Annotated in this window: 56 protein-coding genes and 1 other RNA gene (2 of these 57 only partly in view); 24 read left to right on the forward strand and 33 right to left on the reverse strand. The window is 67.5% G+C overall.

What is annotated here, in order from left to right:
* Positions 1 to 362, forward strand: the final stretch of a protein-coding gene (locus tag NNZ72_RS02540) for a sensor histidine kinase (protein ID WP_257312205.1). Its footprint begins 982 nt before the window's first position; the window shows 362 of its 1,344 coding nt (coding positions 983-1,344); its start codon lies off the left edge, out of view; it ends in the stop codon at positions 360 to 362.
* A 36-nt stretch (positions 363 to 398) separates the two neighbouring features.
* Here the strand turns inward: NNZ72_RS02540 and NNZ72_RS02545 are convergent, their stop codons facing one another.
* Positions 399 to 1,529, reverse strand: coding sequence for an SGNH/GDSL hydrolase family protein (locus NNZ72_RS02545; RefSeq protein ID WP_257312211.1), 1,131 nt, complete (start codon positions 1,527 to 1,529; stop codon positions 399 to 401).
* A gap of 84 nt (positions 1,530 to 1,613) precedes the next feature.
* Positions 1,614 to 2,834 (reverse strand): lytic murein transglycosylase, encoded by a 1,221-nt coding sequence (locus tag NNZ72_RS02550; RefSeq protein ID WP_257312217.1) that lies wholly within the window; start codon positions 2,832 to 2,834, stop codon positions 1,614 to 1,616.
* A 201-nt stretch (positions 2,835 to 3,035) separates the two neighbouring features.
* Between NNZ72_RS02550 and galU the strand changes: the two genes are divergently transcribed.
* Complete coding sequence (galU, locus tag NNZ72_RS02555; RefSeq protein ID WP_257312224.1) at positions 3,036 to 3,923, forward strand: UTP--glucose-1-phosphate uridylyltransferase GalU; 888 nt, start codon at positions 3,036 to 3,038, stop codon at positions 3,921 to 3,923.
* Positions 3,924 to 3,926: 3 nt separating this feature from the next.
* Here galU and NNZ72_RS02560 read toward each other — a convergent pair whose 3' ends face one another.
* Entirely contained in the window at positions 3,927 to 5,381 is a 1,455-nt protein-coding gene (locus NNZ72_RS02560) for an outer membrane beta-barrel protein (protein ID WP_257312230.1), read from the reverse strand.
* Positions 5,382 to 5,544: 163 nt separating this feature from the next.
* On the opposite strand from NNZ72_RS02560, the gene NNZ72_RS02565 reads away from it, so the two are divergent.
* Positions 5,545 to 6,540, forward strand: coding sequence for a KpsF/GutQ family sugar-phosphate isomerase (locus NNZ72_RS02565; RefSeq protein ID WP_257312234.1), 996 nt, complete (start codon positions 5,545 to 5,547; stop codon positions 6,538 to 6,540).
* A 3-nt stretch (positions 6,541 to 6,543) separates the two neighbouring features.
* On the opposite strand, the gene NNZ72_RS02570 is transcribed toward NNZ72_RS02565, so the two are convergent.
* The 9 genes from NNZ72_RS02570 to NNZ72_RS02610 form a co-directional block, all read right to left on the reverse strand.
* Positions 6,544 to 7,002 (reverse strand): NfeD family protein, encoded by a 459-nt coding sequence (locus NNZ72_RS02570; RefSeq protein ID WP_257312238.1) that lies wholly within the window; start codon positions 7,000 to 7,002, stop codon positions 6,544 to 6,546.
* Positions 7,003 to 7,005: 3 nt separating this feature from the next.
* Entirely contained in the window at positions 7,006 to 8,031 is a 1,026-nt protein-coding gene (locus NNZ72_RS02575) for an SPFH domain-containing protein (RefSeq protein ID WP_257312467.1), read from the reverse strand.
* Positions 8,032 to 8,129: 98 nt separating this feature from the next.
* Complete coding sequence (gene hemH, locus NNZ72_RS02580; RefSeq protein ID WP_257312243.1) at positions 8,130 to 9,161, reverse strand: ferrochelatase; 1,032 nt, start codon at positions 9,159 to 9,161, stop codon at positions 8,130 to 8,132.
* A 96-nt stretch (positions 9,162 to 9,257) separates the two neighbouring features.
* A complete protein-coding gene (locus tag NNZ72_RS02585; protein WP_257312250.1) occupies positions 9,258 to 11,183 on the reverse strand; it encodes a 5'-nucleotidase C-terminal domain-containing protein in 1,926 nt (641 codons plus the stop codon).
* Between the two features lie 149 nt (positions 11,184 to 11,332).
* Positions 11,333 to 11,704, reverse strand: coding sequence for an outer membrane lipoprotein Omp10 (omp10, locus tag NNZ72_RS02590; RefSeq protein WP_257312255.1), 372 nt, complete (start codon positions 11,702 to 11,704; stop codon positions 11,333 to 11,335).
* A 143-nt stretch (positions 11,705 to 11,847) separates the two neighbouring features.
* A complete protein-coding gene (locus NNZ72_RS02595; protein ID WP_257312259.1) occupies positions 11,848 to 13,299 on the reverse strand; it encodes a homospermidine synthase in 1,452 nt (483 codons plus the stop codon).
* Between the two features lie 123 nt (positions 13,300 to 13,422).
* Entirely contained in the window at positions 13,423 to 14,289 is an 867-nt protein-coding gene (locus NNZ72_RS02600; RefSeq protein WP_371747676.1) for an aminotransferase class IV, read from the reverse strand.
* The gene (locus tag NNZ72_RS02605; protein WP_257312261.1) at positions 14,238 to 15,395 is read right to left on the reverse strand and encodes an aminodeoxychorismate synthase component I; all 1,158 of its coding nucleotides are present in this window, start codon (positions 15,393 to 15,395) and stop codon (positions 14,238 to 14,240) included. Before NNZ72_RS02605 ends, NNZ72_RS02600 begins: the two co-directional genes overlap by 52 nt.
* A complete protein-coding gene (locus NNZ72_RS02610; protein ID WP_257312265.1) occupies positions 15,392 to 17,239 on the reverse strand; it encodes a M3 family oligoendopeptidase in 1,848 nt (615 codons plus the stop codon). The genes NNZ72_RS02605 and NNZ72_RS02610 overlap by 4 nt, the downstream gene beginning before the upstream one ends.
* Before the next feature lie 189 nt (positions 17,240 to 17,428).
* Here NNZ72_RS02610 and NNZ72_RS02615 point away from each other — a divergent pair, with 189 nt between their 5' ends.
* Together NNZ72_RS02615 and mepK are read left to right on the forward strand one after the other, a co-directional pair.
* Positions 17,429 to 18,970: a sigma-54-dependent transcriptional regulator gene (locus NNZ72_RS02615; RefSeq protein ID WP_257312270.1), complete on the forward strand. Its 1,542-nt coding sequence runs from the start codon at positions 17,429 to 17,431 to the stop codon at positions 18,968 to 18,970.
* Positions 18,971 to 19,144: 174 nt separating this feature from the next.
* Entirely contained in the window at positions 19,145 to 20,911 is a 1,767-nt protein-coding gene (gene mepK / locus NNZ72_RS02620) for a peptidoglycan L,D-endopeptidase MepK (protein ID WP_371747677.1), read from the forward strand.
* Positions 20,912 to 20,981: 70 nt separating this feature from the next.
* Here the strand turns inward: mepK and NNZ72_RS02625 are convergent, their stop codons facing one another.
* From NNZ72_RS02625 to NNZ72_RS02635, 3 genes are all read right to left on the reverse strand, one after another.
* Complete coding sequence (locus NNZ72_RS02625; RefSeq protein ID WP_203424488.1) at positions 20,982 to 21,248, reverse strand: DUF2312 domain-containing protein; 267 nt, start codon at positions 21,246 to 21,248, stop codon at positions 20,982 to 20,984.
* A 112-nt stretch (positions 21,249 to 21,360) separates the two neighbouring features.
* Positions 21,361 to 21,666 carry a DUF1244 domain-containing protein gene (locus NNZ72_RS02630; protein ID WP_257312277.1) on the reverse strand — a complete coding sequence of 102 codons (306 nt, stop codon included), beginning with the start codon at positions 21,664 to 21,666 and terminating at the stop codon, positions 21,361 to 21,363.
* A 10-nt stretch (positions 21,667 to 21,676) separates the two neighbouring features.
* A complete protein-coding gene (locus NNZ72_RS02635; protein ID WP_257312281.1) occupies positions 21,677 to 22,462 on the reverse strand; it encodes an N-formylglutamate amidohydrolase in 786 nt (261 codons plus the stop codon).
* A gap of 254 nt (positions 22,463 to 22,716) precedes the next feature.
* Here NNZ72_RS02635 and NNZ72_RS02640 point away from each other — a divergent pair, with 254 nt between their 5' ends.
* Positions 22,717 to 23,133, forward strand: a complete 417-nt coding sequence (locus tag NNZ72_RS02640) for a DUF1036 domain-containing protein (protein ID WP_306766165.1) — start codon at positions 22,717 to 22,719, stop codon at positions 23,131 to 23,133.
* Positions 23,133 to 24,572: a pyruvate kinase gene (gene pyk / locus NNZ72_RS02645; protein ID WP_257312287.1), complete on the forward strand. Its 1,440-nt coding sequence runs from the start codon at positions 23,133 to 23,135 to the stop codon at positions 24,570 to 24,572. Before NNZ72_RS02640 ends, pyk begins: the two co-directional genes overlap by 1 nt.
* Positions 24,573 to 24,727: 155 nt before the next feature.
* Here pyk and NNZ72_RS02650 read toward each other — a convergent pair whose 3' ends face one another.
* From NNZ72_RS02650 to NNZ72_RS02670, 5 genes are all read right to left on the reverse strand, one after another.
* Complete coding sequence (locus NNZ72_RS02650) at positions 24,728 to 25,321, reverse strand: tetratricopeptide repeat protein (protein ID WP_257312290.1); 594 nt, start codon at positions 25,319 to 25,321, stop codon at positions 24,728 to 24,730.
* 69 nt (positions 25,322 to 25,390) lie between these two features.
* On the reverse strand, positions 25,391 to 25,516 hold the full coding sequence (gene ykgO / locus NNZ72_RS02655; protein WP_119256688.1) for a type B 50S ribosomal protein L36: 126 nt from the start codon (positions 25,514 to 25,516) through the stop codon (positions 25,391 to 25,393).
* 147 nt (positions 25,517 to 25,663) lie between these two features.
* On the reverse strand, positions 25,664 to 26,722 hold the full coding sequence (locus NNZ72_RS02660; RefSeq protein ID WP_257312302.1) for a 5-(carboxyamino)imidazole ribonucleotide synthase: 1,059 nt from the start codon (positions 26,720 to 26,722) through the stop codon (positions 25,664 to 25,666).
* Complete coding sequence (gene purE / locus NNZ72_RS02665; protein ID WP_257312474.1) at positions 26,719 to 27,186, reverse strand: 5-(carboxyamino)imidazole ribonucleotide mutase; 468 nt, start codon at positions 27,184 to 27,186, stop codon at positions 26,719 to 26,721. Before purE ends, NNZ72_RS02660 begins: the two co-directional genes overlap by 4 nt.
* Before the next feature lie 52 nt (positions 27,187 to 27,238).
* Positions 27,239 to 27,442, reverse strand: a complete 204-nt coding sequence (locus NNZ72_RS02670; RefSeq protein ID WP_257312305.1) for a YdcH family protein — start codon at positions 27,440 to 27,442, stop codon at positions 27,239 to 27,241.
* A 214-nt stretch (positions 27,443 to 27,656) separates the two neighbouring features.
* On the opposite strand from NNZ72_RS02670, the gene NNZ72_RS02675 reads away from it, so the two are divergent.
* Complete coding sequence (locus NNZ72_RS02675) at positions 27,657 to 27,830, forward strand: YdcH family protein (RefSeq protein WP_257312310.1); 174 nt, start codon at positions 27,657 to 27,659, stop codon at positions 27,828 to 27,830.
* A 155-nt stretch (positions 27,831 to 27,985) separates the two neighbouring features.
* Here NNZ72_RS02675 and NNZ72_RS02680 read toward each other — a convergent pair whose 3' ends face one another.
* Together NNZ72_RS02680 and NNZ72_RS02685 are read right to left on the reverse strand one after the other, a co-directional pair.
* A complete protein-coding gene (locus tag NNZ72_RS02680) occupies positions 27,986 to 28,246 on the reverse strand; it encodes an ArsR/SmtB family transcription factor (protein ID WP_257312313.1) in 261 nt (86 codons plus the stop codon).
* Between the two features lie 60 nt (positions 28,247 to 28,306).
* Positions 28,307 to 29,077, reverse strand: coding sequence for a sulfite exporter TauE/SafE family protein (locus NNZ72_RS02685; RefSeq protein WP_257312317.1), 771 nt, complete (start codon positions 29,075 to 29,077; stop codon positions 28,307 to 28,309).
* A gap of 131 nt (positions 29,078 to 29,208) precedes the next feature.
* Between NNZ72_RS02685 and NNZ72_RS02690 the strand changes: the two genes are divergently transcribed.
* From NNZ72_RS02690 to NNZ72_RS02710, 5 genes are all read left to right on the forward strand, one after another.
* Positions 29,209 to 29,862 (forward strand): thiamine phosphate synthase, encoded by a 654-nt coding sequence (locus NNZ72_RS02690; RefSeq protein ID WP_257312320.1) that lies wholly within the window; start codon positions 29,209 to 29,211, stop codon positions 29,860 to 29,862.
* Positions 29,863 to 29,871: 9 nt separating this feature from the next.
* The gene (locus tag NNZ72_RS02695; protein WP_257312323.1) at positions 29,872 to 30,984 is read left to right on the forward strand and encodes a tetratricopeptide repeat protein; all 1,113 of its coding nucleotides are present in this window, start codon (positions 29,872 to 29,874) and stop codon (positions 30,982 to 30,984) included.
* 177 nt (positions 30,985 to 31,161) lie between these two features.
* The gene (locus tag NNZ72_RS02700) at positions 31,162 to 31,962 is read left to right on the forward strand and encodes an inositol monophosphatase family protein (RefSeq protein WP_257312327.1); all 801 of its coding nucleotides are present in this window, start codon (positions 31,162 to 31,164) and stop codon (positions 31,960 to 31,962) included.
* Between the two features lie 113 nt (positions 31,963 to 32,075).
* On the forward strand, positions 32,076 to 33,152 hold the full coding sequence (locus tag NNZ72_RS02705; RefSeq protein ID WP_257312331.1) for a flagellar motor protein MotA: 1,077 nt from the start codon (positions 32,076 to 32,078) through the stop codon (positions 33,150 to 33,152).
* Position 33,153: 1 nt separating this feature from the next.
* Positions 33,154 to 34,185, forward strand: coding sequence for a peptidoglycan -binding protein (locus NNZ72_RS02710; protein WP_257312336.1), 1,032 nt, complete (start codon positions 33,154 to 33,156; stop codon positions 34,183 to 34,185).
* 115 nt (positions 34,186 to 34,300) lie between these two features.
* Here NNZ72_RS02710 and NNZ72_RS02715 read toward each other — a convergent pair whose 3' ends face one another.
* Complete coding sequence (locus NNZ72_RS02715) at positions 34,301 to 36,115, reverse strand: ABC transporter transmembrane domain-containing protein (RefSeq protein ID WP_371747678.1); 1,815 nt, start codon at positions 36,113 to 36,115, stop codon at positions 34,301 to 34,303.
* Between the two features lie 194 nt (positions 36,116 to 36,309).
* On the opposite strand from NNZ72_RS02715, the gene rpmE reads away from it, so the two are divergent.
* Positions 36,310 to 36,531 (forward strand): 50S ribosomal protein L31, encoded by a 222-nt coding sequence (rpmE, locus tag NNZ72_RS02720; RefSeq protein ID WP_257312342.1) that lies wholly within the window; start codon positions 36,310 to 36,312, stop codon positions 36,529 to 36,531.
* Positions 36,532 to 36,811: 280 nt separating this feature from the next.
* Here the strand turns inward: rpmE and rcdA are convergent, their stop codons facing one another.
* The 3 genes from rcdA to NNZ72_RS02735 all read right to left on the reverse strand — a co-directional run bounded on the left by rcdA (position 36,812) and on the right by NNZ72_RS02735 (position 39,163).
* Positions 36,812 to 37,330: a protease adaptor protein RcdA gene (gene rcdA / locus NNZ72_RS02725; RefSeq protein ID WP_257312347.1), complete on the reverse strand. Its 519-nt coding sequence runs from the start codon at positions 37,328 to 37,330 to the stop codon at positions 36,812 to 36,814.
* 370 nt (positions 37,331 to 37,700) lie between these two features.
* Positions 37,701 to 37,889 carry a DUF1192 domain-containing protein gene (locus NNZ72_RS02730; RefSeq protein WP_257312350.1) on the reverse strand — a complete coding sequence of 63 codons (189 nt, stop codon included), beginning with the start codon at positions 37,887 to 37,889 and terminating at the stop codon, positions 37,701 to 37,703.
* Positions 37,886 to 39,163 (reverse strand): MFS transporter, encoded by a 1,278-nt coding sequence (locus NNZ72_RS02735; RefSeq protein ID WP_257312357.1) that lies wholly within the window; start codon positions 39,161 to 39,163, stop codon positions 37,886 to 37,888. Before NNZ72_RS02735 ends, NNZ72_RS02730 begins: the two co-directional genes overlap by 4 nt.
* A 151-nt stretch (positions 39,164 to 39,314) precedes the next feature.
* Here NNZ72_RS02735 and NNZ72_RS02740 point away from each other — a divergent pair, with 151 nt between their 5' ends.
* On the forward strand, positions 39,315 to 39,470 hold the full coding sequence (locus tag NNZ72_RS02740) for a hypothetical protein (RefSeq protein WP_257312363.1): 156 nt from the start codon (positions 39,315 to 39,317) through the stop codon (positions 39,468 to 39,470).
* Positions 39,471 to 39,793: 323 nt separating this feature from the next.
* Here the strand turns inward: NNZ72_RS02740 and NNZ72_RS02745 are convergent, their stop codons facing one another.
* The 3 genes from NNZ72_RS02745 to tkt all read right to left on the reverse strand — a co-directional run bounded on the left by NNZ72_RS02745 (position 39,794) and on the right by tkt (position 44,388).
* Entirely contained in the window at positions 39,794 to 40,993 is a 1,200-nt protein-coding gene (locus NNZ72_RS02745) for a phosphoglycerate kinase (RefSeq protein WP_257312366.1), read from the reverse strand.
* Positions 40,994 to 41,330: 337 nt separating this feature from the next.
* Positions 41,331 to 42,332, reverse strand: coding sequence for a type I glyceraldehyde-3-phosphate dehydrogenase (gap, locus tag NNZ72_RS02750; protein WP_257312372.1), 1,002 nt, complete (start codon positions 42,330 to 42,332; stop codon positions 41,331 to 41,333).
* 73 nt (positions 42,333 to 42,405) lie between these two features.
* Positions 42,406 to 44,388 carry a transketolase gene (gene tkt / locus NNZ72_RS02755; protein WP_257312378.1) on the reverse strand — a complete coding sequence of 661 codons (1,983 nt, stop codon included), beginning with the start codon at positions 44,386 to 44,388 and terminating at the stop codon, positions 42,406 to 42,408.
* A 306-nt stretch (positions 44,389 to 44,694) separates the two neighbouring features.
* On the opposite strand from tkt, the gene NNZ72_RS02760 reads away from it, so the two are divergent.
* From NNZ72_RS02760 to NNZ72_RS02775, 4 genes are all read left to right on the forward strand, one after another.
* Positions 44,695 to 44,967, forward strand: coding sequence for a DUF4164 domain-containing protein (locus NNZ72_RS02760; protein WP_257312381.1), 273 nt, complete (start codon positions 44,695 to 44,697; stop codon positions 44,965 to 44,967).
* A 17-nt stretch (positions 44,968 to 44,984) separates the two neighbouring features.
* Positions 44,985 to 45,356, forward strand: a complete 372-nt coding sequence (locus NNZ72_RS02765) for a cell division protein ZapA (protein ID WP_257312386.1) — start codon at positions 44,985 to 44,987, stop codon at positions 45,354 to 45,356.
* Positions 45,357 to 45,419: 63 nt separating this feature from the next.
* A non-coding RNA gene (gene ssrS, locus NNZ72_RS02770) (6S RNA) lies at positions 45,420 to 45,578 on the forward strand.
* Positions 45,579 to 45,768: 190 nt separating this feature from the next.
* Positions 45,769 to 46,911 (forward strand): hypothetical protein, encoded by a 1,143-nt coding sequence (locus NNZ72_RS02775; RefSeq protein ID WP_257312388.1) that lies wholly within the window; start codon positions 45,769 to 45,771, stop codon positions 46,909 to 46,911.
* A gap of 72 nt (positions 46,912 to 46,983) precedes the next feature.
* On the opposite strand, the gene tal is transcribed toward NNZ72_RS02775, so the two are convergent.
* On the reverse strand, positions 46,984 to 47,946 hold the full coding sequence (tal, locus tag NNZ72_RS02780) for a transaldolase (RefSeq protein WP_257312390.1): 963 nt from the start codon (positions 47,944 to 47,946) through the stop codon (positions 46,984 to 46,986).
* 299 nt (positions 47,947 to 48,245) lie between these two features.
* Between tal and NNZ72_RS02785 the strand changes: the two genes are divergently transcribed.
* Complete coding sequence (locus NNZ72_RS02785) at positions 48,246 to 49,232, forward strand: sugar-binding transcriptional regulator (RefSeq protein ID WP_257312393.1); 987 nt, start codon at positions 48,246 to 48,248, stop codon at positions 49,230 to 49,232.
* 1 nt (position 49,233) lies between these two features.
* Here the strand turns inward: NNZ72_RS02785 and NNZ72_RS02790 are convergent, their stop codons facing one another.
* The gene (locus tag NNZ72_RS02790) at positions 49,234 to 49,455 is read right to left on the reverse strand and encodes a helix-turn-helix transcriptional regulator (RefSeq protein ID WP_257312396.1); all 222 of its coding nucleotides are present in this window, start codon (positions 49,453 to 49,455) and stop codon (positions 49,234 to 49,236) included.
* Positions 49,456 to 49,616: 161 nt separating this feature from the next.
* Here NNZ72_RS02790 and NNZ72_RS02795 point away from each other — a divergent pair, with 161 nt between their 5' ends.
* Together NNZ72_RS02795 and NNZ72_RS02800 are read left to right on the forward strand one after the other, a co-directional pair.
* A complete protein-coding gene (locus NNZ72_RS02795) occupies positions 49,617 to 50,201 on the forward strand; it encodes a 5-formyltetrahydrofolate cyclo-ligase (protein ID WP_257312398.1) in 585 nt (194 codons plus the stop codon).
* A 9-nt stretch (positions 50,202 to 50,210) separates the two neighbouring features.
* Positions 50,211 to 51,035 (forward strand): TIGR00282 family metallophosphoesterase, encoded by an 825-nt coding sequence (locus NNZ72_RS02800; RefSeq protein ID WP_257312401.1) that lies wholly within the window; start codon positions 50,211 to 50,213, stop codon positions 51,033 to 51,035.
* A gap of 16 nt (positions 51,036 to 51,051) precedes the next feature.
* Here the strand turns inward: NNZ72_RS02800 and NNZ72_RS02805 are convergent, their stop codons facing one another.
* Entirely contained in the window at positions 51,052 to 51,585 is a 534-nt protein-coding gene (locus NNZ72_RS02805) for a pyridoxamine 5'-phosphate oxidase family protein (protein WP_257312403.1), read from the reverse strand.
* A gap of 182 nt (positions 51,586 to 51,767) precedes the next feature.
* Here NNZ72_RS02805 and NNZ72_RS02810 point away from each other — a divergent pair, with 182 nt between their 5' ends.
* A complete protein-coding gene (locus NNZ72_RS02810; protein WP_371747683.1) occupies positions 51,768 to 52,592 on the forward strand; it encodes an MBL fold metallo-hydrolase in 825 nt (274 codons plus the stop codon).
* 149 nt (positions 52,593 to 52,741) lie between these two features.
* Positions 52,742 to 53,488: a YebC/PmpR family DNA-binding transcriptional regulator gene (locus NNZ72_RS02815; RefSeq protein ID WP_257312408.1), complete on the forward strand. Its 747-nt coding sequence runs from the start codon at positions 52,742 to 52,744 to the stop codon at positions 53,486 to 53,488.
* Positions 53,489 to 53,624: 136 nt separating this feature from the next.
* On the opposite strand, the gene NNZ72_RS02820 is transcribed toward NNZ72_RS02815, so the two are convergent.
* Positions 53,625 to 54,062 carry the 3' portion of an LLM class flavin-dependent oxidoreductase gene (locus NNZ72_RS02820; RefSeq protein ID WP_257312410.1) on the reverse strand. The gene runs 564 nt beyond the window's last position, so only the last 438 of its 1,002 coding nucleotides appear in the window; its start codon lies beyond the right edge, outside the window — the gene reads right to left on this strand; its stop codon occupies positions 53,625 to 53,627.

Below are 54,062 nucleotides of genomic sequence, written 5' to 3' on the forward strand. Positions count from 1 at the left end.
ACTGGCGGCAGGACGTCGCCGAGGGCATCCTCGTGCGCGTCGATGCGGAAGACCTCGCCGAGATCGTCGGCAGCCTCGCCGAGAACGCGGCGCGCTACGCCGTCTCGCGCGTTGCCATCGCCGCGCGGCCTTCCGGCGGCGAGGCCGTCCTCGAGGTGATCGACGACGGGCCGGGCATTCCCGAATCGGAGATCGGCTTCGTGCTGAAGCGCGGCGGCCGCCTCGATTCGACCAGCGAGGGCGCCGGCCTCGGCCTGGCGATCGTCGAAAGCTTCGTGGCCGAGGCGAACGGCACCTTCACGCTGGAGAACCGCGATCCGGGGCTTTGCGCCCGCGTGACGCTGCCGCGCGTCACGGGTTAGTCTTTCCCTGAATGCAAGGCCGTTCGCGCCTTGCCCTCAAGGCGCCGCCCGGAGCCGGAAGTCGTCGACGCGGCCGAGCGGCGCGTCGGCGACCTCGCCCTTCTCGACCAGCTTCTCGCGCGGGCTCTTGCCGTTGCCCTTGGCCGCCACGGCGCCGCCGAGAAGGGCGGTGCCGCCGTCGAGCGCCGGATCGGTGAGCGCGATCGGCTGCGTCTGGGTGATCTCGGCGTCCTCGGCGGGCGCGACGACGACGAGGTCCTTGAGATCGCCCTGGCGGCCGGTGCCGTCCGTCGCCGCGTCGCCGAGCACGCGGCGGATCTCCTTCTCGACATAGAAGGCGAGCTTGCGCTTGCCGGCCTTGGTGAGGTTGATGCCGTCCGAGCCGCGCAGGCGCACCTGCTGGCCGTTGATGTCCGAGCCGGAGGTGACGAAGCGACCCTCCTCGTCGACGAAGCCGTCCCAGATGTCGATGAACTCGCCGCCCGCCTTCTCCACCTGCGCGCGGTAGATGGTGTTGAGCGTCGTCATGTCGGCGGTCATCGCCGAGGACTGGAAGGCGGGCATGCCGACCCAGAACAGCGGCCGGCCGCCCTGCCTGGCGAGTGCCGCGATGCGGGCGACGCGCGCCTCGTATTCCTTCGTCCAGCCTTCGGAGCGGAATTTCTCCTTGGCGTCGGCCACCGTCATCTGCTGGCGGTCGTTGGCGCCCATGCTGACGACCACGACGGCGGGTGCCGTCTCCGCGATCAGCCCCGGCAGGTTGGCCGGCCAGTCGTAGTAGTCGTCGCGCACGACGCCGGAGGAGCCGTTGGTGCGGCGCTCGACGACGATGCCGGGCGTCGTCTCGAAGGCTTCCTCCAGGCCCTCGCCGAGACCGCCGGCGATGAAGTCGCCGACGACGAGGACCTTGCGGGCGTCGCTGCGCTTCTCGACGGCTGCGGGCTTCTCGACGGTCTCGACCGCCTTCGGCCGCTTCTTCACGCGCTTGGTCGGGGTGGCCTTCCTGGCGGCGGGCTCGCTTTCGACCTTCTTGCCCTTCGGCGTGCCGAAGAGCATTTCCAGGATCGTCTTGCGCTTCACGGGCTCCTGCGCGGCCGCCGGCACGACGAGGGCCGCGGCGACAACCGCGGCCAGCGCCGCACGCACGATGGGGATCGTCTTTGCCATTGCGTCTCTTTTCCTGCCGCGGTCAGGTTCGTCCATCCCGATGGCGGCATGATGGCAAATGCGCGCGGCAAGAGGAAGCCCGGATCATCGCCTGAGCGCGCGCAGCAGTTCCTGGCTCGGCTGCCCGTCGGCGGCAAGCCCCATGCGGTTCTGGAAGGCCTGGATGGCGGCCTTCGAGCCGGAGCCGAAATTGCCGTCGACCTCGCCCTCGTAGTAGCCGAGCTCCTTGAGACGCGTCTGCAGCTCGAACTTCTCGGAAATGTCGAGCGCGCCGTCCGGGCGCGGCCAGCGCTGCCTCATGCCGCTGTAGCCGGCGAGCTGGTCGGCCAGCATGCCGACGCCGAGGGCATAGGAATCGGAGGCGTTGTAGCGCTTGATGACGAAGAAGTTCTTGGTCATCAGGAAGCCGGGGCCGCCGCCGGCGGGCAGCTTCAGCTCGGCCCGGTCCTTGCCGTTCTTGAAGCCGCTGCCGCTCGGGCGCGCGAAGCCGAGCTTCGCCCATTGGGCGAGCGTCTTCGTCTGGCCGGAATACTTCTCGCCGCCCTTCGGCACGACCACCTCGTAGCCCCAGGTCTTGCCCGGCTGCCAGCCGTTCTTGGCGAGCAGGTTGGCGGCCGTCGCCAGCGCGTCGGGCACGGAGTTCCAGATGTCGCGGTGGCCGTTGCCGTCGGCGTCGATCGCGTAGATCAGGTAGCTCGACGGGATGAACTGGGTATGGCCCATGGCGCCGGCCCAGGAGCCGGTCATCTCGGAGGCTGCGATGTCGCCGCGCTGGATGATCTTGAGCGCCGCGACGAGCTGCTTCTTCGCATAGGTGGAGCGCTTCTTGTCGGCATAGGCGAGGGTCGCGAGCGCGCGCGGCACGTAGTGCAGCCGGTCGTCCTTCGACAGCACCGCGCCGTAGTTCGATTCCATCGACCAGATGGCGAGCAGGATATGGCGGTCGACGCCGAAATGCTTCTCGATCGCGGCGAGCGTGCGGCCGTGCTTGGCGGCCATTTCCCGGCCGATGCGCACGGTGTAGGGGTTCACGCGGGAATCGAGGTAGTCCCAGATCTTGTGCTTGAACTCCGGCTGGTAGGCGGCCTTTTCGAGGACGGACTGGTCCGGCGTCTTGACGCCCGAAAACGCCTTCTGATAGGTCGCCTTACTGATACCGTTCTCGGCGGCCGTCGCGTAGAAATTGGCAATCCATTTCTGGAAGCCCGCATCTGCCCGGGCGGTCGTCGCCGGGCCCATGAGGCCGGCCGAAAGGAGGAGGGTGAGCGCAGATCGGCGCAGAACGGTGGTGAGATTCTGTGTCATCGGCTGTCGGTTCCGTTTTTCAAATTTCGGGTCGATGGTTGAAAATCCCCGGCTGGACGCAAAACTTATAAAAACGAAGTCAACAAATTCTTTACCATCAAAGCCGGGGCGCGTCTCCCTTTGCAAAAAAATAGCAAATTCGCCCTATTCCCGCTCACGCATGCCCGCGCCATGACGGTCCGGGTCTCAACGAGGTGAATGATGTCTGACGCACGCAAGGTCCGTAAGGCCGTGTTTCCCGTCGCGGGTCTCGGAACCCGCTTCCTTCCCGCAACCAAGGCCGTGCCGAAGGAAATGCTGACGGTCGTCGACCGGCCCGTCATCCAGTATGTGGTCGACGAGGCGCTGGATGCCGGGATCGAGCACCTGATCTTCGTCACCGGCCGCTCCAAGGCCGTCATCGAGGACTATTTCGACATCCAGGTGGAGCTGGAGCAGACGCTGCGCGCCCGCAACAAGACGGCCGAGCTGACGCTGCTCGACAGCATCCTGCCGCTCGCGGGCTCGACCAGCTTCACGCGCCAGCAGGAGCCGCTCGGCCTCGGCCATGCGGTCTGGTGCGCGCGCGAGCTCGTCGGCAACGAGCCCTTCGCGCTGCTGCTTCCCGACATGATCATGAAGGGCGAGAAGGGCTGTATGAAGGGCATGGTCGAGCTCTTCGAGCAGAGCGGCGCCAATGTCATCGCCGTCGAGGAATGCGCGCCCGACCAGGCGCACAAATACGGCATCGTCGGTGTGGGCGAGACGATCGGCGAGGGCTTCGCGATCACGAAGATGGTCGAGAAGCCGCCGCAGGGCACCGCGCCCTCCAACTTCTTCATCAACGGCCGCTACATCCTGCAGCCGGAGATCTTCGCGATCCTCGCCACGCAGGAGCGCGGCGCCGGCAACGAGATCCAGCTCACCGACGCGATGGTGAAGCTCGCCGAGGCCCAGGCGTTCGCCGCCTATCACTTCCGCGGCGAGACCTACGACTGCGGCGCGAAGGACGGCTTCATCCTCGCCAACATCGCCTTCGCGCTCGCGCGCGCCGACATCCGTCCGTCGATCGAGGAACCGCTGAAGGCGCTGGTCGCGGACCTGAAATAGGCCTCAGCGCCGCACGACCAGGCCGATTCCGGCACGGGTGACGCCCGTGTCGGAGGTATGCGCCTGCCGGGTCAGCTCGTAGGAGACGTCGCCGGTCAGCGCCAGCCAGCGGTTGATGTCCCAGGTGAGCCCCGTGCCGATCGTGTAGATGTGCTGGTCGGGGCCGAGCGCCGTCGGCAGGTCACGCCAGGTGTAGGCGCCGCTCAGCCGGGCGACGAGGTTCTCGCGCAGTTCGTGGGCGAGTTCCGCGTTGGTCTCGTAGGAGACGTAGCCGCTCTGGCCGGCGGCCGTCGACGGCTCGATCGAGGTCGCGAAGCCGAGGCGAAGGTCGGTGCCGCGCTGCGGCGACCAGAAGACGGAGCCGTCGACCGTCGCCGCGCCGATGGCGGCGAGCCTGTCGTCGTCGAGCTTCGCCCGCTTGTAGCCGAAGCCGAGGTCGCCGCGCAGCTTCTCGCCGAGATCGACCTCGACGCCCGCGCGTCCGCCGAAGGTGGTGGAGGCGCGCTCGTAGCCGAGCGAATCGCGTTCCTCGTCGTAGAGGGTGCGGCCGGCCGAGGCTTCGAGATAGGGGATCAGCGCCGGCGACAGCTCGTAGCCGACGCGGGCGGTCAGCGTCCCGGCGACATTGTCGCGGTCGGAAAGCGAAAGCTCGCTGCCGTCGGCGAGCGTCGCGGAGCCGAAGATCTCCCGCCGGAGCCCGATGCCGACCGTGCCGCGGATGAGGCCGAAGTCGCGCATCACGCTCGCTCCGCCCTCGAAGCCGTGCACGCCCGACTGGACGGTGGCGCCGGTCACCGCGTTGGGGTCGCTGGAACTTTCCCGCTTGAAGTCGTAGCCGGCCCTCAGGTTGGCGATCGTGTCGTCGGCGAGGTCCAGCCTGAGGTCGGCGCCGATGCGCGCGGAAGGCTCGGTCTCGCCGGAGCCGCTGATGTTGCGCTCGTAGACGCCGTCCGCCTCGATCGAGAGCTGGTGGCGCGACCAGTCGGAGACGAGCGAGCCGCGCAGGCCCGTCTGGGAGAAGGAGCGGCTCGTCGAGGTGCCGCCGGAGGCCGTGCGTTCCGTGCTGATGCCTTGGGAGATGGACGGCTTCAGGACGAAGGTGCCGAGACGGACGCCCAGCGCCTCGTCGCCGCTGCCGCCCGAGCCGCCGCGTCCCTCGACGGGACCTTCCCGCATGTTGAGCCGCAGGCCCTCGCGGCCGACGCGGCCGGGATCGCCGTCGTCCGCGTCGGCCGCGAACGGATCCTGCCCGGCGCCGGGCAGCGGGTCGCGGCGGTCGTCGGGGGCGGCAAATGCCGCGCCGTCGTCCGCGGCGACCGGTGTGGCGAAGGCGCTCGTCGCGGCCTGGTCCGCAAGGACGTCCGGCTCCGCCGAGAGCTGTTCCTGCGCGGCGGCGGCGGACGCGAGCATCGTGCCGGCGAGCAGAAGCCCGGCCAGAGACCGTGACAGGCGCGCCATTGCCGCCCTGCGATCCGTTGTCGTTGCCTGTGCCATTGTGGCCTGCGGTCCCCGCGCGTTTCCTAAGCGAACGTAAACCGATGTGGTTAACGGATGGTTGCCGAGGCCTTTCCCGCATCGGAACGCATGGACAGACGGCCGCAAAAGCGGTAACGAAACGCGCATGATCAAGAGACAGGCCAAAGTTGACAGCAACGGCGCCATCGCTTCGGCGATCCGCACCGTCGAGACGGAAAAGGCGGGGCTCGTCGCCCTTTCGGCCGCCCTTGAGGGGCGGCTCTACGACGCCTTCTGCGAGGCCGTGCGCACGATCGGCGAGATCAGCGGCCGCGTCATCGTCACCGGCATCGGCAAGTCAGGCCATATCGGCGCGAAGATCGCCGCCACGCTCGCCTCCACCGGCACGCCCTCCTTCTTCGTCCATCCGGTCGAGGCGAATCACGGCGATCTCGGCATGATCGGCCGCGACGACGTGGTGCTCGCGCTGTCGTGGAGCGGCGAGAGCGCCGAGCTGCAGGGCATCATCTCCTATACGCGCCGCTTCTCCATCCCGCTGATCGCGCTGACCTCCGGCGAGCGCTCGACGCTGGCGCGCGAGGCCGACACCGTGCTGCTGCTGCCGAAGGAGCAGGAGGCCTGCCCGCACGGGCTCGCACCGACCACCTCGACGCTGATGCAGCTCGCGCTCGGCGACGCGCTCGCCGTGGCGCTGCTCGAAGCGCGCGGCTTCACCGCGACCGACTTCAAGACCTTCCACCCGGGCGGCAAGCTCGGCGCGAGCCTGTCGCACGTGGCCGACATCATGCACAGCGGCGAGTACATGCCACTCGTGCCGCTCGGCACCGGCATGCCCGATGCGGTCATGATGCTGGCGCAGAAGCGCTACGGCTGCGTCGGCGTGATCGACGAGGACGGCGTGCTCGCCGGCATCGTCACCGACGGCGACATCGCGCGCAACCTCTCGCGCAATCTCGCCGAGCTGATCGTCGACGACATCATGACCCGCGCGCCGAAGACGGTGAAGCCGACGACGCTCGCCACCGCCGCGCTCGGCCTGCTCAACCAGCACAATATCTCGGCGCTGATCGTCACCGACGAGACCCTCCGGCCCGTCGGCATCGTGCATTTCCACGACCTGCTGCGGATCGGCGTCGCCTGAGGCTCAGGCTTCCTCCACCGTCAGGTCGCGCCCGTTGCTGGCGGTGACGCGCACGCGCGCGCCGACCGGCAGGTCGGGCCCTTCCACCGTCCATACGGTATCGTCCAGGCGGATGCGGCCGCGACCCTCGCGGATCGGCTGCTCCAGCACCGCGGTCCGGCCGACGAGGCTGCGGCCGCGCTGGTTGAGATAGGGCTGGTCGGACTTGTCGCCGCGGCTGCGGACGATCCGGCGGCCGACGAGGGCCGCGGCAAGCGACAGCGCGGCGAAGACTATCCACTGCACCTGCCAGGTCCAGGCGGCCTGCTCCCACAGCACGAGCGACAGCGCGCCGGTGAGGATCGCGGCGATGCCGATCCACACCAGGAACACGCCCGGCATCAGCACTTCCAGGATGAGCAGCACGATGCCGAGCACCCACCAGGCCCAGGGGCCGAGCTCGGCGATGATGCGGGCGAGCATCGGTCAGCTCCCCTGCTGCGGCGGCGTGTCGAACGGATTGCGGAAGGACGCGGATGCGCCGCCGCCGCTTGCCGGCGTCGAGCGTCGCGCGCGGCCCGTCTCGGCGGGGGCGGACCCGTCGCCGAAGACCTCCTTCGCGATGGCGCCGATGCCGCCGAGCGAGCCGACCAGCGAGGACGCCTCCATCGGCATCAGCACGATCTTCGAATTCGGCGCTTTGCCGATCGCCGCCATCGCCTCGGTGTATTTCTGCGCGACGAAGTAGTTGATCGCCTGCACGTCGCCCGAGGCGATCGCCTCGGAGACCATGCGCGTCGCCTTGGCCTCGGCCTCGGCGAGGCGTTCGCGGGCCTCCGCGTCTCGGAAGGCCGCCTCGCGCAGGCCCTCCGCCTCCAGGATGGCCGATTGCTTGGCGCCCTCTGCGCGCAGGATCTGCGCGTTGCGCGAGCCCTCGGCCTCCAGCACCTGCGCGCGCTTCTCGCGCTCGGCCTTCATCTGCCGGGCCATGGCGTCGACGAGGTCCTTCGGGGGCGCGATGTCCTTGATCTCGACGCGGGTGATCTTGACGCCCCAAGGGTGCGCCGCCTCGTCGACGACGCGCAGCAGCTGGTCGTTGATGCGGTCGCGGTTCGAGAGCAGCTCGTCGAGGTCCATCGAGCCCATGACCGAGCGGATGTTGGTCATCGTCAGGTTGATGATGGCGTGCTCGAGATGGGCGACCTGATAGGCGGCCTGCGCCGGGTTCAGCACCTGGTAGAAGGCGACGGCGTCGGCCGAGACGCTCGCATTGTCGCGGGTGATGACCTCCTGCGTCGGGATGTCGAGCACCTGCTCCATCACGTTCATCTTCGCGCCGATGCGGTCGATGAAGGGGACGATCAGGTTGAGGCCTGGCTCGAGCGTGCGCGTGTAGCGTCCGAAACGCTCGACCGTGTACTGGTAGCCCTGCGGCACAGTCTTGATCCCCGCGAACAGGATCAGGATGACAAGAACCACGAGCGCGATGACGACGATATCCAATCCGGCCAAGGACATGGTGCTCTCCCTCGAAAGATGCGGCGCGCCGCCACTCTAAGGAATACGCGCCCGAACGCCAGTCTATTTGACGGAACGGCCGAATTCCTCTGTCAGATCCAGCCGGAAAGCTCGCGGCGCACCACCGTCTCCAGCACGGCCATGCCTTCCGGCGAATCGTTGAGACAGGGGATGTGCGCGAACTTCTCGCCGCCGTTGTGGTGGAAGCTCTCGGCCGCCTGCTCGGCGATCTCCTCCAGCGTCTCCAGGCAGTCGGAGACGAAGCCGGGATTGATGACGGCGATGCGCTTGACGCCTTCCTGCGCCAGTTTCTCCACCGTCTTGTCCGTGTAGGGCTGCAGCCATTCCTCCGGCCCGAAGCGCGACTGGAAGGTGACGATCAGCCGTTCCTCGGACCAGCCGAGCCGGTGGCGCAGGAGCCGCGCGGTCTTCTGACACTGGCAGTAATAGGGATCGCCCTTCTCGAAATAGCTCTTCGGAATGCCGTGGAAGGAGGTGATGAGCTTCTCCGGCTCCCAGTCGAGGCCGGCGAGGTACTTCTCGATCGAGACGGCGAGCGCGTCGATATAGACCGGGTCGTCGTGATAGGGCGGCACGGTGCGCAGCGCCGGCTGCCAGCGCATCTTCAGAAGCGCCTCGAAGGCCTTGTCGTTCACCGTCGCGGTCGTCGCCGCGGCATATTGCGGATAGAGCGGGAAGACGAGGATGCGCTCGCAGCCTTCCTTCTGCAGGTATTCCATGCGCGAGGCGATGGAGGGCTGGCCGTAGCGCATCGCCCAGTCGACGACGACCTCGGGGCGGTCGGCGAAGGATTTCGCCATCAGCTCGGCCTGGCTGCGCGTGTAGGTGCGCAGGAAGCTCTCGTTCCGCTCCTTGTTCCAGATCGTCTCGTAGGCCTTGCCGACCTTGCCGGGGCGGGTGTTGAGGACGATGCCGAACAGGATCGGGTACCAGGCGATCTTCGGCCATTCGATCACCCGGCTGTCCGTCAGGAATTCCTTGAGGTAGCGGCGCATCGAGGTGTAGTCGGTGCCGTCCGGCGTGCCGAGATTGACGAGCAGCACGCCGACCTTCCCGTATCTGGCGGGCGGATGGCTGGCGGGCTTGGCGGCGGCTTGCTGCATGACGGGTTCCTGTCTGGGAGCGGTTCACAACCGTTCTAAAAAGAATCGCCGGCCCGGGGAAGCCCGGACCGGCGTGGCGGATGGGGCAAATTGTCCTTACCGCGCCGGGATCTCCAGTTCGCTGCCGATGGCGAGCGCCCGCGGGCGCGGATTGCCGTTCGCCTCGGAGATGCGCCGCCACAGCGTGCCGTCGCCATAGGCTTCCCTGGCGAGATCCCAGAGCGTGTCGCCGCGCACGACGACATGCTTGCCGCCGGCCGGCGTGGCGGCCTCCGCCGTTTCGCCGCCGCCGGTTGCGTCCGCCGGGGTCTCCGCCGATCTCGCGGCCGTCCCGGTTTCGGCGCCGGCGGCGGGCGCGGTTTCCGTGCTCGCGGCCTCGCCGGCCGTTTCCGCGGTCGCCTGCGTCTCGGCGGCAGGGGCGGCCGCCTCGGCGATGCGGCCGTCCGTATAGGGCGTGTAGGGGCGGTGCGCGGCGAGATAGTCGGCGACCACGACTTCGAGGTTCGGGCCGAAGTCGTAGGCGTTCGTCGCGGCCGTCGCGAAGACCGAATAGCCGTCGCCGCCGGCGCGCATGTAGTTGTTCGAGGCGACGCCGTAGGTCTTTTCCGGGTCGAGCGGCACGAAGGCGTCACCCTCCTTCGCCTCGACCGAGACGAGGCGGCTGCCGGCCGGCTTCGTCTTGTCGAAGGTGTATTTCAGGCCGGAGACCTGCGGGAAGCGGCCGGCGCCCTCCTCGATCTGGCCGAGGCCGTTCTCGAGCGCGGCGGTGAGGTCCGAGCCCTTGAGCTGGAAGGTGGCGACGGTGTTCTGGAACGGCAGGATGGAGAGCACCTCGCCCATGGAGACCGGGCCGGCGTCGATCGAGGCGCGAAGCCCGCCGCCATTGGTGACGGCGATCGTCATGCCCTGGTCCTTCGTGCGGTCGAGGATGGCGTCGGCGACGAGGTTGCCCATCTGGCATTCGGCCGCGCGGCAGGTCTCGCGCGAACCGTCGACGGGAGCGGCGGTTTCCGCGACGATCTTGTTCTTCAGCTCCTCGATCGGGCCGGCAAGCTCCTTGATGCGCGCGGCGACCGCCTCGTCCGGCTTGAACGCCGAATCGATCAGGACCGGCTCGCCGGTCGCTTGCCTGACGACGCCCGCGTCGTCGAAGACGACCTTCAGCTTGCCGAGATATTTCGAATAGGCGCCCGCCTGCACGACCGGCACCTTGTAGCCGCCGGGATTGTCGACCAGCGTCGGATAGGGGCCTTCCGCCTTGTCGGCGGTGTTGGAGAGGAGGGTATGCGTGTGGCCTCCGACCACCACGTCGACGTCGGGGATCTTGGCGATCGCCGCGAGGTCGCGCGGATAGCCGACATGGGTGAGGGCGACGATCTTGTCGATGCCCTGCTTCTTCAGTTCCCCGACCGCCGCGGTGATGTCGGCGACGTCGTCGCCGATCAGCACGTTGTCGCCGGGCGAGGAGATCTCCGCCGTGTCGTTCGCCACCGCGCCGACGATGCCGATCTTCTCGCCGCCGCGCTCGATGACGACGAAGGGTTTGATGCGGTCGCCGAGCTTGGAGCTCGCGCCGGCGGCGACATTGGCGGTCACGACCGGGAACTCGACCTTGTCGAGGAAGGTCGCGAGCCCGTCCTCGCTGTCGTCGAACTCGTGGTTGCCGACGGTCATGGCGTCGAACTTCATGAGGTTCAGGAACTCGGCTTCGACCGCGCCCTTGTAGGTCGTGTAGAACAGCGAGCCCTGGAAATTGTCGCCGGCATTCAGCAGCAATACGTTCCTGCCGGACAGCGCCTGGCGCTCGGCGTCGATCGCCGTCTTGAGGCGGGCGACGCCGCCGAAGCATTCGTTCTTGCCTTCCTCCTCCGCCGAGCAGGTCGAATCGAAGGCGTTGATCGCCTCGATGCGCGAATGCAGGTCGTTGATGTGCAGGATGTCGAGTTCGTAGTCGGCGAAGGCCGCGCCGCCGGAAAGAACGATGAGCGAGGCCGCAAGCAGGCCGGTTCGGAAGATCGTCATGGTCCGTTCTCCATGGTTGCCCCGCGCCGTGCCGGCCGAGGGCGTGTGACCCGTCCGCGGATGTTTTCACCGCTTTCCGGCAACATCAAGAGGCGCGGAAACGAAAAAGGGGCCGTGCGGCCCCTTCCGGAAGGATACGGATCGACGCCTCAGGCGCGGCGGGCGAGCGAGAACTGCGCGCCCTCGGCCGTGGTGCAGTTGAGCTGGCTCAGGCTGACGAGCGCGCAATTGACCTTGGAGCGGGTGTTGCGCACCAGCGAGGTCATGTCGATCTCGACCAGCGTCGGGCTGATGTTGATATAGGTGCCCGAGGCGAGAAGCTGGTTCGTGTCGGTCGTGCGTGTCGAGAAGGTGCCGCCCGCGAAGGTCGAGACGATGCCGTTCGGGTCCACCCATGCGCCTTCGACGCCGGTCGGCTGCGGCCGCTGTGCGACGGGCATCTCGCGCGGCGCGCGTTCCGTCTGGCAGGATGCGAGGGCTGCGGCGGCGGCAAGCAGGCTCAGGGCAGTGGTCGGCTTCATCTCAATCTCCTGGGGGTCGCGACAGCGTGGGCACCGCCCGCCCGTTCGGCCAAACCATGCCGCGAAGAGGCGGCGAAAGCAAGACGGCGGCAGGCGCGCGCCGGGCGTTATCCCGCCGAAAGCGAAGACGCCTGCGACCGGGATCAGCGCACCAGGATGTTGCGGAACTGCCAGGGGTCCTTCGTGTCGAGGTCTTCCGGGAACAGGCCCGGGCGGCCGTCGAGCGGGGTCCAGTCCGTATAGTGGCCCTCGACCGGGCCGAGATAGGGGCGCTGGACTTCCAGGCAGCGACGGTAGTCCATCTCGTCGGCCTCGACGATGCCGGCCTTCGGGTTCTCCAGCGCCCAGACCATGCCGGCGAGCACGGCCGAGGTCACCTGCAGGCCCGTCGCGTTCTGGTAGGGCGCGAGGTTGCGGGTCTCCTCGACCGTCAGGCGCGAGCCGTACCAGTAGGCGTTCCTGTCGTGGCCGTAGATGAGCACGCCGAGCTCGTCGGCGCCGTCCACGAGCTCGTTCTCGTCCAGCACGTGCAGCACCGGCTGCGGCCTACCGCCATTGCCGAACATCTCGTGCAGCGACAGCACGGCGTCGTTCGCCGGGTGGTAGGCATAGTGGCAGGTCGGGCGGTAGGTGACGTCGCCGTCCTTGTCGCGGGCGGTGAAATAGTCGGCGATCGAGATCGCCTCGTTGTGGGTGACGAGGAAGCCGTATTGCGGGCCCGGCGTCGGGCACCAGGTGCGCACGCGCGTGTTGCCGCCCGGCTGTTCGAGGTAGATCGCCGCCCTGCAGCCCTTCTTGTGCTCCCTGGCGTTCTTCGGCTTCCACTGCTCGTGCGTGCCCCAGCCGAGCTCGGAGGGCTGCAGTCCCTCGGAGATGAAGCCTTCGACCGACCAGGTGTTCCAGAAGGTGTTGAGCGGCTTGGGGTTGCGGGCGCGCTGGGTGTCGCGCTCGGCGATGTGGATGCCCTTGACGCCGGCCTTCTTCATCAGCTTCGCCCAGCCGTGGCGGTCGTCCACGGCCGGTTCCTCGAATTTCAGTTCGAGGTCGCCCGCGAGATTGACCAGCGCTTGCTTGACGAACCAGGAGACCATGCCCGGATTGGCGCCGCAGCAGGAGACGGCGGTCGTGCCGCCGGGGTTCTTGTGCTTCTCCCGGCGCACGGTCTCTCGCAGCGCATAGTTGGTGCGGTCGGCGTTCTTGAGGTCCTTGTCGAAGTAGAAGCCGAGCCAGGGCTCGACGACCGTGTCGATATAGAGCACGTCCAGCTTGCGGCAGAGTTTTATGAGGTCGAGCGAGCCCGTGTCGACGGAGAGGTTGACGCAGAAGGCCTGGCCGCCGCCCTCGGCGAAGAGCGGCTTCAGCAGATCCTTGTAATTGTCCCTGGTGACATGGGCCTTGACGTGGCGGACGCCATGGCGGGCGTAGATCTCCGCGTCGGCGGCGTCCTCGCGCGGCTCGACGACGATCAGCCGGTTGCGGTCGAACCTGAAATGCCGCTCGATCAGCGGCAGCGTGCCGCGCCCGATCGATCCGAAGCCGATCATGACGATCGGGCCGGTGATCTCGCCGTAAACCGGGTAGGTGCTGTCTGTCATGGCGCGTCTCCTGGGGGCGGTATCCGAGGCCCTGCGGGCCTTCCGGAGAGGGCTAGAGCACAGTTCCCTGTCACAATAAAGAGCGCCGCCCGGCCTCTCCGGCGATATTCTTAACCGCTTGCTTCAGAGGAGGATAGCGGGGATCAGCCCGCGCAGGGAATTGCCGAGGAAGAAGGGCCGGCCGGCGAGGTCCTGCGGATAGAGCACCCGTTCTTCCGCCCTGCCTTCTTGCAGAAGCTCCTCCCGCAGCACGCCCGCAAGCAGGCCGCAGGAGAGCGGCGGCGTCTTCAGCGTGCCGGAGCCGTCGTCGAGGAAGAGCGAGGTGATGGTGCCCTCGCAGATCTCGCCGCGCTCGTTGAGGAGCAGCACCTCGTCGGCTTCCGCCGCCGGGAATTCGGCGCGCGCGGCGGCATAGGCGGCGCGGCGGGAGGTCTTGTGGCAGAGCAGCGGGTCGTTGGAGGAGAGGCGGGTCGCGGCGATCTTCACGCGCCATGTCGCGCCCGTGGGGATGGGTGTGAACGGAGCGGTCTGGACGTCGATGCGGCCGTCGGTGAAGAGTTCGAGGCGGATGCGGAGCGGGGCGGGGCCTGCTCCAGGGGTATCGCCTGTGCATGCGCCGTCGCCGCTTCCCCTTCTCCCCGCCGGGGAGAAGGTGGCCCGAAGGGCCGGATGAGGGGGCAAGCCCGCCGCATTCTGCCTACGGCCCCCCCTCATCCCGCTGCCGCGACCTTCTCCCCGGCGGGGAGAAGGGGCTGGGGGCTCCCTTATCGTTCCATATGCGATAGTCTTGCCTTCGGAGGAGGGTAGCGCAGCAAGCAACGCCTCCCGCGCCCCATCTGCCCCCGGCAGTCCCAATGCTGCGGCCGACCGCGCCAGCCGCGCAAGGTGCCGCTCCAGCCGGACGAATCCGGCCCCCGGCTCCCAACGCAGCGTCTCGATCAGCGAGAGATCCATTGGTCCCCCACGGCGAAGCGGGCCTTGAGCAGGCATTCCTCGTATTCGGCCTCGGCCTGCGAATCGAAGACGATGCCGCCGCCGACGTTGAAGACGGCCTCGCCGTTCTCGAACAGCGAGATCGTGCGGATGGCGACGTTGAAGCGCATGGTGCCGTCCGGGGCGATGACGCCGATCGCGCCGCAATAGGCGTCGCGCGGACCGACTTCGAGGTCGTGCAGGATCTCCATCGCCCGCATCTTCGGCGCGCCGGTGACCGAGCCGCAGGGAAAGAGGGCTGCGAAGATGTCGCGGATCGTCGTGCCGGGCACGAGTCTCGCCCGCACGTGGCTCACCATCTGGTGCACGGTCGGATAGGTCTCGACGGCGAAGAGCTTCGGCACGTCGAGCGTGCCGACCTCGGTGATGCGCGAGATGTCGTTGCGCAGCAGGTCGACGATCATGCGGTTCTCGGCCTGCGTCTTCGGGTCGGCCCGCATGGCGGCGACGATTTCCGCGTCCTCCGTGGCATCGCGCCCGCGCGGCGCGGTGCCCTTCATCGGATGGGTCTCGATCCAGCCGTCGCGGTCGATGTCGAAGAACAGTTCCGGCGAACGGGAAAGGATCATCGGCCCGTCGAGCGAGACGAAGGCGCCGTAGCGCACCGGCTGGCGCTCGATCAGCGACCAGAAGGCGGAAAGCGGATCGCCGTTCCAGCGGGCACGGATCGGCATGGTGAGGTTCGCCTGGTAGCAGTCGCCCTGCCGGAGATGCCGGTGCAGCCGCTCGAAGCGCTGGCGATAGGCCGGAAAATCCCAGGCCGCCTTCGGTTCCGTCAGGAAAGGCTCGTTCTCGACGCGCTGGCGCGCTGCGGCCAGCGGATGGTTTTCCGCCGGCCCGTCGAAGATGCCGAAGCTCATCAGCGGCGTCGGCCGGTTGTCGATGGCGTAGGGGGCGAGCTTCTCCTCGAAGAGATGGCCCGCCTCGTAGCTCATGAAGCCGGCGATCCAGCGGCCCGCTGCATGCGCTTCCTGCAGCAGGGCGAACGCCGGCTCGAAGCCCGCGCGGGTGCGCACGGTGACGACGTCGAGCGGATCGGCGAAGACCGTCGTCACGTCCTCGCGATCGTCCTTCAGAAGCACATAGCGTTGGCGGCCGGTCATGCCCTATCAAGCGCTTCCAGCTCGTCGATCAGCCCCTCGATCATCGACAGTCCCTTGCTCCAGAACGACGGATCGCCCGCATCGAGGCCGAAGGGTTTCAGCAGCTCGGAATGGTGCTTGGTGCCGCCGGCCTTCAGGAGCTCGAAATACTTCTCCTGGAACCCCGCTTCCGCCTGTTGGTAGACGGCATAGAGCGAGTTCACCAGGCAGTCGCCGAAGGCATAGGCATAGACGTAGAAGGGCGAATGGATGAAATGGGGGATATAGGCCCAGTAGGTCTCGTAGCCCTCGGAGATGCGGATCGCCGGGCCGAGGCTCTCGCCCTGCACGGAGAGCCACAATTCGCCGATCTGGTCGGCGGTGAGCTCGCCCTCCTTGCGGGCGGTGTGCACCTTGCGCTCGAATTCGTAGAAGGCGATCTGGCGCACGACCGTGTTGATCATGTCCTCGACCTTCTGGGCGAGCATGGCCTTGCGCTCGCGCCGGTCCGTCGTGCGGTCGAGCAGGCTGCGGAAGGTCAGCATCTCGCCGAAGACGGAGGCCGTCTCGGCGAGCGTCAAGGGCGTGGAGGCCATCAGCGCGCCCTGCGCACCGGCCAGCACCTGGTGCACGCCGTGGCCGAGCTCGTGGGCGAGCGTCATCACGTCGCGCGGCTTGCCCATGTAGTTGACGAGCACGTAGGGGTGGGCGGACGGCACGGTCGGATGGGCGAAGGCGCCCGGCGCCTTGCCGGGCCGCACCGGCGCGTCGATCCAGCCGCGGTCGAAGAACTTTTTGGCGATCTCGGCCATTTCAGGCGAGAAGGCGCGGTAGGCGGAGAGCACGGTGTCGCGCGCCTCGTTCCACGGGATCGTCGCGTCCGGCGTCTCGGGCAGCGGCGCGTTGCGGTCCCAGTAGTCCATCTGCTCCATTCCGAGCCACTTCGCCTTCATCGCATAGTAGCGGTGGGAGAGGCGCGGATACGCTTCGCGGACGGCTTCCGCCAAGGCCGCGACGACCTCGGGTTCCACGCGGTTGGCGAGATGCCGGCTGTCGGCGATGTCCTTGAAGCCGCGCCAGCGGTCGGAGATCTCCTTGTCCTTGGCGAGCGTGTTGGTGATCAGCGTGAAGGTGCGCAGGTTTTCCCGGAAGGTGGCGGCGAGCGCCTCCGCCGCCTTGCGCCGCGCCTCGCGGTCGGGCGACTGGAGCTGGTTCAGCGCCACTTCGAGCGGCACCGCCTCGCCGTCGATCGTGTAGCGCAGCGAGGCCATGGTCTCGTCGAACAGGCGGTTCCAGGCGGCCGCCCCCGTCATCGACTTTTCGAGGAAGAGCTGCTCGGTCCGGTCGTCGAGCTGGTAGGGCTTGTCCTTGCGCAGGTCCTCGATCCACGGCCGGTAATGGGCGGCGAGCGTATCGCGCTCCAGCGCGGCGGCGAGGCGCTCGTCCTCTATCCTGTTGAGTTCAAGGGAGAAAAACAGGAGATGTGCGCCGATGTCGGTGAGCTTCGCCTGCGTGTCGCCGTAGAGCTTGCCGTTGGCCGGATCGGTCGTGTTGGAGAAATAGGTGAGGCCGGCGTAGGAGATCAGGCGGCCGAGCAGGTCCTCCAGCGCCTCGAATTCACGCACGGCGGCACCGATGCCCTTGTCGCCCGTCTTCTCGCTCGCGGCGTCCAGCCGGCCCTTCCATTTCGCCTCGAAGGCGAGCGCGTCGGCTTGCGCCTTCTCCATGTCGCGGCGGAATTCCGGCGAATCCGGCGCGGGATAGAGGTCGGCGAGGTTCCAGGCGGGAAGCGCGCCGAGGCCTTCTACGGCTGCGGCTTCCGTGGCGGCGCGGTCGATGCGGATTGCGGGGACGTGGCGGGTCATCGGCGGTCTTCCTTGACGGGTCTTCGGGGCGGCTCTTGGGCGGCTGGCGGGTCGGGCGTCCTGCTTGCGTCGGCAATGGTTAAAATGCAAGCCTTTCTCAAAACGGCATGTTCAACCCTTTCTGCCAAGGTCCGCTGGTGTTCAGTTCCCGGGCATGCATGACGCACGCCTTGCGGCAAGGAGGTTCCAGTGACGGCCCATATTCTTGTCATCGACGACGATCCTGTCCAGCGCAGGCTCTTGAAGAACATGATCGAGCGCGCAGGCCATGTCGCCCATATGGCGGAGAACGGCCGCGCCGGCCTCGACCTGCTCGATCGCAAGGGCGGACTGATCAACGTCATCCTCCTCGACCTGATGATGCCGGAAATGAACGGTTCGGCCTTCCTGGAGGCGCTCGCCGAGCGGGAGAACACCATCCCCGTCATCGTGCAGACGGGGCAGGGCGGCATCGAGACGGTGGTCTCGGCCATGCGCGCCGGCGCCTTCGACTTCGTCGTCAAGCCCGTCTCGCCGGAACGGCTCGGCATCGCCGTCGGCAATGCGCTGAAGGTGGGCGACCAGCGCGAGGGCGGCCGCCGCGGCGGCCGGCGCCATCGCGGCGAGACGGTGCATTTCGACGACATCGTCTCGGCAAGCCCCGAGATGCTGCGCGTCATCGACCTCGGCCGCCGCGCGGCGCAATCCAACATTCCCGTCGTGCTCGAAGGCGAATCCGGCGTCGGCAAGGAGATGGTGGCGCGCGCCATCCAGGCGGCGAGCGAGCGGGCCGGAAAGCCCTTCGTCACCGTCAACTGCGGCGCGATCCCGCACAACCTGGTGGAAAGCATCCTGTTCGGCCACGAGAAGGGCGCCTTCACCGGCGCGACCGAGCGTCACACCGGCAAGTTCATGGAGGCCGACGGCGGCACGCTGTTCCTCGACGAGATCGGCGATTTGCCGCTGGAGGTGCAGGTGAAGCTCCTGCGCGCCGTCCAGCAGGGCGAGATCGAGACGATCGGCGCGCGCTATCCGCAGAAGGTCAACGTGCGGCTGATCTCGGCCACCAACCGCGATCTCGTCAACGAGGTGCGCGAGGGCCGCTTCCGCGAGGACCTCTACTACCGCCTCAACGTCTTCCCGATCACCATTCCCGCGCTGCGTCGGCGCAAGGAGGACATTCCCGTCCTCGTGCGCGCCTTCGTGCGGCGCTTCGCCGGCGAGCAGAAGCTCGCCCGGCCGATCGCGGTGTCGGCCGGCGCCATGGCGCTGCTGACGGCCTACGACTGGCCGGGCAACATCCGCCAGCTCGAAAACGCCATCTTCCGCGCCGTCGTGCTGTCGGAGGGCGGGGAACTGACGGCGGCCGACTTTCCGCAGATCGCCGCCCAGGTGCCGGGCTACGGCCTTTCCGAGAACGGCGCCGTGACCTGGGAGGCCGCGAGCGCGGGCATCGCCGAGCCGCTATCCGACATGCGCCTTCCGAGCGTCTATCCGGATTTCCGTCCGGGCGAATCAGCCGGGGCACCGGTGCGCGGCGAGCCGGAGAACGTCATTGCCAGCGTCGATCCCGGCGGCCACGTGCGCAAGCTCGCCGAGGTGGAGGAGGAACTGATCCGCTTCGCGCTGAAATTCTACCACGGCCAGATGAGCCAGGTCGCCCGCAAGCTGGGAATCGGCCGCTCGACGCTCTACCGCAAGCTCAAGGACTACGGCATCGACCCCGACAATCCGCTGAAGGATGCCGCCTGAAACGCCGGATTCTCCGGCCGTTTGCGATTTAGCGATTGCCGTTTATTCCCTGTTAGTGGATTGTTCACTATAAGACGGCCCTGACGGCGAGTGTGGCGGATTTGCCATGCTCTCACCGCATTTGGCAGTCATTTGGGACAGCGGACGGTCGTTGTCCTCCGGACGGGGATAGATTTGGCAAATTTGTTCGCATCGATGAAGCTCCCGGGGCGCTCCCTGCGTAGCCTGTGCAAGGCCGTGGTGCGCAAGCTGCCCAGGACGTTGGCAGCCGCGGTGCTGTCGGCCGCGCTGGTGCTGCCCGCCGCCGTTCCCGCGCCCGTCCAGGCGGAGACCGGCAATCGCTCGCTCAAGCTCTATTACATCCACACCAAGGAAAAGGCCGAGATCGTCTTCAAGCGCAACGGCCGCTACGACAAGCGCGGTCTCGACCAGTTGAACCGCTTCCTGCGCGACTGGCGCCGCAACGAGCCGACCCGCATGGATCCGCGTCTGTTCGACCTCGTGTGGGAGGTCTACCAGAAGGTCGGCGCGACCGGCTACATCAACGTCGTCTCCGCCTATCGCTCGCCGGCGACCAACTCGATGCTGCGCTCGCGCTCGAAGGGCGTCGCCAAGAAGAGCCAGCACATGCTCGGCAAGGCGATGGACTTCTACATTCCCGGCGTGAAGCTCTCGGCGCTGCGCGCCACCGCCATGAAGTTCCAGGTGGGCGGCGTCGGCTACTATCCGACCTCGGGCTCGCCCTTCGTGCATCTCGACGTCGGCAGCGTGCGCGCCTGGCCGCGCATGAGCCGCCAGGAACTGGTGCAGCTCTTCCCCGACGGCAAGACCATGCATATCCCGACCGACGGCAAGCCGCTGCCCGGCTACGAGCAGGCGATCGCCGACTACAAGCGCCGCGTCGGCGCCGATTCGGTGCAGGTCGCCGGCGGCGGTTCGTCGCCGAGCGCGTCGGCGAAGAAGCGCAAGGGCAACTTCCTGCTCGCCCTGTTCGGCGGCGGCGGCGACGAGGACGAGGAACCCGAAGCCATCGCCAGCGCCGCGCCTCTGGAAGAGGAGACGCCGGTGCGCGTCGCGGCGAAGGCGGTGGCCGAAGAAAAGCCCATCGCGGCGGAAACGGAAGTGGCCTTCACCGCACCGATCCCGCTCGTGCGCCCGGCCTTCAAGGAACAGACCGGCGAAAGCCTGAGCGAGCTCGCGCTCGTCGCGCCGACGACCAGCGGCGCGGTCGCCGCCCTCGACGCGGCGCTGCCGAAGGCCGAGGAGGCCAAGCCCGAATTCGTCGATCTCTCGGCCTATGCCGTTCCGGTGCCCGAGCTGCTCGGCGTGCGCCGCCAGGCGGGCGACGCGGAGGCGGAAGCGGTGCAGATGGCTGCCGTCGAGGACGCCGAGGAGCTCTCCAGCGTGCCGATCCCCGGGCTTCGGCCCGAAGTCGAGCTCGACCAGAGCCGCGCGGCGCTGATGGCGGCGGCCGAAGCCGAGGTGGCGCTTCCCATCGCGGCCGATCGGTCCGGGCTCGCGGCCCTTGCCGACCCCGCCGTGGCGGGCGGCGAGGGGACGATCGAGATGGCGGCGCTTGCCGCCTCCGAGGCGGGCCGTTCGCTCGGCGGCGACGCCTTCGCCACCCAGACGGCGACCGAGACGAAGAGCAAGAGCGGCCGACCGAAGAAGAAGGACGCCGATGCCGCCAGCCGCGGTGCGATCCGCGGCGAGCCGAAGCTGACGCAGAAGCTCGTCTCGCAGCTCGCCCTGACGCAGGACCGCTTCGCGACCATGTCCAAGCCGGTCAAGGCGCCGCGCTTCGTCAGCCGCACCATGCGCGCCGCCCCGACGACCGTCTACCTCGCCGGCTTCCGGCAGGAGGAGGGGGCGGTCGATCCCGCCCGCTTCAGCGGCACCGCCGTCAATTTCATGGAAGTGCGCAAGTTCGCCGAGAACTGATGTCAGGCCTTCCTGACCGCAAGAAAAAGCCCGCCGGACCGGCGGGCTTTTCGTTGGGACGTCGCGGCCGTCATTCCGCGTCCGGCGGCAGGTCGACCATGCCGAGGGCCTGGAGGTAGGTGTCAAGGATCGCCTCCTGCTCCATGCGTTCGTCCTTGTCCTGCTTGCGGATCTGGATGACCTTGCGCAGGATCTTCGTGTCGAAGCCGACGCCCTTGGCCTCGCCGTAGACGTCCTTGATGTCGTCGGCGATGGTTTTCTTTTCCTCCTCGAGGCGCTCGATGCGCTCGATGAAAGCGCGAAGCTGGTCGCGGGCGACGCCGTGGGCATCCGACATGGTGTTCTCCTTGCTGGTTCCGGAAATTCGAAGGTGCCGTGATCTGCCGCGAAGTTCCGGCAAGATCAAGGCCCGATATGCGGGGATTGCGGTTTTTGCCGACGTGCCGCCGTCATTCCTCCGGGCGATTCGCCTCGAAGGCGGTCTTCTGCGCCTCGGTCGCCTCGCGCTGGTGGCGTGCGCGCCACTCCTCGTAGGGCATGCCGTAGACGATCTCGCGCGCCTCCTCCTTCGTCAGCGGCACGCCGGAGGCTTCCGCCGCCTCGCGGTACCAGTTGGCGAGGCAGTTGCGGCAGAAGCCGGCGAGGTTCATCAGGTCGATGTTCTGAACGTCGCTGCGCGTGTCGAGATGCGCCAGCAGGCGCCTGAAGGCGGCCGCCTCGAACGCCGTCCGCTGGTCTTTCGTCAGTTCGCTCATCGTCTCGCTCTCAATAGGGTCCGGTGCGGGAAGGGAATATCTCGTATTCGTGCAGATCCTCGCGCCGGTTCAACCGGTCGAGGATCGGCGCCAGACGCTCCACCCAGCAGGTGATGCCCGCCGCATCGCCGATCTCGTCCTGCCGGATCTCGATCAGCGCATGCGGGATGCCCGTCACCATGCAGTGGCGGAACATCGTGTCGCCGCGCAGCGCCCCGTCATAGGGCTCGTTGTCGCCGACCGTGAGGCCGAGCGCTTCGAGCTCGGCGAGAAGCGGGCGGACGGCGCGGGGATCGCTGTCCCACAGCACGGCGGCCTGCCAGGGCCGCGCCACGCCCTTCCAGGCGGGCGTGAAGGAATGGAGCGAGATGACGAGCGGCGCCCTGCCGCCCGCCGAAGCGCTCGCGGCGATCGTGCGGGCGACGGCGTCGTGATAGGGGCGGTGGTAAGTCTCGAGGCGGCGGCGCCATTCCGCCTCGCTGATCGGATGGTTGCCGGGCACGATCGCGCCGTCGGAGATGCGCATGATCAGCGTCGGGTCGTCCTCGCCGCGGTTTGGATCGATCAGCAGGCGCGAGAAGCGGCTGAGCACGGCCGGCGCGCCGAGCCTTTCGCAGAGCCCGCGCACCGTCGCCTCCACGCCGATGTCGTAGGCGATATGGCGGGAGAAGGCGCTCTCCGGCAGGCCGAGGCGGCCGTATTCCTCCGGCAGGAGATTGGTCGCGTGGTCGGCGAGAATCACCAGGCCGAGGGCCGGGTCGCCGCCTATGATTTCGAAGGGAGGGTGATCGTGCATGGCCCTTGCCGACTGTGCTTGCCGGCCGACTGATCGCATGCCGCGCCGCCGCCCGCAAGGGCCGCATTCTCAGGGGCGGGCGGGCCGTTCGGGCAACGGCCCCCGGACCGCCGCGGGCCAGAGGCGCGTTGACAATCCCGGCCCGTCGTCGCAAGAAAGCGCGTGATCAAATCAACGGAGTTCCATCGGAAGCCGTGAAACCCAAAAGCCTTCGCTCCTTCGCTCCGCAAGCCGGCGGCCTCCTCCAGGCCGGCCTGTTCGTTTTCGCGGGCTTCCTCGCCCTGTCCGTTCCGGAGGCGGCGAAAGCCGATTTCCGCGTCTGCAACGGCACGCAGAACCTCGTCGGCGTCGCCATCGGCTATCGCGCCGGCGAAGGCTGGATCAGCGAGGGCTGGTGGCAGGTGCCGGCGACGACCTGCGCCACGCTGATCGAGGGCGAGCTGCAATCGCGCTACTACTATCTTTATGCCGAGGACGCTGCCCGCGGCGGCCGCTGGACGGGCGACGTGAACATGTGCGTGGCCGAGAACGAGTTCAAGATCGTCGGCGTGCAGGACTGCTTCGCCCGCGGCTTCCAGCGCATGGGCTTCAAGGAATACGACACGGGACGACAGGGGAGCTGGATGGTGCAGCTTTCCGACACGCCAGGGACGCAGGAAAGCCAGAACTGATGAGACGGAACAGAAGAGTCAAAATCCTCGCCACGCTCGGACCGGCATCGTCCGAAGAGCAGATGATCCAGAAACTGCACGAGGCGGGAGCAGACCTGTTCCGCATCAACATGAGCCACGCAAGCCACGACGTGATGCGCACGCTGATCAGCCGCATCCGCGCCGTGGAGGCGCGTTGCGGCCGGCCGATCGGCATCCTTGCCGACCTGCAGGGGCCGAAGCTGCGCGTCGGCAAGTTCGCCGAAGGTTCCGCGGAGCTTCAGCCCGGCCAGACCTTCACCCTCGACAACCGCGACGAGCCCGGCGACGACAACCGCGTCTTCCTCCCGCATCCGGAAATCCTCGAAGCCGTCAAGCCCGGCCATCGCCTGCTGATCGACGACGGCAAGCTGCACCTGCGCGCCGAGAAGACCGACGGCAAGTCGATCGTCTGCACGGTCGTCTCCGGCACGAAGATATCCGACCGCAAGGGCGTGAGCCTGCCCGATACGCTGCTGCCCGTCGGCGCGCTCACCGAGAAGGACCGGGTCGATCTCGACGCGGTGCTGGCGACCGGCAGCGTCGACTGGGTGGCGCTCTCCTTCATCCAGCGGCCGGAGGACCTCGCCGAGGTGCGCAAGATCGCCCGCGGCCGCGTCGGCCTGATGTCGAAGATCGAGAAGCCGCAGGCGATCGAGCGCATCGACGAGATCATCGAGCTCTCCGACGCGCTGATGGTGGCGCGCGGCGACCTCGGCGTGGAAATGCCGCTCGAAGCCGTGCCCGGCCTGCAGAAGCAGCTCATCCGCGCGTGTCGGCGCGCCGGCAAGCCGGTCGTCGTCGCAACGCAGATGCTCGAATCGATGATCTCCGCGCCGGTGCCGACGCGCGCCGAGGTCTCCGACGTCGCGACCGCCGTCTTCGAGGGCGCGGACGCGGTGATGCTGTCTGCCGAATCGGCCTCCGGCGCCTATCCGGTCGAGGCGGTCTCGACCATGGCGTCGATCGCCAGCAAGGTCGAGCGCGACCCGCATTATCCGGGCATCATCTACGCCCAGCGCACCGCGCCGGAGGCGACCGGGGCCGACGCCATCTCGCTCGCCGCCCGGCAGATCGCCGAGACGCTGAAGCTGTCGGCCATCGTCTGCTACACCTCCTCGGGCACGACGGGGCTGCGCGCCGCCCGCGAGCGGCCGGAAGTGCCGGTGCTGGCGCTGTCGCCGGTCATCGAGACGGCGCGCCGCCTCTCGGTCGTCTGGGGACTGCACTGCGTCGTCACGGGCGATGCGGAGGATCTCGACGACATGGTCAACCGCGCCTGCCGCATCGTCGTCAGCGAGGAGTTCGGCAAGCCGGGCGACCGCATCATCATCTCGGCCGGCGTGCCGCTCGGCACGCCCGGCGCCACCAACATGCTGCGCATCGCCTATATCGGCGCAGACGGCGTAAGCGGCGTCTGAGCATACCTGAAGGGTAGGGGAGCCCCCCTCATCCGGCCTTCGGGCCACCTTCTCCCCGAGGGGAGAAGGGGAAACGCCGTCGAGGCCGCACCTTTCCTTCTCCCCGGCGGGGAGAAGGTGCCGGCAGGCGGATGAGGGGGCTTGCCGCAGCGGACTCAGGTGCGCTGGCCGGTGAGCTTCTCTGCAAGCTCGCCGAGTTCCTTCTGCGCGCGGCGCTCGGAGGGGTAGAGCTCCAGGAAGCGCTCCCAGGCCTCCAGCGCCATCGTGTCCCGGCCAGTCTCGCCCATGATCGCGGCCATGCCGGCGATGGCGCCGAAATGGCGCGGCTCGATGGCGAGCACGCGGTTGATGTCCGACATGGACTTGCGGTAGTTGCCGAGCTTGAAGTGCAGTGTCGCGCGGCGGTTCCAGCCCTCGACATAGTCCGGCCTGAGCCGGATCGCCTCGTCGAGGAAATCGAGCGCGGCGACGTTCTTCTCGTCGGCGACGGCCTTGTCGGCCCACCGGATCAGGAGATTGACGGTCGGGCTGCCCGAATCCTGCCATTCGCGGCGGATGCGGTCGGCGATGCCGCGGGCGGTATCGGGATCGCGCTCGCGCTTCAGCGCGTCGAAGAGCTTGCCGAGCCGTTCCTCGGACGTCTCGAAGGCGGCGGAGGCGCCTTGCGCGGACGCGGGTTCGGCTGCCCAGGCGGGCGGCGCGAGAACGAGGCAGAGGGTGCAGAACACGAAAAGGCGCATGGCGATCATCATAAACCGCCTATGCGCCGCTTCATACCGTTATTTTTCGCCCGCCGTCCGGCAGGCGAAGGAACCGTCTCAGCCCTGGCGGGCCTTGAAGCGCGGGTTCTGCTTGTTGATGATGTAGACGCGGCCCTTGCGGCGCACGAGGCGGTTCTCGCGGTGGCGGGCCTTGAGCGACTTGAGCGAATTCTTGATCTTCATTTTTCTGATCCGCGATATTGCAGGGCGACGTGAAGGCGCCGGATTTCCTCAATTAAAAACGCGCCGGTTGGGGCGCGCTTCCAGGTTGGCAGGCATGTACCCCGTCGCTTTCCGGCTGTCAACCGTTTGCGGCCGGTTTTCCAGCCCTCAGGAGAGCAGCCGGGTGACGTGGCCCATCTTGCGGCCGGGCCGCGCTTCCGTCTTGCCGTAGAGGTGGACGAGCACGTCGGCACGGATCAGCCAGGCCGGCACGTCGTCGATGTCCTTGCCGATCAGGTTCTGCATCACGCAGTCCGAATGGCGGCGCGGATCGCCGAGCGGAAGGCCGGCGACGGCACGGATATGCTGCTCGAACTGCGAGACGACGCAGGCGGCTTCCGTCCAGTGGCCGGAATTGTGCACGCGGGGCGCGATCTCGTTCACGACGAGCCCGCCGTCCGGCAGCACGAAGAACTCCACGCCGATGACGCCGACATAGGCGAGGTTTTCCAGGATCGCCCGCGCGGCCTTGCGCGCGGCGTCTACCGTCGTCTCGTTCACATGGGCGGGCAGCGTCGAGGTGTGCAGGATGCCGTTGCGGTGGACGTTCTCGGCCGGATCGTAGCAGGCGATCGTGCCGTCGCGGTCGCGCGCGGCGATGATCGAGATCTCGCGGTCGAAGGGCACGAGGCTTTCGAGGATCATCGGCACGCCGCCGAGCGCGGCGAAGGCGCCTGCGCGATCCTCGGCGGGCGAGCGGAACAGGCGCTGTCCCTTGCCGTCGTAGCCGAGTCGACGCGTCTTGAGGATGCCGACGCCGGCGAAGCGGTCGAGGGCCTGCTCGAGGTCGGCCTGGCTGTCGACGGCGGCGAAATCGGCCGTCGCGATGCCGCAGTCGCGCAGGAAGCGCTTCTCGACGAGCCGGTCCTGCGAGACCTCCAGCGCGCGCGGCGGCGGGTAGACGGGACGCGCCACGGTGAGCGTCATGGCGGCGGCGACGGGCACGTTCTCGAACTCGTAGGTGACGACGTCGGCAGCGCGGGCAAGTTCGGCGAGCGCCCCCTCGTCGTCGTAGGCGGCGACGATCTGGGCGTTGGCAACCTGCGCGGCCGGGCTGTCGGCCTGCGGCTCGAGGATGACGGTGCGGAAGTTGAGGCGGGCTGCCGCCATGGCGAGCATGCGGCCGAGCTGGCCGCCGCCGATGATGCCGATCGTGCGGACGCTCATAGCGGGCCGTCCACGGGATATTCGGCGACCGCCCGCGTCTGCGTCTCGCGCCATTCGTCGAGGCGGTGGGCGAGCTCCGGGTCGGAGAGCGCCAGCACCGCGGCGGCGAGCAGGGCGGCGTTGATCGCGCCGGCCTTGCCGATCGCCAGCGTTCCGACGGGAATTCCGGCCGGCATCTGCACGATGGAGAGCAGGCTATCCTGGCCGGAGAGCGCCTTAGACTGCACCGGCACGCCGAAGACCGGCAGCGACGTCATGGCCGCCGTCATTCCGGGCAGGTGGGCGGCGCCGCCGGCCCCCGCGACGATGACCTTGAAGCCCTCCGCACGCGCGCCGCGGGCGAAGCTGTAGAGCCGGTCCGGCGTGCGGTGCGCCGAAATGATGCGCGCCTCGTAGTCGACGCCGAGCGTGTCGAGCGTGTCGGCGGCGTTCTTCATCGTCTCCCAGTCGGACTGGCTGCCCATGATGATGGCGACGGGGGGCGTTTCTGTTGTCTTCAAGGTGTCTGTCCGTCCCTCAGGCGATGATGTCGGGGATGATCTGGTCTTCCAGCTTGGAAATCATGTCCTTGAGCGCCAGCTTCTTCTTCTTCATGCGCTGGATTCTGAGGGCTTCGCACCCGGTCTGGATCATGGCGTTTATGGCGGCGTCGTAGTCCTCGTGCTCCTGGCGCAGCCTTGCTACGGCCAGCCGCAATTCTGCCTGATCCTGGTCTGCCATGCTATTCGTTCCCCGTCGTCGGAGCAGCGGCGAACCGCCTTCCCCCAGTCATTCCGAAGGCTGCTCCTACCACGAAATCCCCGGTAACGGGAAGTTATCCCTCGTCACGTTTTCGCCTTCGACAAATGAAAAATAGCATGGCACACTTGCTTGGTTGCAACCTGGGCCGCCGGCACGCTCGTGCCGGAGGCGAACAAAAGGAAGGAACTGTCACATGACGATTGAGGCTCATCTGGCCACGCTCGAAAAGAAGCACTTCGCCCTCGAGGAGGAGCTGCATACGGCTATGAACCAACCTTCTTCGGACGACAGAACGATTGCCGACATCAAGCGGCGCAAGCTGCGCATCAAGGACGAGATCGAACGTCTCCGCTCCTCGACGCATTGACAGGCAGGGCATTTTTCCGGACGCAACAGGGGAGAGCAATCAAGGGACGGCAGGTCCGCACCGCAACGGCGCAAGAGACCGCCCCCGAAGATCCAAGGAATCCACGCCAGTCGCCCCGGCCGCCGAACGGCGCGCCGGGGCGAAGCGTTTCCGGGTCAGGCCCAGAACTGGTCGAGCCAGAGGTTGAGGCGGTCGAAGCCCTTGCGGTTGATCGCGTAGATGCGCCTCGTGCCTTGCGACTTCACGCTGACGAGGTTGCAGTCGAGGAGCGCCTTCAGGTGCTGGGAGACGGCCGGGCGGCTGATCGGCAGACCCTGCGACAGCTCGTTGACGGTGCGTGGCGCGCGGCGCAATTCCTCCAGCAGGAACCGGCGGTTCGGGTCGGCAATCGCGGCGAAGGGGTCGTGATGCACCATGGCGCGAGGCTAGGACAAAGCGGTGCAACCGGCAAGCGTTTTGTCTGCCGGCACAGGGCCTTAAACGAAGGCCGCCACGCCGTCCCAGACGAGCTTCAGCCCGGCGGCGAGCGCCATCGCGTACATGAAGGGATAGAAGACCTCCGGCCGCATCCGCTTGACGAGAAAGCCGCCGAGTGCGGTCGCGGCGATGGCGAGCGGCACGAGCGTGGCGGAGATGGAGAGGTTGGTCGTGTCGAGCTGGCCGAGCGCGAAATAGGGGCTGAGCTTCACGGCATTGAGGATGGCGAAGAAGCGGACAGTGGCGCCGGTATAGTTGCGCGGCGGCAGCTTCAGCGGCAGGCCGTAGACCTGGAAGGGGGCGCCGCCGGCATGCGCCACGAAGCTGCCGTAGCCCGACAGTGCGCCGAGGAAGGCGGCCGGCACCAGCCGGTGCGGCTTGGCCGCGACGACATGGCCGCGGCGCGCGCGCCAGGCGTTGTGGTAGTAGCGAGCGGCGAAGAGAACGGTGATGACGCCGATGATGAGACGGAGCGCGTCGCGCGGCACGTAGGCCGAGGTCGCCCAGCCGATCGCCACGCCGAGGATTGCGCCCGGCAGCAGCATCTTCAGGAGCGTGCGGTCGTTGTACTCGCGCCAGATCCACAGCGAGACGATGTCCATCACCACCAGCACCGGCAGCAGGATCGCCGCCGCTTGCACGGGCGGAAGGCTCATGGCAAGGATGGGCACGCCCATGAGCGCCAGAGCCTCGCCCATGCCGCCCTTGGTCAGGCCGACGAGCAGGACCGCGGGAATGGCGACATAGTAGATCGAGAGGTCGAGCGGCATGGGGGCAACTTGGCAAAGCGGACGGGAAGGGCGATTGATCCTGTTCGCCATTCCGTCTATCCGCTTTGCATCGCGATGGCGAGCCCTCCCGTTTCCGGGCGGCTGCAACAGACACACGAACTGGAACGCCCATGCCTGACGCCGACAACCGCTGCCGCCTCGTGCTGATCCTCCCCGAGGGCGAGGACATCGCCCAGCGTGCGGCCATGCTGGAGGGCGCTTTGAAGGGCGGCGACGTCGCCTCGGTGATCCTGCCGCAATACGGGCTCGACGACGGCCAGTTCCAGAAGCATGCCGAGACGCTGGTGCCGATCGTGCAGAAGGCGGGGGCGGCGGCGCTGGTCGCCGGCGACACGCGCGTCGCCGGCCGTGCGAAGGCGGACGGCATCCACGTCGCCGGCGGGATCGAGGAGCTGGCCGAGACGGTGGAAAAGTTCACGCCGCGCCTCATCGTCGGCGGCGGCAACGCCACGGACCGGCACAAGGCGCTGGAGATCGGCGAGGTGCAGCCGGATTACGTGTTCTTCGGCCGCATCGGCGGCGACATCAAGCCGGAGGCGCATCCGAAGAACCTCGCGCTCGGCGAGTGGTGGGCCTCGATGATCGAGATCCCCTGCATCGTGCTCGGCGGCACCGATCCGCAGTCCGCTCTTTCGGTCGCCGAGACCGGCGCGGAGTTCGTGGCGCTCGACCGGGCGGTCTTCGCCGACCCTGCGCAGGCCCCGCACGTCGTGGCCGCCGTCAACGCGCTGCTTGACGAAAAAGCGCCACGGTTTGAGGAATAGTAGGCGGCCATGATCAGGTCCGTCGTCGTCAAAGCCTTCCGTCCCCTGCCGGCGGCGCTTCTTGCCGCAAGCCTCCTCCTGCCAGGCCCGCTCGCTGCGGAGACGGCGAAGAAGGGGCCGATGGTGCGTGCCGGGACGGATGCCGGCAAGGATGCGGCGGAAAAGGCCGGCGTGGCGGACAAAGCGGCCGCCAAGACCGGGGAGACCGCGCCGTCGGGCGGCGTCAACGTGCTCGATCGCATGGGCGCGGAACTGCCGGCGCTGCCGGAGGAGAAGCCCTTCACCGGCAAGGTGGACGACGCCTACGGCGCCTTCCAGCGCGGCTACTACCTGACGGCAATGGAGCTTGCGCTGCCGCGCGCGCAGCTCGGCGATCCGGCGGCGCAGACGCTCGTCGGGGAGATCCTCGACCGCGGCCTCGGCGTGCGCCGCAACCGCGAGCAGGCGGCCTTCTGGTACGAGCAGGCCGCCAGCGGCGGCGATCCGGCGGCGATGTTCCGCTACGCGCTGATCCTGATGGAGAAGCAGCACACCGACGCCGACCGGGCGAAGGCCGACGACCTGATGAAGAAGGCCGCCGACCTCGGCAACGCCTCCGCGCAGTTCAACTATGCGCAGGTGCTCGTCGCCAAGTCGCCCGGCGACAAGGGCCTGCGCGATGCGCTGCCCTATTACGAGAAGTCGGCCGAGCAGGGCATCGCCGACGCGCAATATGCCGTCTCGCAGATCTATGCGAGCCTCAAGGACCTGCCGCAGGAGAAGCGCGACCGGGCGCGCGAATGGCTGACGCGCGCCGCCCGCGCCGGCTTCGACACCGCCCAGCTCGACCTCGCCATCTGGCTCGTCAACGGCACGGCCGGCCCGCGCGACTACGAGGAAGGCTTCCAGTGGATGAAGCGCGCCGCGGAGGGCGGCAACGTCGTGGCGCAGAGCAAGCTCTCGCATCTCTACATCAACGCCATCGGCACCGGCCCCGATCCGGTCGAGGCGGCGAAATGGTTCGTCCTCGCCCGCCGCGCGGGCTTGAGCGACCCGGCGCTCGAGGACTTCTATCTCGGCCTCACCGACGAGGAGCAGAAGGCGGCGATCGACGCGGCGAACCGCTTCCGCTCGGCCTCCTGACGGCCGTGCGTTTACCGCGTTGCGCGATTCGGCCGCCTGCCTTGCAAGGCTTGCAGGGGCGCGAGGCTTGAAACTTCGGGGGATTTGTGGTCTTGAGGCCGGAAATCCGGTCCGGCGCCGCTTGGCGCCGCGGCATCCGCCGCCCGAAAGCCGGAGATTCCCGAAGGACACCCTCGCATGGCCCGCTCAGCTCTTCTCAACGTCATGGTTCAGGCCGCCTTCAAGGCCGGCAAGTCGCTCGCCCGCGATTTCGGCGAGGTGCAGAACCTCCAGGTCTCGCTGAAGGGCCCGGGCGACTACGTCTCGCAGGCCGATCGCAAGGCGGAGAAGCTGATCCGCGAGGAACTGATGAAGGCGCGGCCGACCTACGGCTTCCTCGGCGAGGAATCAGAGGAGATCAAGGGCACCGACGGCGCGCACCGCTGGATCGTCGATCCGCTCGACGGCACGACGAATTTCCTGCACGGCATCCCGGCCTTCGCCATCTCGATCGCGCTGGAGCGCAACGGCGAGATCGTCGGCGCCGTCGTGCTCAACCCGGCGACGGACGAGCTCTTCACCGCCGAGCGCGGCGGCGGGGCCTTCCTCAACGACCGGCGCCTGCGCGTCGCCGCCCGGCGCAACCTCTCCGACGCGGTCATCGGCTGCGGCCTGCCGCATCTCGGCCGCGGCAACCACGGGAAATTCCTGATCGAGCTGCGCCACGTCATGGGCGAGGTGGCCGGCATGCGCCGCCTCGGCTCGGCCTCCCTCGATCTCGCCTACGTCGCCGCCGGCCGCTTCGACGGTTTCTGGGAGCGCGATCTTTCGCCCTGGGACATCGCCGCCGGCATCCTCCTGATTCGCGAGGCGGGCGGCTATGCGACCGACCTCGACGGCGGCAATGCGATGCTCGACACCGGCACGGTCGTCGCCGGCAACGAATATATCCACAAGGCGCTGCGCGAGGTCGTGCACCGTCCCGTGCCGACGCGCTGAGGACGGCCTGCGGCGCTTCACGCTTTCCCCGCGCCCGTTGCCGCCAAGCTCTTCAATTCGGCGCAATCTTCCTCTAGTCTCGCGCCCGACGCGTAAGTTGGAGAAGCAAATACATGGCGAAGCTGGCGCTGCCGGGCTGGGGAGGGCCGGCCGAACCCGGGGAGGGCTATACCCACAAACTGTCGAGCCCCATGGCGTTCTTCTGGACGATGGTGATCTTCCTCATCATCGTCGGCTTCGTGGCCGCCATCCTGTTCCGGCAGGCGCAGAGCGCCTTTCTCGCCAATCCGGGCCTCAACGGGCTCATCCTCGGCGTGCTTCTGATCGGCATCCTTCTCGTCTTCAACCACGTGCTGGCGCTGCGGCCGGAGGTGCGCTGGTTCAATTCGTTCCGCGCGGCCGGCAGCGCCGAGAAGGTCGGGCGCGATCCCGTGCTGCTCGCGCCGATGCGGGCGCTGATCGGCCGGCGCCATTCGGTGGCGCTGTCGACGGCGACGCTGCGCTCGATCCTCGATTCCATCGCCACCCGCCTCGACGAATCGCGCGACACCTCGCGCTACCTGATCGGCCTCCTCGTCTTCCTCGGCCTGCTCGGCACCTTCTGGGGCCTGCTCGGCACGATCGGCTCGATCAGTTCGGTCATCCAGTCGCTGGATGCCGGCGGCGGCACGGCGAACGACATCCTCAACGCCCTCAAGGAAGGCCTCTCCGCGCCGCTGCAGGGCATGGGCACGGCCTTCTCGACCTCGCTCTTCGGCCTCTCCGGCTCGCTGATCCTCGGTTTCCTCGACCTGCAGGCCGGCCGCGCGCAGAACCGTTTCTACATGGAGCTGGAGAACTGGCTCTCCTCGGTGACGGACGTGGGCCCGGAGGCTGGCATGGCGGATGCGGCCGCGGCGGCGCCTGCCGCCGACGTGCAGGCGCTTGCCGCGCAGATCCTGAAACTCGCGCAGGAGGGCGGCGGCGGCCGCTCGACGGCGGCGATGGCGAGCCTTGCCGAAGGCATCCAAGGCCTCGTGAAGAACATGCGCAGCGAGCAGCAGATGCTGCGCGACTGGATCGAGGCGCAGCAGGAGGAGGCGAAGGCGCTCCGCCGCACGCTCGACCGCCTCGCCGCCCGCACGGGCGGAAAGGCCGCGGCGGCAGAGCGCCCGGCCGAAGCCGCGCACGAGAAGGCCGGGGGCGAATAGCATGGCGCTCGCCCGCAACCGGCGCAGCCAGCGTGCGGTCGACTACTGGCCGGGCTTCGTCGACGCGCTCTCGACGCTGCTGCTCGCCATCATGTTCCTGCTCACGGTCTTCGTGCTGGCGCAGTTCTTCCTGAGCCGGGAGATCTCCGGCAAGGACGACGTGCTGAACCGGCTGACGAGCCAGATCAACGAGCTGACGCAGCTTCTCGCGCTGGAAAAGAGCGGCAAGCAGGACCTGGAGGATGCGCTGGTCAATCTCCAGGCCTCGCTCGCGCAGTCGGAGGGCGAGCGCTCGCGCCTGCAGGAGCTGCTCGACCGCGGCTCCGGCGCTTCCGACACGGCCAATGCCCGTATCGGCAGCCTCTCGCAGGAGCTCGACGCGGAAAAGCAGGTGAGCGCGCGCGCCATGAGCCAGATCGAGCTGCTCAACCAGCAGATCGCAGCACTTCGCAGCCAGATCGCCGCCGTCGAGGAGGCATTGCAGGCCTCGGAGGCGAAGGACCAGGCCTCGCAGGCCAAGATCGCCGATCTCGGCCGCCGCCTCAACGTCGCGCTTGCCCAGCGGGTTCAGGAGCTCAACCGCTACCGCTCCGACTTCTTCGGCCGCCTGCGCGAGATCCTCTCCGACCGCGAGAACATCCGCATCGTCGGCGACCGCTTCGTGTTCCAGTCGGAGGTGCTCTTCCCCTCGGGCGGCAGCGATCTCAATGAGGCGGGGCAGGCGGAGATGCAGAAACTCGCCGCCGCCGTCATCGACCTCGCCCGCGAGATCCCCTCCGAGATCAACTGGGTGCTGCGCGTCGACGGGCATACGGACAACGTGCCGCTTTCCGGCACCGGCCGCTACCGCGACAACTGGGAGCTTTCCTCCGCGCGCGCCACCTCGGTGGTGAAGTACCTGATCGCCAACGGCGTTCCGGCGAACCGGCTGGTCGCGGCCGGCTTCGGCGAGTACCAGCCGATCGCCGAGGGCGACGACGACGCGGCGCGCTCCACCAACCGCCGCATCGAGCTCAAGCTCACCGAGCGTTAGAGCATTTCCGCTTGTCTTCGAATCGCGAAAAGCTCTATCTCTTCGGTTTACGCAATTCCGGACGCGAAACGGCGACGCGCTTTCGCTGGAATTGCTTGGGCTTTCCTGTGGCCGGTCAGCCCGTGGCCTCGTTGAGGAAGGCCTGGCTGCCCTGGTCGAACTGCAGCCGGGCGAGGCGGGCATAGAGGCCGTCCTTGCGGATCAGCGACTGGTGCGTGCCTTCCTCGACGACGCGGCCGCTCTCCATGACGAGGATGCGGTCGGCCTTGAGCACGGTCGCCAGACGATGGGCGATGACGATCGTCGTGCGCTTGCCCATCTGGCCGTCGAGTGCCTTCTGCACCGCCGTCTCGCTCTCGGCGTCGAGCGCGGAGGTCGCCTCGTCGAGCAGCAGCACCGGCGCATCCTTGAGGATGGCGCGGGCGATCGCGATGCGCTGGCGCTGGCCGCCGGAGAGCGTGACGCCGCGCTCGCCGACCGCCGTGTCGTAGCCGTCGTCGAGCCGCAGGATGAATTCCTCCGCCTGTGCCGCGCGGGCGGCGGCGCGGATCGCCTCCTCGCTCACGCCCGTCATGCCGAAGGCGATGTTGTCGCGGATCGAGGTGGCGAAGATCGTCACCTCCTGCGGCACGATGGCGATGCGGCGGCGCAGCGCCTCCGGATCGGCCTCCCGCAGGTCGACGCCGTCGAGCGTGATGCGGCCGGAAACGGGATCGTAGAAGCGCAGCACCAGCGACAGGATCGTGCTCTTGCCGGCGCCGGACGGACCGACGATGGCGACGGTCTCGCCGGGCTTGACGGCGAAGCTCAGGCCGTTGACGCTGCGGTAGCCGGGCCGGGCGGGATAGGCGAAGTGCACGTCCTCGAAGGCGATCTCGCCGCGCGCCGGCGTGGGCAGCGCCACGGGGCTTGCCGGGGCGGCGATGGCGGGCGTCTCCGCGAGCAGCTCCGTCAGGCGTTCGGCGGCGCCCGCGGCCTGGGAGAGCTCGCCCCAGACCTCGGACAGCGCGCCGAGGCTGCCGGCGGCGAAGACGGCATAGAGCAGGAACTGGCCGAGCGTGCCGGCCGAGAGCGCGCCGGAGAGCACGTCGCGCGCGCCGAACCACAGCACGGCGACGACGGAGCCGAACACCATGGCGATGGCGAAGCCGGTGAGGAGCGCACGGGCGCGGATCGCCGCCCGGGCGGCGCCGTAGGCGTCCTCGACCGCGCCGAAGAAGCGGCCGCGGGCGGCGTCCTCGGCGTTGAAGGCCTGCAGCGTGCGGGTGGCGCCGATCGCCTCGCCGGCATAGGCGGAGGCGGCGGCGAGCGTGTCCTGCGCCTCGCGCGAGCGGCGGCGCACCGAGCGGCCGAAGGCGACGAGCGGGAAGACGATGACGGGAATGGCGGCGATGACGAGGCTCGACAGCTTCGGGCTCGTGTAGACCATCATGGCGACGGCGCCGAGACAGAGGATGAGGTTGCGCAGCGCGACGGAGGCGGTGGCGCCGACCGCGGACTTGATCTGCGTCGTGTCGGCCGTCAGCCGCGAGACGATCTCGCCGGACTGGTTGACGTCGAAGAAGGCGGGCGAAAGCCGCGTCACGTGGGCGAAGACGTCGCGCCGGAGATCGGCGACGATGCGCTCGCCGAGCGTGATGACGAAATAGTAGCGCATGGCGCTCGCCAGCGCGAGCACGACGGCCAGCACGAAGAGCATCGTGAAATAGGTGTTGATGAAGCCGGCGTCGGATTCCGAGAAGCCGTGGTCGACCATGCGGCGGACGGCGATCGGCAGCACCAGCGTGGTGACGGCGGCGAGCACCAGCGCGACGAGGGCGCCCGCCACGAGGCCGCGATAGCGGCCGATATAGGGCAGCAGCCTGCCGAGCGGACGGATGGATTTGCGCCCGGTCGAAGCCGGCGCGGCCTTCTCTCTGTCTGCGGACACCTTACCCCCGTTTCCAGTGCCTGCCGGCACGAATTGACTTTCGGCTCTTGTTATCCGGACGGCCATCATGTATAGGCTCGCCATCGAATTGGGAAGCCGCAGGTTCGACCGACCGCGGCTTCATTTACGTCTTTGGCCCGGCCGCCGCAATGCGTTGCGACAAATGGCCACCCGGAACAGGCAGGAAGAGTGTCATGAAGGCTGAAATCCATCCCGACTACCACACGATCAAGGTCGTGATGACCGACGGCACCGAGTACGAAACCCGCTCGACCTGGGGTTCGGAAGGCGCCACGATGAACCTCGAAATCGACCCGAAGTCCCACCCGGCCTGGACCGGCGGCAACCAGCAGCTGATGGATCGCGGCGGCCGCGTCTCGAAGTTCAAGAAGCGCTTCGAAGGCCTCGGCCTCTGATCTTCGGCTCTTCGCCTCGCATTGCAGGAACCCGGCCTCGGCCGGGTTTTTTGTTGTCCGGGGCGCCCCTCCTCCGGCCGCCGCCACCTTCTCCCCGCAAGCGGGGAGAAGGGGATGCCGCGCCGTTTTCATCCCTTTCGTGAATGGGGAAACCGTTGCGCCCAGCCTTCCTCGCCCCGCTTGCGGGGAGAGGATGCCGGCAGGCAGGTGAGGGGCAAACACATCCAGGCAACAAAAAACCCGGCCGAAGCCGGGCCCGTATCCGTCAAAGGCGGCGCGCTCAGTTGTTGCCGAAGGCCGTCTGCAGCAGGTGGAGCTGGGCCTGGACGCTGTTCTGATTGTCCGGCTGGAAGGACTGGACGTCCTGCGGGCGGTAGATCTCGCGGTCGAGCAGGGCGACGCGGTTCTGCAGGCGCAGCGACCGCTCGATGAGGTCGCGGAAGGCTTCCGGCAGGTCGTTCCAGCCGGGCGCGGCGCGGTCGACGTTGAAGCTGTCGAGGCGTACCTTGTTCTTCTCGGCGATCACCTGATCGCGGCTCATCTCGCCGTTGTTGACGGCGCGCTGCAGCAGGAGCCAGGAGGCCATCTGCATCAGGCGGGTGGTGAGACGCATCGACTCGGCCGCATAGAGCACCGAGGCCATGCGCGGCAGCACCTTGGAGGCCTGGCGGCCGACGCCGTCGAGATAGGTCGCCGTTTCCTCGACGAGGCCCATGCCCTCGGCATAGAGCGACTTGAACTGCGCGGACGCGGCGGCATGGCCGGCGAAGCTGACGGTGTTCAATCCTCTTTCGGACATGGTGTGATCCCTGTTCAACGCATTACGAGGCAAGTAACGGTAGGAGCACGGGGTGAGTTCCCGCGTCGTTTGATGGCCGCAGGATGATCCCATAACCCATTTCACGCAAGGGTATTCTTAAGGAAAGGTTAATGTCCACAATTCTTTCGGGACGACGATTGCCGGGCGGGCGATACACAAAAAAAGAGCCGCGGGAAGCGGCTCTCAAGGTAAAACAGGGAGAAAAATCAGACCGATTCGCCAAGCGGTGAAAATGTCTGAATCCGGAAGGACCGGATGTATGAATAATAGCTCGTAAGGCTTAATGGACGGTTAACTCTGTTCGGTCTTGCCTCGCCGCTGTGCCTTCTCTGCACGGGCGCTGTATTCCTCACCGGAACAAGCCTTCGGCCGCGGCGCGGCTTGCGCCTTTCCTTGTCCTTTCCGCCTCCAGGCGGGCGATCTCTTCCTTCAGCAGCTCGATCCGCGCCGAAAGCTCGTCGACGGAGAGCAGCGACAGGTCGCTGCCGATCTCGTGCGCGGTCTTCTTCGCGGGGCGGTCGTCGTCGAAGAGGCTCATGGCGTGCGGTCTCCCTGGTTTTCCTCGCCGGCGCCCGCGGAGGGCAGGGCGCGGGGCGAGAGCTGGAGGCTTTCCGGCGTCGTCAGCGTGCCGGGATTGATCGTGGTGTAGGCGTCGCGCATCTCCGCCGGCTTGGCGGCGCGGCGGCGGCTGCGGAAGATGGCGTAGGCGGAGATCAGCACATGCGCCCAGCCCGTCACCATGAACAGCGCATAGGGGCCGACCGACGACATGATCGGGCCGCCGATGGTCGGGCCGATGATCGTGCCGATGCCGTAGAGCAGGAGCAGGCCGCCGGAGATCTTCACGAAGTCCTCGGGCTCGGCGAAGTCGTTGGCGTGCGACACGGCGATCGGGTAGAGCGCGTTGGCGGCAGCACCATAGATCGCCGTCATGGCGAGCAGCCAGACGACCGAGACGGGCTGGAACACGAAGAGCGACAGCCCGGCGACCGCCCCCACTCCGGCGAGGGCGGCAAGCACCATGCGCCGGTCCACGCGGTCGGAGATGCGGCCGGCGGGAAGCTGCATGACGGCGCCGGCGAAGATGGCAACGCTCATCATCGTGGCGATCATGCCCGACGCGAGGCCGACCTTGGCGCCGAAGACGGCGCCGAGCGTGCCGAAGGCGCCGTTGGCGATGCCGATCAGCAGGATGCCGACGCAGGCGATCGGCGAGGTGCGGAAGAGGGCGGGGATGTCGAGGCGGACCTGCTTCAGCGGCTGCGGCGAGGCGGCGGTCGACAGTGTCGTCGGCAGCATGGCGAGGCAGTAGAGGATGCCCGCGACCATGAAGAGGATGGGCGTCGCCACGTCGCCGAGCGCCACCGTCATCTGCCCGCCGACGGTGCCGATGAGCGTGATGGCGATATAGAGCGAGAAGATCAGGCCGCGGCTCTCGTTGGTGGCGCGCTCGTTCAGCCAGCTCTCGATGATCATCGAGGTGCCGGCGATGGCGAAGCCCGTGATGGCGCGCAGCGCCACCCACCAGAACGGATCGACGAGGATGCCGGTGAGCAGCGCGATGATGGCGATCAGCGAGGCGAAACCGGAAAAGGCGCGCACATGGCCGATCCGCTTGACGATGGCGGGCGCGAGCAGGCAGCCGAGCACGAAGCCCGAGGCCCAGGACGTGCCGAGCAGGCCGAGGATCGTCGTCTCGTATCCCTCATAGGCGCCGCGCATCGGCAGAAGCAGGCCGTGCAGGCCGTTGCCCAGGAAGAGGAACAGCGTGCCCGTCAGAAGCGCGAAGACGGAAATGAGGTTTTTTCGCATGTGTCGCAACGTCGCAGGTTAAGGAGCAATAGGCATACAAGCGGGGCGGGCCGGACGCAAACCCGGCAGACGCTTGCCGGCGGCTTTTCCAAGTCGCTGATCGCTTGGAAAAATGTCCGTCCTGTGACAGGAACGGACAAAGGAATCCGTCATGTCGAAAATCCTGCCTGCCCTTCTTCTCGTCGCGATGCTGCTCCAGCTCGTCCGGCCGCTCGGCCTGCCGGGCCTGAGGCGCCGGGCCGATTTCTGGAAAATCGCCGTCGCGGCGATCGTGCTGATGATGCTGACGGTGGCGATCCGGCCGTGAGGAGGTGGCCACAGGCCGGAGGCGGGCGCGATACCCCCCTCTGCCCTGCCGGGCAGAGGGGGTAGGGCGAAGCCCCGAACAACCCGGAAAATCAAAAGGGCCACGCTTGGCGTGGCCCCCATGAGGTTTGGTCCGGCTTGGACCCGGGCGCGAGGCCCGAAGGAAGGTGCGACTAGAGCGAGGGCTGCCCCGCTTCCGTCACCACAACTCCCATGTCCGCGGCCAAGGCCAAAATCTCACTAGACATCGGATCACCTTCCTTTCTCTACGTTGACGTTGAGATCAATGTAGGCGATCCGCGGCGAAGCACAAGCCCCGCCCGGTCATTTCTGCCGGTGGAGGATGTCCACGCCCGGCAGCACCTTGCCTTCCATCCATTCGAGAAAGGCGCCGCCCGCCGTCGAGATGTAGGTGAAGTCGTCGGAGACGCCGGCATGGTTGAGGGCGGCCACCGTGTCGCCGCCGCCGGCGACGGAGACGAGCCTGCCCTCCTTCGTGCGCGCCGCCGCGTGGCGGGCGGCCGAGACCGTCGCCTTGTCGAAGGGGGCGATCTCGAAGGCGCCGAGCGGGCCGTTCCAGACGAGCGTCGCCGCGCGCGAGATCCAGGTGTTGACGGCCTCGACCGTCTTCGGCCCGACGTCGAGCACCATGGCGTCGGCGGGAATGGCGTCGATGGCGACCACCTCGTTGTCGGCATCGGCCTTGAACTCGCGGGCGACGACGCCGTCCTCCGGCAGCACGATGGCGCAGGTCGCCGTCGCCGCCTCGATCATGATCTGCCGGGCGGTCTCGGCGAGGTCGTGCTCGCAGAGCGACTTGCCGACATTCGTGCCGCGGGCGGCGAGGAAGGTGTTGGCCATGCCGCCGCCGATCACCAGCGCGTCGACCTTCTTCACGAGGTTCATGAGGAGGTCGATCTTGGTCGAGACCTTGGCGCCGCCGACGATGGCGACGACCGGGCGGGCGGGATTGCCGAGGCCCTTCTCCAGTGCCTCCAGCTCGGCCTGCATGGTGCGGCCGGCATAGGCGGGAAGGCGGTGCGCCAGCCCTTCGGTCGAGGCGTGCGCGCGGTGGGCGGCGGAGAAGGCGTCGTTGACGTAGATGTCGCCGTTCGCGGCAAGCGCTGCCGTGAAGTCTTCCGTGTTCTTCTCCTCGCCCTTGTGGAAGCGGGTGTTTTCGAGAAGCAGGATGTCGCCGTCGCCCATCGCGGCGATGGCGCTTTCCGCCTCATCACCGATGCAGTCGGTGGCGAAGCGCACATCCTTGCGCAGCACGTCCTTCACGGCGGGCAGGATCTGCTGCAGCGACATCTCGGCGACGGCCTCACCCTTGGGGCGGCCGAAATGGGCGAGCAGGATGACCTTGGCGCCCTTGTCGGAGAGTTCGAGGATGGTCGGCGCGACGCGCTCGATGCGGGTCGTGTCGGTGACCTTGCCGTCCTTGACCGGCACGTTGAGATCGACGCGGACGAGCACGCGCTTGCCGGCGATGTCGGTGAGGTTGTCGAGGGTCTTGAAGGTCATTGGGCGTCTCCGGTGAGTGGCAGGAGCCTGGAATTGGAAGCGGCGTGCCGGGGAACTCCGCCTTGCCGGCGGGGCAATCGCATACGGAATTCGGAAGGTGCCGTCTGGTCCTTCTCCCCGTCGGGGAGAGGTCGCGGCAGCGGGATGGGAGGGTGAGCGAAGCGAAAGACGGCCCGCTTACCCCCTCATCCGGCCCTTCGGGCCCCCTTCTCCCCGACGGGGAGAAGGGGAAAACGGTGACGTCCTGGCATATGCGATTGCCCCGCCGGCAAGGGAGAGATGCCCGGTAGGGCAGAAGGGGTATCGCGTCCGGGGCGGGACGCGATACCGTCTTGCATCAGATCAGCTTGCCGAAGGCGACGGCCGTGTCGGCCATGCGGTTGGAGAAGCCCCATTCGTTGTCGTACCAGGACAGGATGCGGACGAGGTCGCCCTCGAGCACCTTCGTCTGGTCGGCGGCGAAGTTGGACGAGTTGGCGTCGTGGTTGAAGTCGACCGAGACGAGCGGGCCGGTGACGTAGTCGAGGATGCCCTTGAGCTCGCCTTCGGCCGCGGCCTTGACGGCGGCGTTGACTTCCTCGGCCGTGACCTTGCGGGACGGCACGAACTTCAGGTCGACGACCGAGACGTTCGGGGTCGGCACGCGGATCGCCGAGCCGTCGAGCTTGCCCTTGAGCTCCGGCAGCACGAGGCCGACGGCCTTGGCCGCGCCCGTCGAGGTCGGGATCATGGAAAGGGCGGCGGCGCGGGCGCGGTAGAGGTCCTTGTGCATCGTGTCGAGCGTCGGCTGATCCCCCGTGTAGGAGTGGATCGTCGTCATGTAGCCCTTCTCGATGCCGAAGGCCTTGTGCAGGACGTAGGCGACGGGCGCCAGGCAGTTCGTCGTGCAGGAGGCGTTCGAGATGACGCGGTCGTCCCTGGTCAGCGAGTTGTGGTTGACGCCGTAGACGATGGTCTTGTCGGCATTGTCGCACGGCGCCGAGACGATGACGCGCTTGGAGCCGTTCGCCAGGTGTGCCGAGGCCTTCTCCTTCGAGGTGAAGATGCCGGTGCACTCGAGCGCGATGTCGACGTCGCTCCAGGGCAGGTCCTTCGGATCGCGCACGGCGGTGACGCGGATCGGGCCGCGGCCGACGTCGATCGTGTCGCCGGAGACGGTGACGGTGCCGGGGAACTTGCCGTGCACGGAATCGTAGCGCATCAGGTGGGCGTTCGTCTCGACCGGGCCGAGGTCGTTCAGCGCCACGACCTCGATGTCGGTGCGGCCGGATTCGATGATGGCGCGCAGCACGTTGCGGCCGATGCGGCCGAATCCGTTGATGGCAACTTTCACAGTCATTTGGGGCTTCTCCCTGTCAAAAATCTGTTTGCGGACCCGGAGGGCGCGGGGTCGGCCGCGCCCGGCGGGAAGCTCAGGCGAGCTTGGCTTCGGCGGCGGCGACCACCGCTTCCGGCGTGATGCCGAAATGCTTGTAGAGCTCCTTGTAGGGACCCGACGCGCCGAAGGAGGACATGCCGACGAAGGCGCCGTCCGAGCCGATGAAGCGGTCCCAGCCCTGGCGGATGCCGGCCTCGACGGCGATCTTCACCGGCGACGTGCCGACGACGGCTTCCTGGTAGGCTTCCGGCTGCTCGGTGAAGAGCTCGAAGCAGGGAACGGAGACGACGCGCGTGGAAATGCCCTTGGCCGTCAGCGCCTGGCAGGCCTTGACCGCGATCTCGACCTCGGAGCCCGAGGCGAAGATCGTCACCTTGGCGTCGGCGGCCGAGATGAGGTCGTAGGCGCCGCGGGCGCAGAGATTCTCCTCCTCGTATTCCGTGCGCACGGCCATCAGGTTCTGGCGGGTGAGCGCGATGCCGGAGGGGCGGTTGTGGCTTTCGAGCGCGAGCTGCCAGCACTCCGCCGTCTCGGTCGCGTCTGCCGGACGGAAGACGAGCAGGTTCGGGATGGCGCGCAGCGCCGCCAGATGCTCGACCGGCTGGTGCGTCGGACCGTCCTCGCCGAGCCCGATGGAATCGTGGGTCAGCACGTGAATGACGCGGATGCCCATCAGCGCGGCGAGCCGGATCGACGGACGGCAATAGTCCGAGAAGATCAGGAAGCCGCCGGAATAGGGAATGAGGCCGCCGTGCAGGGCGATCCCGTTCATCGCCGCCGCCATGCCGTGCTCGCGCACGCCGTAATGGAGGTAGCGGCCGGAGAAGTCGGTCGGCGTGATCGACTTGGTCTGGCTGGTCTTGGTGTTGTTGGAGCCGGTGAGGTCGGCCGAGCCGCCGATCGTCTCCGGCAGCACGCCGTTGATGACCTCCAGCGCGTCCTCAGAGGCCTTGCGGGTCGCGGGGCCGGGCTTGGTCTCGGCGAGCTTCCTCTTGTAGTCGGAGATGGCGGAGTCGAGGCTGCTTTCCAGTTCGCCGGCGAAGCGGCGGACGAACTGCGCCTTCTTCTCGGCCTCGGTCTTTTCGAGGCGGGCTTCCCATTCCTTGTGCGCCTTGGTCGAGCGCAGGCCGGCGAGCCGCCAGGCGTCGAGCACGTCTGAGGGCACGACGAAGGCTTCCGATTCCCAGTTGAGCGCCTTGCGCGTGGCGGCGATCTCGTCGGCGCCGAGCGGCGAGCCGTGCACCTTGTGCGTGCCGGCCTTGTTGGGCGCGCCCCAGCCGATCGTCGTCTTGCAGGCGATCATGGTCGGCTTGTCGGACTTCTGCGCTTCCTCGATGGCGGCGGCGATGGCGTCCGGATCGTGACCGTCGACGGCGATCGTGTGCCAGTTCGAGGCGCGGAAGCGGGCGTGCTGGTCGGTCGAGTCGGCGATCGAGATCGGGCCGTCGATGGAGATGTTGTTGTCGTCCCAGAAGACGATCAGCTTGTTGAGCCTGAGGTGGCCGGCAAGCGAGATCGCCTCCTGGCTGATGCCCTCCATGAGGCAGCCGTCGCCGACGAGCGCATAGGTGTAGTGCTCCATCAGGTCGGCGCCGAATTCCTCGCGCAGCTTGCGCTCGGCGATCGCCATGCCGACGGCGTTGGCGATGCCCTGGCCGAGCGGGCCGGTCGTCGTCTCGATGCCGGCGGCGTGGCCGTATTCCGGATGGCCGGCGGTCCTGGCGCCGAGCTGGCGGAAGTTCCTGATCTCGTCGATGGTGATGTCCTCGTAGCCGGTCAGGTAGAGGAGCGAATAGAGCAGCATCGAGCCGTGGCCGGCCGACAGCACGAAACGGTCCCGGTTCGGCCAGGACGGATTCTTCGGGTCGAAGGAGAGGAAACGGGTGAAAAGCACCGTTGCGATGTCCGCCGCTCCCATGGGCAGGCCGGGATGACCGGAGTTCGCCTTCTCCACGGCGTCCATGGAAAGAAAGCGGATTGCGTTCGCCATCCGATCGTGTTTTTCGCGAGAGATCATGACTGTTCCGTACTCTTCGGGGTGTCAGGGCCGACCTCGTTCCCGAGCATCGGTTAGGAAGCGGGTGACACATAGCAGGTGCACCGTCGGAGTCAACGAATTCAGCGGCTTTTGCGGCCTTTCCGGGCGGATTCGCCGCGGTTTTGCAGGCGTCGGCGAGGCCTGTCGCGACACGGGTCCACAGGGGTCTGCCGGGGTCGGGGCGCGTGCTGTTGACGGTGCCGCCCGCAGTTGAATACTGTCGGGCGTTGGGAACCGGCGCCGGCGGCGGCGATTCGTGTCTTTGAGAGTGCCGGTGAAGGCTTCATGACGAACGGGGAAACAGTCAGGGCGGCAATCGAGGGGCTGCGCAAGGCCATCGCCTCCCTCGACGGCGCGCTCGATGCGCGCCTGGAACGCGAGCGCGACCGGGCCGAGATCGACGGCGAGGTCCGGCGCGTCAATGCCGACCGATCGCGCCTCGCCCAGGAGCTCGACCAGTCCGAATTCCGCGCCAACCGGCTGGAGGAGGTCAACCGCGAGGTCTCCCGCCGGCTGGTCACCGCGATGGAAACGATCCGCGCGGTGCTCGACCGCTAACCAATCAGGACATCAGCATGGCACAGGTAACGGTATCGATCGACGGCAAGGCCTATCGCATGGCCTGCGAGGAGGGGCAGGAGAGCCACCTCGAGGAACTCGCCGCCGGCTTCGACCGCTATGTCGGGCACCTGAAGAGCCAGTTCGGCGAGATCGGCGACCTGCGCCTGACGGTCATGGCCGGGATCATGGTGATGGACGAATTGAACGACGTCCGCCGCCGGCTCGAGCGCATCGAGAAGGAGACCGAGGAACTGCGCAAGGGGCGCGAGGGCGTGATGGCCGAGGTCTCGAAGAACGAGGAGGCGATCGCGCTGGCGCTCGGCGAACTGACCAACCAGATCCAGGGCATGGCCGCCAAGCTCACCGGCAAGGCGCCGGTCAACTGATCGCGTCGGCCGGCGCGATGAAATGCCACTGGCGCAAACCGCGTTTTCGCCCTATATGTCGAAGGCGGTCTGCGCTTCCCGACAGGTAATCACATCCCCGGGGCCATACACGATCTCAAGGGAGTTGTCCCTGACCGGACCTGTGGGTCCGGACATACGGCGCCCACCTACTTTGTAGGCACCCGGGATCGTAAAAACGCCATCGGTCGTCGTGGATCGCGCTTTTCCCTTATTGTCGGAATGTCAGGTCCGGGCGCCGTAGGTTGCGCGGCGGCGTGGTTAACCAATCCTGAATCATCTCCTTGTGTCGTCCGGTTCACATGGCGTATCGATTTGTCATGGCGACTATCCGTTGCTGAAGTTTTATTAAATATCTAACTTTCTATCATTCACGATGTGATGGTGTTTCCCCATGGCGACGGTGTATTCTCTGCCGGATTCTTCTCCGAAGCCGCTGAATTCCTATTTGAGTGCGATATCCAGTAATTTCATAATATTATCGGTATTCTCCTATTTCATCGGAATTTTGTATGCGGTAAAAGTTTCTCTGAATAATGGCGACTTTTCCTACTTTTCGTACAAGATAACGCAGTTCCATATTAATTACATGGATTTCGGCTTCGCCCGGCGCGGGGCAATCGGCACCGTCCTCCATCCCCTGATCGATGGCTTCTCCGGAAACATCGACTACGAATACCTTTTCATAATCTCATTCGACTTCGCGCTTTTCATTGCCGTCGTCTGGGTCGCGCATCGGGTTCTGTCCGCGATGGAATCCGACAGGCCGTCCTTCTCCTTCTGGACGCGCCTGGCGCTGCTGATCGCGCCGGCCGGTTTCATGCAGTTCTCCTACGACGTCGCACGCTACGACCACGCAAACTATCTGATCCTGTTCCTGGCGCTCTGGCTGGCGGCTTGGGGGCGGCCGTACTGGGCGGGGGTCGCGATGGCGGCCGGCGTTCTGGTGCACGAGGCGATGTTCTTCTACGGCCTGCCGGTGCTGGTGGTTCTCGCCCTTCTGCGCGCCGCGCCGCGGCGGGAGATCGCGCTGAGCCTTGTCCCGGCCGTCGCGGCCATGGCGCTGATCGCCCTGTTCGGCAACATCGACGCCGACCTCGCCGTCGTGCTCGGGCCGGACCGCGCCGGCGGGGCGGAAGCCTGGCAGCGCGTGGTTCTGGAACCTGCATCGCACCTGGGGTTCTCCGACTACGCTCTCCTGGCCTTCTACGTCGGGGTGCCCTGCTATTTCTTGCTGCGTTTCGCGCGGGCGAATGGCTTTTCGCTGCCGGTCTTCGCCGGGCAGCTGCTTTTCGTCTGCGCCCTGTTCCTGCTGGGCGTGGACTATTTCCGCTGGGCGCACCTCCTCTTCGTCTCCGCGGTGACGACCACGGCCGCCATTCTGATTGCGAACAGGAAGGCCGCGCTGCCGGCGACCGGCGGCTTCGAAAGATTGGTGCTGGCGCTCTACGTTCTTCCGCTCGGCCCGATCGGCGTACGGGAGCCGCTGCCCTATGTCGAGAGGATCTGGAACGAAGTGGTGATGAGGCTGCTGTAGCCTCTCTTTTCCGGTCTCGAACAAAAGAAAGAAGGCCACCCGCGAGGGTGGCCTTCGCCGTTCCGGTTGCGGCTATGCGGCCGCCTTCAGTTCCTTGTCGATCATCGCCCTGAGGCTGCCGAGGTCCTTGGCGAAGGAGCGGATGCCTTCCGAGAGCTTCTCGGTCGCCATGGCGTCCTCGTTCAGCATCCAGCGGAAGGTCTTCTCGTCGATTTCCACCGGGGCGACCCTGGCGGCCTTCTCCGGCGAGAGGCGGCGCTCCAGCGTGCCGTCCGCCGCATCCAGCTCTTCCAGCAGCGCCGGGCTGATCGTCAGCCGGTCGCAGCCGGCAAGGGCCTCGATCTCGCCGACGTTGCGGAACGAGGCGCCCATGACGATCGTGTCGATGCCGTTCGACTTGTAGTAGTCGTAGATCGCGCGCACCGAAAGCACGCCCGGGTCCTCCTCCGCCGTGAAGGTCTTGCCGCTCGCCTTGACGTGCCAGTCGAGGATGCGGCCGACGAAGGGCGAGATCAGGAAGACACCGGCGTCGGCGCAGGCGATCGCCTGGGCCTTGTTGAAGAGCAGCGTCAGGTTGCAGTCGATGCCTTCCTTCTGCAGCACTTCCGCGGCGCGGATGCCTTCCCAGGTCGAGGCGAGCTTGATCAGGATGCGTTCGCGGGAAATGCCGCGCGCGTCATAGGCCTTGATGATCCCGCGCGCCTTGGCGATGGAGCCCTCGGTGTCGAAGGAGAGGTCGGCGTCGACCTCGGTCGAGACGCGGCCGGGCACGAGCTCGGCAAGGGCCGCGCCGACGGAAATCGCCAGGCGGTCGGCGACGGCGGAAACGACGCCCTCGCGATTGCCGCCCTGGGACTGGCCCCAGCGGATCGCCTCGGAGACGGCGTCGGCGAAGACCGGCGTGCCGAGCGCCTTGAGCACGATGGTGGGGTTGGTGGTGCAGTCGACCGGCTTCAGGCGGCGCACCGCGTCGATATCGCCGGTATCCGCGACGACGGTCGTCATCGCGCGGAGCTGTTCAAGCTTGGATGCCATTTCCAAAATCCCGAGTGGTTGCCGTCGGGCCGCCTTCCGCAGGAAAGGCGTGGCCCTCCTCCATGTTCCTTTGACGGCTTGCGCGACGGACCGTGCTTCCTTTTCCGTCGCCGCGCTCGCCGGCACGACATATCCGCCGGCAGAAAGCGCCAGCCGACATGGCCGGACTATCCGGGATTTCCGGGAAGAAAGCAAGGACTTTTGCGTACTCCTGTGGTCATTTGTCCAGCTGGCGCGGTTCGTGCTAGGATGGCGCCCGCGCCGCGGCGCGGTGAATGCAAGTCATGACAGGAGGCGACGTGGCGAGGCTCCGACGCGACACACACACGGCCTATTCGGAATCGGCGGCGCTGCGCCTGCGCGCCGCATGGCTCTATTACAATCAGGGGCTGACGCAGAAGGACGTCGCCGAAAAGCTCGGGGTGAGCCGCACCACCGTCGTGCGCATGCTCGACGAGGCGCTGAAGCGCTCCGAGGTGCAGATCTGGATCGACGAGGGCGTGGGCGACTGCGTCGAGCTCGCCGTCCGGCTGGAGAAGGCCTACGGGCTCGACGAGGCCGTGGTGGTGCCGGCCGCCGACAGCGCCGAGGCGACGGCCCGGAGCGTCGGCCTCGCGCTCGGCCAGTTCCTGACCGAGGCGATCCCGGACGACTGCACGGTGGGTGTGGGCTGGGGACGGACGCTGACGGCCTCGCTCGCGAGCTTCCGCCCGGCACGGCGCGAGCGGGTGAAGGTCGTGTCGCTGCTCGGCGGCGTGGTCGAGGCGCATCACATCAACCCGATCGAATATACCTGGCGGCTGGCGAGCCAGCTCGGCGCGGAGTGCTATCTCTTCCTCGCGCCGCTGCTCGTCGATTCGCGCGAGACCAAGCGCAGCCTGATCGAGAAATGCGGGCTGAAGACGCTGTTCGACCGGGCGGAGAACATGGACATCGCCGTGGTGAGCTGCGGCGACATCGGCCCGCGCTCCAGCTCGCTGTCGCGCGATTTCATCGCCCGAGACGAGCTGGAGGAACTGATCGCCGCGGGCTGCGTCTGCGACACGATGTGCAACTTCCTCGATGCGGAAGGCCGCACCATCGACCATCCGATCCGCCACCGCGTCATGTCGATCGACCTCGACACGGTCAGCAAGGCGCGCCACATCGTGCTCGTCTCCGGCGGCGCGCACCGGGCGCCGGCGATCCGCGCCACGATCCGCCGCATCGGCTGCAACACGCTGATCACCGACGAGGGCGCGGCCCAGGCGATGCTGCGGCTCGCCGAGGCGCCGGCGGCCGCCTGAGCTACAGGAGGCCGAGGCGGACGGCGCGGGTGATCGCGCCGGTGAGGTTCTGTGCGCCGAGCTTGTCGGTGGCGCTGCGCAGCGCCTCGGTCACGCGTTCGGGTGCGAGATCCGCCTCGCGGGCGATCTCGGCGGGCGTCCTGCCGAGGGCGGCAAGGCCGAGGCATTTCGTCTCTATCCCGGTCAGCTCGGGGCGTGATGATGAATCGTCGCGTGATGCCATGACCCGGCTTAGGCGGCTCGATACGCGGCGAAAAGCGCAAACTCTTCCGCTACTTAACGAAGTTCCGCGGGAATTTGGCCGCCTGTGCCGGAAAGGGACAGGGGGTTTGCCAGGGGCGGCCCGCGCCTGCTAAGCACGCACGAGACGGCAGGAGGCATCCCGTGACACCCAAGGAACGAAAGGCGGCGATCCGCAACGAGCGGCTGGCGCTGCGCGACGCGATGACGCCGGAGGCGCGCATCGAGGGCAGCCTCGCCATGGTGGAGCATGCGGGCGATGCCATCGCCCTTCCGCCCGGCACCGTCGTCTCCGGCTTCTGGCCGATCCGCTCGGAAGCGGACGTGCGGCCGCTCATGGCGCGCCTTCGCGCCCGCGGCGCGCGTCTGTGCTTGCCGGTCGTGCTCGATCGCGAGACGATCGTCTTCCGCGAACTGCTGCCCGGCGCGCCGGTCGTCAAGGTCGGCTTCGGCACGACGGGGCCTGGGCCGGAGGCGGCGGTGCTCGACCCCGACATCCTGCTCGTGCCGCTCTCGGCCTTCGACCGGTCGGGGCACCGCATCGGCTACGGCGCCGGCCACTACGACCGTGCGATCGACCGCCTGAGGGCGAAAGGCCGCGCGCCGAAACTGATCGGCATTGCCTTCGACTGCCAGGAAGTGGCATCAGTGCCCTCGGAACCGCACGACGTGGCGCTCGACGCCATCCTCACCGAAAGCGGTTTTCGCGTGTTGAACCCGGTTTCCTGAGGCAGGCCGATGCGATTTCTTTTCCTGGGCGACATGGTGGGCAAGACCGGGCGGACCGCCGTCTGGGAGCGCCTGCCGGGGCTGATTTCCGATTTCCAGCTCGATTTCGTCGTCGTCAACGGGGAGAACGCGGCCGGCGGCTTCGGCATCACCGAGGACATCTTCCTGGAGACGCTGAACGCCGGCGCCGACGTGGTGACGACCGGCAACCACGTCTGGGACCAGAAGGAGGCGGTGACCTTCGCCAGCCGCCACGATCAGTTCCTGCGGCCGGCGAACTATCCCGCCGGCACGCCGGGGCGCGGCGCGAACGTCTACGTCGCGAGGAACGGCGCGCGCGTTCTCGTCGCCAACGTCATGGGCCGCGTCTTCATGCATCCCGAGCTCGACGATCCCTTCATGGCGGGCGAGGCGATCCTCGCCTCCTGCCCGCTCGGCGAGCAGGCGGACGCGATCGTCTTCGACTTCCACGCCGAGGCGACCAGCGAGAAGCAGTGCTTCGGCCATTTCGTCGACGGGCGGGCGAGCGTGGTCGTCGGCACGCATACTCACGTGCCGACAGCCGATTGCCAGATCCTCAACGGCGGCACCGCCTATATGTCGGACGCCGGCATGTGCGGCGACTACGATTCCTCGCTCGGCATGGACAAGGAGGAGCCGCTCAACCGCTTCATCTCGAAGATGCCGAAGAGCCGCTTCGAGGCGGCCTCCGGGCCGGCGACGATCTGCGGCATGGCGGTCGAGATCTCCGACCGGACGGGCCTTGCCGAGAAGGTCGCGCCCCTGCGGCTCGGGCCGCGCCTCGCCGAGACGGTGCCGAGCTTCTGGAACTGAGGTTTCAGGCCCGGTTTCAGGCCATGTGGCGCAGGTGATCCGACGGCACGGCGAAGCGCACCTTCGTCTTCACGCCCACGTCCGGCTCCTCGTCGGGGTTGAGGTTGGCCTTGGCGATCTCCCAGCCGAATTTCAGCGTGCTGCCCGTCGAGGCCCAGATCTCGGCGTCCTCCATCTCCAGCACCAGCATGGTGAGCTTCGGGTCGTCCTTGCCGTGATCGTACCAGGCCGCGACCACGCTGCTCCAGTATTCGTCGATCTTCGCCGGGTCCCTGCGCACCGAGAGGCGGCCGGCGATGCAGGCGTGATAGTCGTGGTCCTTGCCGACGACGCAGAAATGCGCGTGCGCGCCGGGCGTCACGGCTTCTGCGATCGCCGCGTCGGTCTTGGTGAAGAACCAGATCGTCCCGCTCTTGCGGTCGAGCTGCGGGGCCATCGGCTGCATGTGCATGTGGCTTCCCTCGATGCCGAGCATGCCGGCATGGATGCGCTCGATCTCGTCGAAAAGCTGCTCGCGCGGGTTCTCGCGCGCCTGGGTGAGGCTGGACATGGTCGCTCCTTCTCCTGGCCGTTGTCGTGAAGTTCCTCAAACGCGGCATGCCGCGGCATGGTTCCGGGGGCGGCGGCTCAAGCGATCGTGATCGGCGGGGAGGCGGGAAAAATCTCGACCGCGGGAACGGCAGCGGGCATAGTTCGCCGACCAGAGGAAGGGTGTCGCCGATGCCGCATCTCCTGCTCGTTCCGTTCCTGTTTCTCGGCCTCACGGCTTTGCTGCCGGTCCATCCGGCGGCCGGGGAGGGCGAGCGGCCGGTGAGCCAGTGCCAGATGATCGCGCGCTCGCTTCCCGCCGCGACCTTCGCGAGCCTTTCCGGCCCGGCCATTCTCCCCGCGCAGGCGCGGGCGGACGAGGAGGTGCGGATCACCTTCATCGGCCACTCGACCTTCTTCATCGAGACGCCCGGCGGCGTGACGATCGCCACCGACTACAACGGCTGGTACAAGACGCCGGCGCTGCCCACCGTCGTGACGATGAACAAGGCCCATTCCAGCCACTACACGATGCATCCCGAGCCGGGCATCGCCCACGTGCTGCACGGCTGGGACGAGGCGTCGGCCACGGGCGCCGACCACGACCTCGTCGTCGATGACGTCTACATCCGCAACGTGCCGACCGACATCCGCTCCTGGGGGGGCGCGATGGAGCCGAACGGCAACTCGATCTTCATCTTCGAGGTGGCGGGACTGTGCATCGGCCATCTCGGCCACCTGCACCACGAGCTCACCGACACGCAATATGCCGAGATCGGCCGGCTCGACATCCTGATGGTGCCGGTCGACGGCGGGCTGACGATGGGGGCCGACAGCATGAGCCGCGTCGTGCAGCGGCTGCGCTCGTCGCTGATCCTGCCGATGCACCGCACCGGGCCGCCGGTCGAGCGGTTCCTCGCCATGTTCGGCGCGGATTTCGAGGTGGTGCGCAACGACGGCGCCACGCTCTCCGTCTCCCTTCGCAGCCTGCCGAAGCAGCCAACGATCCACATACTCGCCGGCATGTGAGGCTTCGCGCGCCCGCTCTGGACGGCGGGCGGCAATGAAATTATAAGGCGGCATTCCGAAAATCGGGGCATGGGACAGACGCGACACCGCGGCAGTGCCCCGTCACAGACAAAGGCGTCCGCAGGGGCGCCAAACCAGACAGGGGTGCCATGGCCGGCCATTCACAGTTCAAGAATATCATGCACCGCAAGGGGCGGCAGGACGCCGTGCGGTCGAAAATGTTCTCCAAGCTCGCCCGCGAGATCACCGTGGCGGCGAAGACGGGCATGGCCGATCCGGCGATGAACCCGCGCCTCAGGCTGGCGATCCAGAACGCCAAGGCGCAGTCCATGCCGAAGGACAATATCGAGCGCGCGATCAAGAAGGCCGCGGGCGGCGACGCGGAGAACTACGAGGAAGTCCGCTACGAGGGCTACGGCCCGGGCGGCGTCGCCGTCATCGTCGAGGCGCTGACCGACAACCGCAACCGCACCGCCTCCTCCGTCCGCTCGACCTTCTCCAAGGCCGGCGGCGCGCTCGGCGAGACCGGCTCGGTCTCCTTCTCCTTCGACCGCGTCGGCGAGATCGTCTACAAGCTTTCGGCCGGCGACGCCGACGCCGTCATGGAAGCGGCCATCGAGGCCGGTGCCGAGGACGTGACGACGGACGAGGACGGCCATACCATCCTCTGCGGCTTCGAGGACATCGGCGACGTTTCCAAGGCGCTCGAGGACAAGCTCGGCGAGGCCGAGACGGTCAAGGCGATCTGGAAGCCGCAGAACACGGTGCCGGTCGACGAGGAGAAGGCGCAGTCGCTGATGAAGCTGATCGACACGCTGGAAGACGACGACGACGTGCAGAACGTCTATTCGAACTTCGAGGTTTCGGACGAGGTGCTGGCGAAGCTTTCGGCCTGATCGGGCGCCGTCCCCTCATCCGGCCCTTCGGGCCACCTTCTTCCCGGCGGGGAGAAGGGGAGTGCCGCACCGTTCCGTTTCCCCCTTCTCCCCTCGGGGAGAAGGTCCCGGCAGAGGGATGAGGGGGGCAGCTTCACTATGCCGCCTCTGCCAAATCCCGCCGCGCCTCCGCGAACAGCCGGAGCGACGTCAGCCGCGCCGCCATGTCGAAGACCGGCATGGAGACGATCAGCTCGTCGGCCTTCGTCAGCGCCAGGAAATCGGCGATCTGCCGCCGGATCGTCTCCGGCCCGCCGACCACGGCATATTGCAGCGTATGCTCCACCATGATCCGCTCCTGATCGCTCCACAGCCCGTCCATGGAATCCACCGGCGGCGGGAAGGCGTCCGGCGTGCCGCGGCGCAGGCGCACGAAGGACTGCTGCATCGAGGTGAAGAGACGGGCGGCCTCGGCATCCGTCTCGGCCGCCGCACCCATCACGCCGACCATCACATGCGGCCTGTCGAGATGTTGCGAGGGCTCGAAGCGCTCGCGGTAGATCTCCAGCGCCGAAAGCAGCATGTCCGGCGCGAA

This window comes from Shinella pollutisoli (genome assembly GCF_024609765.1).
Lineage (GTDB): Bacteria > Pseudomonadota > Alphaproteobacteria > Rhizobiales > Rhizobiaceae > Shinella > Shinella pollutisoli.

Excerpts from the sequence above, each read along its gene's own strand:
- NNZ72_RS02545 (WP_257312211.1), bottom strand. The coding sequence starts at position 1,529 with ATGGCAAAGACGATCCCCATCGTGCGTGCGGCGCTGGCCGCGGTTGTC.
- NNZ72_RS02550 (WP_257312217.1), bottom strand. The coding sequence starts at position 2,834 with ATGACACAGAATCTCACCACCGTTCTGCGCCGATCTGCGCTCACCCTC.
- galU (WP_257312224.1), top strand. The coding sequence starts at position 3,036 with ATGTCTGACGCACGCAAGGTCCGTAAGGCCGTGTTTCCCGTCGCGGGT.
- NNZ72_RS02560 (WP_257312230.1), bottom strand. The coding sequence starts at position 5,381 with ATGGCGCGCCTGTCACGGTCTCTGGCCGGGCTTCTGCTCGCCGGCACG.
- NNZ72_RS02565 (WP_257312234.1), top strand. The coding sequence starts at position 5,545 with ATGATCAAGAGACAGGCCAAAGTTGACAGCAACGGCGCCATCGCTTCG.
- NNZ72_RS02570 (WP_257312238.1), bottom strand. The coding sequence starts at position 7,002 with ATGCTCGCCCGCATCATCGCCGAGCTCGGCCCCTGGGCCTGGTGGGTG.
- hemH (WP_257312243.1), bottom strand. The coding sequence starts at position 9,161 with ATGCAGCAAGCCGCCGCCAAGCCCGCCAGCCATCCGCCCGCCAGATAC.
- NNZ72_RS02585 (WP_257312250.1), bottom strand. The coding sequence starts at position 11,183 with ATGACGATCTTCCGAACCGGCCTGCTTGCGGCCTCGCTCATCGTTCTT.
- omp10 (WP_257312255.1), bottom strand. The coding sequence starts at position 11,704 with ATGAAGCCGACCACTGCCCTGAGCCTGCTTGCCGCCGCCGCAGCCCTC.
- NNZ72_RS02595 (WP_257312259.1), bottom strand. The coding sequence starts at position 13,299 with ATGACAGACAGCACCTACCCGGTTTACGGCGAGATCACCGGCCCGATC.
- NNZ72_RS02600 (WP_371747676.1), bottom strand. The coding sequence starts at position 14,289 with ATGCCTGCTCAAGGCCCGCTTCGCCGTGGGGGACCAATGGATCTCTCG.
- NNZ72_RS02605 (WP_257312261.1), bottom strand. The coding sequence starts at position 15,395 with ATGACCGGCCGCCAACGCTATGTGCTTCTGAAGGACGATCGCGAGGAC.
- NNZ72_RS02610 (WP_257312265.1), bottom strand. The coding sequence starts at position 17,239 with ATGACCCGCCACGTCCCCGCAATCCGCATCGACCGCGCCGCCACGGAA.
- NNZ72_RS02625 (WP_203424488.1), bottom strand. The coding sequence starts at position 21,248 with ATGTCGGATGCCCACGGCGTCGCCCGCGACCAGCTTCGCGCTTTCATC.
- NNZ72_RS02630 (WP_257312277.1), bottom strand. The coding sequence starts at position 21,666 with ATGAGCGAACTGACGAAAGACCAGCGGACGGCGTTCGAGGCGGCCGCC.
- NNZ72_RS02635 (WP_257312281.1), bottom strand. The coding sequence starts at position 22,462 with ATGCACGATCACCCTCCCTTCGAAATCATAGGCGGCGACCCGGCCCTC.
- pyk (WP_257312287.1), top strand. The coding sequence starts at position 23,133 with ATGAGACGGAACAGAAGAGTCAAAATCCTCGCCACGCTCGGACCGGCA.
- NNZ72_RS02650 (WP_257312290.1), bottom strand. The coding sequence starts at position 25,321 with ATGATCGCCATGCGCCTTTTCGTGTTCTGCACCCTCTGCCTCGTTCTC.
- ykgO (WP_119256688.1), bottom strand. The coding sequence starts at position 25,516 with ATGAAGATCAAGAATTCGCTCAAGTCGCTCAAGGCCCGCCACCGCGAG.
- NNZ72_RS02660 (WP_257312302.1), bottom strand. The coding sequence starts at position 26,722 with ATGAGCGTCCGCACGATCGGCATCATCGGCGGCGGCCAGCTCGGCCGC.
- purE (WP_257312474.1), bottom strand. The coding sequence starts at position 27,186 with ATGGGCAGCCAGTCCGACTGGGAGACGATGAAGAACGCCGCCGACACG.
- NNZ72_RS02670 (WP_257312305.1), bottom strand. The coding sequence starts at position 27,442 with ATGGCAGACCAGGATCAGGCAGAATTGCGGCTGGCCGTAGCAAGGCTG.
- NNZ72_RS02675 (WP_257312310.1), top strand. The coding sequence starts at position 27,657 with ATGACGATTGAGGCTCATCTGGCCACGCTCGAAAAGAAGCACTTCGCC.
- NNZ72_RS02680 (WP_257312313.1), bottom strand. The coding sequence starts at position 28,246 with ATGGTGCATCACGACCCCTTCGCCGCGATTGCCGACCCGAACCGCCGG.
- NNZ72_RS02685 (WP_257312317.1), bottom strand. The coding sequence starts at position 29,077 with ATGCCGCTCGACCTCTCGATCTACTATGTCGCCATTCCCGCGGTCCTG.
- NNZ72_RS02690 (WP_257312320.1), top strand. The coding sequence starts at position 29,209 with ATGCCTGACGCCGACAACCGCTGCCGCCTCGTGCTGATCCTCCCCGAG.
- NNZ72_RS02695 (WP_257312323.1), top strand. The coding sequence starts at position 29,872 with ATGATCAGGTCCGTCGTCGTCAAAGCCTTCCGTCCCCTGCCGGCGGCG.
- NNZ72_RS02700 (WP_257312327.1), top strand. The coding sequence starts at position 31,162 with ATGGCCCGCTCAGCTCTTCTCAACGTCATGGTTCAGGCCGCCTTCAAG.
- NNZ72_RS02705 (WP_257312331.1), top strand. The coding sequence starts at position 32,076 with ATGGCGAAGCTGGCGCTGCCGGGCTGGGGAGGGCCGGCCGAACCCGGG.
- NNZ72_RS02710 (WP_257312336.1), top strand. The coding sequence starts at position 33,154 with ATGGCGCTCGCCCGCAACCGGCGCAGCCAGCGTGCGGTCGACTACTGG.
- rpmE (WP_257312342.1), top strand. The coding sequence starts at position 36,310 with ATGAAGGCTGAAATCCATCCCGACTACCACACGATCAAGGTCGTGATG.
- rcdA (WP_257312347.1), bottom strand. The coding sequence starts at position 37,330 with ATGTCCGAAAGAGGATTGAACACCGTCAGCTTCGCCGGCCATGCCGCC.
- NNZ72_RS02730 (WP_257312350.1), bottom strand. The coding sequence starts at position 37,889 with ATGAGCCTCTTCGACGACGACCGCCCCGCGAAGAAGACCGCGCACGAG.
- NNZ72_RS02735 (WP_257312357.1), bottom strand. The coding sequence starts at position 39,163 with ATGCGAAAAAACCTCATTTCCGTCTTCGCGCTTCTGACGGGCACGCTG.
- NNZ72_RS02740 (WP_257312363.1), top strand. The coding sequence starts at position 39,315 with ATGTCGAAAATCCTGCCTGCCCTTCTTCTCGTCGCGATGCTGCTCCAG.
- NNZ72_RS02745 (WP_257312366.1), bottom strand. The coding sequence starts at position 40,993 with ATGACCTTCAAGACCCTCGACAACCTCACCGACATCGCCGGCAAGCGC.
- gap (WP_257312372.1), bottom strand. The coding sequence starts at position 42,332 with ATGACTGTGAAAGTTGCCATCAACGGATTCGGCCGCATCGGCCGCAAC.
- tkt (WP_257312378.1), bottom strand. The coding sequence starts at position 44,388 with ATGATCTCTCGCGAAAAACACGATCGGATGGCGAACGCAATCCGCTTT.
- NNZ72_RS02760 (WP_257312381.1), top strand. The coding sequence starts at position 44,695 with ATGACGAACGGGGAAACAGTCAGGGCGGCAATCGAGGGGCTGCGCAAG.
- NNZ72_RS02765 (WP_257312386.1), top strand. The coding sequence starts at position 44,985 with ATGGCACAGGTAACGGTATCGATCGACGGCAAGGCCTATCGCATGGCC.
- NNZ72_RS02775 (WP_257312388.1), top strand. The coding sequence starts at position 45,769 with ATGGCGACGGTGTATTCTCTGCCGGATTCTTCTCCGAAGCCGCTGAAT.
- tal (WP_257312390.1), bottom strand. The coding sequence starts at position 47,946 with ATGGCATCCAAGCTTGAACAGCTCCGCGCGATGACGACCGTCGTCGCG.
- NNZ72_RS02790 (WP_257312396.1), bottom strand. The coding sequence starts at position 49,455 with ATGGCATCACGCGACGATTCATCATCACGCCCCGAGCTGACCGGGATA.
- NNZ72_RS02800 (WP_257312401.1), top strand. The coding sequence starts at position 50,211 with ATGCGATTTCTTTTCCTGGGCGACATGGTGGGCAAGACCGGGCGGACC.
- NNZ72_RS02805 (WP_257312403.1), bottom strand. The coding sequence starts at position 51,585 with ATGTCCAGCCTCACCCAGGCGCGCGAGAACCCGCGCGAGCAGCTTTTC.
- NNZ72_RS02815 (WP_257312408.1), top strand. The coding sequence starts at position 52,742 with ATGGCCGGCCATTCACAGTTCAAGAATATCATGCACCGCAAGGGGCGG.